Origin of the sequence: Lysobacter enzymogenes, from assembly GCF_900106525.1 — a bacterium.
GTDB lineage: Bacteria > Pseudomonadota > Gammaproteobacteria > Xanthomonadales > Xanthomonadaceae > Lysobacter > Lysobacter enzymogenes.
The window spans coordinates 1-54959 of sequence record NZ_FNOG01000015.1; the positions used below are offsets into that span (position 1 = coordinate 1).

A 54959-nucleotide genomic window follows, 5' to 3' on the forward strand; every position below is an offset into this window, starting at 1 on the left:
GCCAGATTGCGCGGCTTGTCCACATCCGTCCCGCGCGCCAGCGCCGCGTGATACGCCAGCAACTGCACCGGAATCGCATGCACCACCGGCGACAGCACGCCGACGTGGCGCGGGGTGCGGATCACGTGCACCTGTTCGGATTCGCCGAAGTGGCTGTCCAGGTCGGCGAATACGAACATCTCGCCGCCGCGCGCACGCACTTCCTGAATGTTCGACTTCACCTTCTCCAGCAGCTTGTCGTTCGGCGCGATCACCACCACCGGCATCGCCGCGTCCACCAGCGCCAGCGGGCCGTGCTTGAGCTCGCCCGCCGGGTACGCCTCGGCGTGGATGTAGGAGATTTCCTTGAGCTTGAGCGCGCCTTCCAGCGCGATCGGGTAATGCACGCCGCGGCCCAGGAACAGCGCGTGGTGCTTGGGCGCGAAGCGCTCGGCCCAGGCCGTCACCTGCGGTTCCAGGTTCAGCGCGTGCTGCACGCTGCCCGGCAGGTGGCGCAGCGCGTCGAGGTATTCGGCTTCCTGTTCGTCGCTGAGCGCGCCGCGCAGCTTGGCCAGGGTCGCGGTCAGGGTGAACAACGCCACCAACTGGGTCGTGAACGCCTTGGTCGAGGCCACGCCGATCTCGGCGCCGGCGCGGGTGTAGTACACCAGCTTGCTCGCGCGCGGGATCGCGCTCTCGGGCACGTTGCAGATCGAAAGGGTCTTGTCGTGGCCCAGCGATTTGGCGTACTTCAGCGCTTCCATCGTGTCGAGCGTTTCGCCGGACTGCGAAATCGTCACGATCAGCTGCTTCGGGTTCGCCACCGCGGCGCGATAGCGGTACTCGCTGGCGATCTCGACCTGGCACGGCAACCCGGCGATGGCCTCGATCCAGTAGCGCGCGGTCAGGCCGGCGTAATAGCTGGTGCCGCAGGCCAGGATCTGCACGCCCTCGACGCCGGCGAACACTTCGTCGGCCTTGGCGCCGAACAGCGACGCGCTGAAGCCGTTGTTGTCGATCACCGCCTCGATGGTGTCGGCGATCGCGCGCGGCTGCTCGTGGATTTCCTTCTGCATGAAGTGGCGGTATGGGCCCAGCTCCAGCGAGGCCAGCGACACGTCCGACAGATGCACTTCGCGCTCGATCTGCGCGCCGTCGATGTCGAACACCCGCACCGCGGCGCGGGTGACTTCGGCGGTGTCGCCTTCTTCCAGGAAGATCACCCGGCGCGTGGCCTGCACGATCGCCGACACGTCGCTGGCGACGAAGTTCTCGCCCTCGCCCAAGCCGACCAGCAGCGGGCAGCCCATGCGCGCGGCGATCAGCCGGCCCGGCTCGTTGAGGCTCACCACCGCGATCGCGTAGGCGCCGACCAGCTCGCGCACCGCCGCCTGCACCGCCGCGAGCAGGTCGTGACCCTGCTTGAGATAGGAATGAATGAGATGGGCGATGACTTCGGTGTCGGTCTGCGATTCGAACGCATACCCGGCCGCACGCAACCGCTCGCGCTGTTCATCGTGGTTTTCGATGATGCCGTTATGCACCACCGCCAGTTCGCCGAAGCTGATGTGCGGGTGCGCATTGGCCTCCGTCACTCCGCCGTGGGTCGCCCAGCGGGTGTGGCCGATGCCGATCTGCGCGCTGAACGACTCGGACTGCGCCGCCGCCTCCATCTCCGCCACGCGCCCGGTCCGGCGCACCCGGCGCAGCTGCGCGCCGTCGAACACGGCGATGCCCGCCGAGTCGTAACCGCGGTATTCCAACCGCTTCAAGCCGTCGATCAGGACCGGCACCACATCGCGATCGGCGATCGCGCCTACGATTCCGCACATGCTGGAGGCATCCGTGAAAATGTGACCGCATTCTAGCGGGGCGGCGGTCATGGCGGTGTCCGCGCGGACGCGGTGTCCGGACGGTCGGACGCCCGGACAGGCATCACCACCCTTATGAATCAATAAGTTGAAGTTGGCACGGGATGTGCTTGGTATTGGGCAGAGACCCCGACCGAGCGCCCCGATGAGCATCCGCGACACCTCCGCCCAGGACCAACGCCTCGCCCCCGCCGCCCAGCAGGGCCGGCGCCGCCGGCAATGGGCGCTGACGGCCGCGGTCGCCGCGGTGGTGCTCGGCGCTGGCGCCTGGGTCGCCTCCGGTTGGGCTGCGGGCGGCACCTCTGTATCGGCGCAGCGCCTGCGCATCGCTGAAGTGAAGCGCGGCGATCTGGTCCGCGACATCGCCGCCGACGGCCGCGTGATCGCCGCCAACAGCCCGGTGCTGTACGCCATCGCCGGCGGTTCGGTTGAGCTCAAGGTCGTCGCCGGCGACGCGGTGCGCAAGGGTCAGGTGCTGGCCGAGATCGACAGCCCCGAGCTGCGCAGCAAGCTCGCGCAAGAGCAGTCCACCCTGGCCGGCCTGGAAGCCGAGGCCAGCCGCGCCGAACTCGACGGCGAGCTGGCGCGTTCCACCGCGCGCAAGGAACTCGATCAGGCCCGGATCGACCGCACCGCCGCCGAACGCGATCTGGAGCGCTACAACCGCGCCTTCAGCGGCGGCGCGGTGGCCAAGGTCGACGTGGCCAAGGCCGAAGACGAATTGAAGAAGGCCGACATCGGCCTGTCCCACGCCCGCGAAGGCCTCGGCCGCCAGGACCGCAGCGCCGCGCTGGACGCGCGCAACAAGCGCCTGCTGGCGCAGCGCCAGCGCGCGATCGTCGCCGAAGCCCAGCGCCAGGTCGACGCGCTGACCTTGCGCGCGCCGTTCGACGGCCAGGTCGGTCAGGTCCAGGTCGCCCAGCGCGCCAACGTCGCCATCAACGATCCGGTGCTCAGCGTGGTCGACCTGGGCGTGTTCGAACTCGAGATCAAGGTGCCGGAAAGCTTCGCCCGCGATCTGGCCATCGGCATTCCGGCGCAGATCGCCGGCAACGACGGCCGCACCTACGCGGCCAAGATCTCGGCGGTGTCGCCGGAAGTGGTGACCGGCGAAGTCGCCAGCCGCCTGCGCTTCGACGGCGCGCAGCCGCCGGCGCTGCGCCAGAACCAGCGCCTGAGCGCGCGCATCGTGCTCGACACCCGCCGCAACGCGCTGATCGTCGAGCGCGGGCCGTTCCTGGAACAAGACGGCGGCCACAGCGCCTACGTCGTGTCCGGCGGCGTCGCCGCCCGCCGCGTCATCCGCACCGGCGCCAGCAGCTTGAGCCAAGTGGAAATCCTCGAAGGTCTGCAGCCGGGAGAACGCATCGTCGTCTCCGGCGCCGACCAGTTCGCCAACGCCGAAACCGTCCGCATCTCCGGAGAATGAACCCATGAACGCCTTCAACGCCGCCAACGCCTACGACTTCGCCCCGCACTGGAACGCCCAGGAACTGACCGACGCGGTGCCGCTGCGCCTGCACCAGCTGATCGACTTCAACCACGACGGCGAGCGCGCGGTCAGCGCCAACGCCGCCGCGCCGAAGCGCTCGACGCGCCCGCGCTTCGCCAGCGCCATCGCGCTGCCGCTGTTCTCGGTGCGCTGAGGCGACGCCGCGTGCCGCACGCGTCGCGCCGTCTGCGTCAGGACGTCGTCCCTGCGAAGGCAGGGATCCAGGGATTTATCGAGACGATACGCTGAAGTCTCTGGATCCCCGCCTTCGCGGGGATGACGATCCGGCAGGTCGCCTCGCCCGTTCGAACTGCGAATTCCCGATTTCCAATTCCGCTCCAAGGACACCGCCATGCTGCTGATGCGCCAGGTCACCAAGGTCTACCGCACCGAACTCGTCGAAACCCACGCGCTGCGTTCGCTGGACCTGCACGTGCGCGACGGCGAGTTCGTCGCCGTGACCGGGCCCTCGGGTTCGGGCAAGACCACCTTCCTCAACATCGCCGGGCTGCTGGAGACCTTCACCGGCGGCGAGTACAAGCTCGACGGCGAGGACGTGCGCGACCTGTCCGACGACGCCCGCTCGCGCCTGCGCAACCAGAAGATCGGCTTCATCTTCCAAAGCTTCAACCTGATTCCCGACCTCAACCTGTTCGACAACTGCGACGTGCCGCTGCGCTACCGGCGCATGCCCGCGGCCGAGCGCCGCCAGCGCATCGAACAGGCGCTGACCCAGGTCGGGCTGGGCTCGCGCATGCGCCACTACCCCACCGAGCTGTCCGGCGGCCAGCAGCAGCGCGCGGCGATCGCGCGCGCGCTGGCCGGTTCGCCGCGCCTGCTGCTGGCCGACGAACCCACCGGCAACCTGGATTCGCAGATGGCGCGCGGCGTGATGGAGCTGCTGGAGGAGATCAACGCCCAGGGCACCACCATCGTCATGGTCACCCACGATCCGGAACTGGCCGCGCGCGCGCAGCGCAACGTGCACATCGTCGACGGCATGGCCACCGACCTGCGCGCCGAACCGAGCCTGGTCAGCGCCTCGGCCCCCGCCGTGTCGACCGCGGCCGACGCCGCCACCGCCTGAGGCCGCGCCCATGTCCGGCAACAGCCAGTTCGCCTATTACCTGCAGCTCGCCGCGCGCAGCTTCAAGCGCAACAAGGTGCTGACCGCGCTGATGGTGCTCGCCATCGCGCTCGGCATCGGCGCGGCGATGACCACCTTGACCGTGTTCTACGTGCTCTCCGGCGATCCGATGCCGGGGCACAGCCAGAACCTGTTCCAGCCGCGCCTGGATCCGCGCTCGATGACCGGCTACATCCCCGGCTCCGAGCCGCCGGACAACATCTCGCGCTTCGACGGCGAAGCCCTGCTGCGCCAGGCGCGCGCCGACCGCCAGGCGCTGATGACCAGCGGCAACGTGGCGATCGAGCCGCGCCGCGACAACCTGCCGGCGTTCCGGCAGAACTCGCGCTACACCTCGGCCGATTTCTTCCCGATGTTCCAGGTGCCGTTCCAGTACGGCGCGGCGTGGAGCGGCAAGGAAGACGAAGGCCGCGCGCGCGTGGCGGTGATCGGCAAGAAGCTCAACGAGCGTTTGTTCGGCGGCGGCAACAGCGTGGGCAAGTCGATCTGGGCCAACAACCACGAGTTCCGCGTGGTCGGCGTGATCGACGCCTGGCATCCGCAGCCGAACTTCTACGACCTCACCGTGGAGCGCGGCTTCGGCGAAGCCGAAGAATTGTTCGTGCCGTTCAGCACCGCGCGCGACCTGCGCATGGGCGCGCAAGGCAACATCAGCTGCTGGGGCGACACTGCCGACCTGCCGGAAGGCAACTACTCGGCCACCGCCAAGTGCATCTGGGCGCAGTACTGGGTGGAACTGAACTCGCCGCAGAAAGTCGCCGCCTATCGCCAGTACCTGGACAACTACGTCGCCCAGCAGCGCAGCGCCGGCGTGTACGTGCGGCCGACCGCGCCCAAGCTCGACGGCCTGATGCAGTGGCTGGACTACAAGCGCGTGGTGCCGGCCGACGTGCGCCTGCAGATGTGGTTGGCGTTCGGCTTCCTCGCGGTGTGCCTGCTCAACACGGTGGGCTTGCTGCTGGCCAAGTTCCTGCGCCGCTCCGGCGAGATCGGCGTGCGCCGCGCGCTCGGCGCGACCCGGCGCGCGATCTTCGCCCAATGCCTGGTCGAGGCCGGCAGCGTCGGCCTGGCCGGCGGCGTGCTCGGCCTGGTGCTGGCCCAGTTGGGCCTGTGGGCGGTGCGCCAGCAGTCGGTCGGCTACGCCGCGCTGGCGCGGCTGGACCCGGCCATGCTCGCCACCACCTTCGTTCTGGCCGTCGCCGCCAGCGTGCTGGCCGGCCTGTTGCCGGCCTGGCGCGCCTGCCAGGTGACGCCCGCCATCCAGCTCAAGAGCCAATGAGGCCCGCATGGACATCCGTCCGATCCTGACCACCTTGCGCCGGCACAAGACCGCCGCGGCGCTGATCGTGTTCGAAGTCGCGCTGACCTGCGCGATCATCTGCAACGCCTTGTTCCTGATCCAGAACCGCATCGCCCGCCTGCAGCGTCCCAGCGGCATGGTCGAGAACGAACTGGTGGCGGTGCGCATCTCCAACATCGGCCGCGCGCAGGAAGCCGACGCGCTGACCCAGACCGACCTGGCCGCGCTGCGCGCAGTGCCCGGCGTGCGCTCGGTCGCCGTGTCCAACCAGGTGCGCTACGGCGATTCGGCGTGGAACTCCGGCTTCGGCCCGAAGCCGAACCAGCAAGTGCCCAGCGCCAGCGCCGGCGTCTATTACGGCGACACCCAACTGGTGGACACGCTGGGCCTGAAGCTGCTGGCCGGGCGCAACTTCCGCGAGGACGAGATCGTTCCGCTGTCGCAGCGGCTCAAGCCCGGCGCGCCGCCGATCCCGGTGGTGATCATCACCCGCGCCCTGGCCGACAAGCTGTTCCCCGGCCAGGACCCGCTCGGCCGTCCGATCTACAGCGGCGACGAGGACGGCGCGCGGGTGATCGGCGTGGTCGAACACCTGATGCGGCCGAACGAGTTCGACGGCCCGGCCTCGGCCGACTATTCGGTGATCTCGCCCACCCGCACCGACTACGACAGCGGCCTGTATTTGCTGCGGGTGACCGACCCGAGCCGGCGCGAGGAAGTGCTCAAGGCCGCCAGCCAGGCGCTGACCCGCAACGGCCCGCAGCGGATCCTGTCCAAGAGCAACGACACCGTCGAAAACATGGCCGAAGCCTTCAACCGCACCGACCGCGCGATGGTGTGGCTGCTCGGCTCGGTATGCGCGGCGCTGCTGATCGTCACCGCGCTCGGCATCGTCGGCCTGGCCAGCTTCTGGGTGCAACAGCGGACCAAGCAGATCGGCGTGCGCCGCGCGCTCGGCGCCACCCGCGGGCAGATCCTGCGCTACTTCCAGACCGAGAACTTCCTGCTGACCTCGATCGGCATCGTCCTGGGCATGGTGCTGGCGTTCGCGATCAACCTGCTGCTGATGAAGTACTACGAACTGCCGCGGTTGCCGGCGCTGTATCTGCCGCTAGGCGCGCTGAGCCTGTGGTTGCTCGGCCAGTTGGCGGTGTACGGCCCGGCGCGGCGCGCGGCGCTGGTGCCGCCGGCGCTGGCCACGCGCGCGGCCTGAGGCCGCGCCGCAAGCGCAACCGCAAGCGCGTTCGCCGTATCGGTTGTATCGACCCGTCGGCGAACGCGGCTTACGCAAGTCACCGCGCAAGCCTCGCATTCGTCAGCAGTGTCGGCGGCGCGTTCGCGGCATGCTTGCAGCGATCCACTGTCTGCTTCCTTCCGCTCCGTCCGGCCGCGCGCCGGACGGTCCGGGGCGCCGCGCCGCGCGCGCGTCCCCGCCTCATCGTCACGGAGTCGTCCATGAAATCGAGCTTCCCTCTGCGCGCCCTGGGTCCTGCGCTGCGCGTCGCCCTGCTCTCGGCCGCGCTCGCCGCGCCGGCGCTGCCCGCCTTCGCCGCCAGCGCGACCAAGACCACCGCGCCGGCGACCGGCGACGCGGGCACGGCCGATGTCGCCCGCCGCGTGGCCGCCTTCAACGCCCTGCTCGACCGGCAGTGGGAACAGTTGATGCGCTTGCTGCCGGAACAGGCGAGCTTCTTCGGCGACTACCGCTACAACGACGCCTGGGCGGACTACTCGCTGGCCGGCGCTGCGCACATGCAGCGCGAATACAAAAAGATGCTGACCGAGTTCGAAGCGGTCGACACCCGCGGTTTCCCCGAAGCCGACCGGCTCAACCAGCGGCTGATGGTGCAGTGGCTCAAGAGCGCGATCCGCGGCTACGAACTCAAGACCCACGAGATGCCGCTGGACCAGTTCGTCGGCGTGCACCTCAACCTCACCGCGCTGGTCAGCGCGTTCCCGTTCAACGATGCCAAGCAGTACCAGCAATACCTCACCCGCCTGCACGCGCTGCCCAAGCTGCTGCAGCAGGTGACCGGCGTGGCCCGCCAGGGCGCCAAGGACGGGCTGATGCAGCCGCGCTATCTGCTGGAGAAGGTCGCCTCGCAGTGCGACAACCTGGCCGCCGCGGCCGGCGCCGACAACGTCTTCGCCGCGTCGCTGAAGAAGATGCCCGAGTCGATCCCGGCCGCCGAGCGCGAACGCCTGCGCCGCGAGATCCTCGCCGCGGTCGACGGCGAAGTGCGCCCCGCGTTCCGCGAGCTGGCGCGGTTCGTGCGCGAGGACTACGCGCCGCACGGCCGCGAACAATACGGCGTGTGGTCGCTGCCCAACGGCGAGGCGCTGTACCGCTACGCGATCGAGCAATACACCACGACCACGATGGCGCCCGAGCGGATCCACCAGCTCGGCCTGAGCGAGGTCGAGCGGATCGAGAAGGCGCAGGGCGAGATCGCCGCGCGCCTGGGCTACGCCAGCCTGAAGGCCATGCGCGAGGCGGTCGCCGCCGATCCCAAGCACCACGCCCACTCGCGCGAGCAGATCCTCGACGAGTACCGCAAATACCTGGCGCAGATGGAGACCCAGCTGCCGCAGCTGTTCGGCACCCTGCCCAAGGCCAAGGTGCAGGTGCAGGCGGTCGAAGCCTGGCGCGAGAAGGAAGCCTCGATGGCCCAGTACATGGCCGGCACGCCCGACGGCAAGCGCCCGGGCCTGATCACGGTCAACACCGGCGAGCCGGAGAAGCGCCTGCTGACCACGATCGAAGCGGTGGCCTATCACGAAGGCGTGCCCGGCCATCACTTGCAGATGACCATCGCCCGCGAGCTGCCGGCGCTGCCGAAGTTCCGCACCCTGCTCGGCCAGCTCGCTTTCATCGAAGGCTGGGGCCTGTACTCGGAAGACCTGGGCAAGGAAGTGGGCTTCTACCAGGATCCCTACAGCGACTTCGGCCGGCTCTCGCAGGAGCTGATCCGCGCCAACCGCCTGGTGCTGGACACCGGCGTGCACTACAAGCGCTGGAGCCGCGAGCAGATGGTGCAGTGGATGCGCGACCACTCCGACATGGAGGAACCCAACATCCAGGCCGAAGCCGACCGCTACATCGCCTGGCCGGGCCAGGCGCTGGCGTACAAGGTCGGCCAGCTCAAGATCCGCGAGCTGCGCGCGCGGGCGCAGAGCGAGCTGGGCGCGCGCTTCGACGTGCGCGCCTTCCACGACCGCGTGCTCGGCGGCGGCGCGCTGCCGCTGAGCGAGCTGGAGGCGCGGGTCGACGAGTGGATCGCCGCGCGCAAGAACGCAACCGACGGCGCCGCCGCCGGCGCGCAATGAGCCCAGGCCGCGCGCGCATCCCGGCGATGCGCGCGTCCGGCCCGGCCGCATCGCCGGCCCTTCCCGCACTCACGCAGCGCGTCGCGCGCCGGCATCGCCGGCGCGGCGGCCGCCTGCACCCGCCCTTCGGCCTACGCCGCCCAGGTCGCGCGCTGGCATACTCGGCATCTGGAAAACGCGATTCCCGCCACGTTTTCCGCCGCCTCCACCCTCGCGTCCGCCCACGGCCCTCCATGCGCACCGTTCTGGTCATCGACGACAACCCCGCGGTCGCCACCGCGCTCGATCTGCTGTTCGGCCTGCGCGACATCCGCGTGCTGACCGCGCAATCGCCCGAGCAAGGCCTGGAGACGCTGGCGCGCGAAGACGTCGGGCTGGTGCTGCAGGACATGAACTTCACCGCCGACACCACCTCCGGCCAGGAAGGCGTGGCGCTGTTCCGCGCGATCCGCGCGCGCCACCCCGACCTGCCGATCATCCTGCTGACCGCGTGGACCCACCTGGACATCGCCGTCGACCTGGCCAAGGCCGGCGCCGCCGACTACCTGGCCAAGCCCTGGGACGACCAGAAACTGCTGGCCAGCGTGGAGAACCTGCTCGAGCTCGGCGACAGCGCGCGCGAGGTCAACCGCCTGCACGAGCAGCGCCGCCGCGCCCGCCGCGAGCTGGACGCGCGCTACGACCTGCGCGGCCTGGTGTTCGCCTCCGAGCCGATGACGCGGGTGGTGGAACTGGCCTGCCACGTCGCCCGCGCCGACGTGCCGGTGATGATCCTTGGCCCCAACGGCGCCGGCAAGGAGAAGATCGCCGAGATCGTGCAGGCCAATTCGTCGGTCGCCGCCGGCCCGTTCGTGACCTTGAATTGCGGCGCGCTGCCGACCGAATTGATCGAAGCCGAACTGTTCGGCGCGGATGCCGGCGCCTACACCGGCGCCAACAAGATGCGCGAAGGCAAGTTCGAAGCCGCCGACGGCGGCACCTTGTTCCTCGACGAAATCGGCAACCTGCCGCCGGCCGGGCAGATGAAGCTGCTGCGCGTGCTGGAGACCGGGCGCTACGAACGGCTCGGCTCCAACCGCGAGCGTCAGGTCAAGGTGCGGGTGATCAGCGCGACCAACGCCGACCTGGCGGCGATGATCCGCGACGGCCGCTTCCGCGAAGATCTGTACTACCGCCTCAACACCATCCAGATCGAACTGCCGCCGCTGGGCGAGCGCCGCGACGATGTGCTGCCGCTGGCGCGCCACTTCCTCGCCGACAACCCGCTCGGCGCCAGCAAGCGCCTGGGCGAGGACGCCGAGCGCGCATTGCTCGCGCACGCCTGGCCCGGCAACGTGCGCGAACTGCGCAACACCTTGCAGCGCGCGGCGCTGCTGGCGCGCGGCGACGCCATCGCCGCAGCCGACCTCGGCCTGCCCGCGGCGAGCGCCGCGAGCGTCGCCGTCGCCGCGGCCGCGCACAGCGGCGACGAACCCGACCGCGCCGCGATCGAAGCGGCGATCGAGCGCGCCGGCGGCGTGCTGGCGCAGGCCGCCGGCGAACTCGGGCTGTCGCGACAGGCGCTGTATCGGCGCCTGGACCGGCTCGGCATCAAACGCGACTGAGGAGAGCGAGCATGCGTCGCCTGCCCTTGAGTCTGGCCTTCGGCGCGCTCGCGCTGGCCTATCTGGCTGTCGGCGCAGCGGCGGCCTTGTGGCTGGCGGACTATCTGTCGCCGCGCTGGCTGGCGCTGCCGATCGTGGTCGCGGTGCTGGCGCCGCTGCTGCTGTACCACGTCGCGCGCCTGTTCGCGCCGATGAACTCGCTGTTCCGCGCCTTGGCCGGCTCGGTGGCGAGCTACCGCGACGGCGATTATTCCTTCAGCTTCAACTGGAGCGGCAAGGGCGACCTGGGCGAACTGGTCGCCAGCCACAACCGGCTCGGCGACACCTTGCGCGAGCAGCGCCTGAATCTGGTCCAGCGCGAGCTGCTGCTCGACACGATGGTGCAGAACACGCCGGTGGCGATGCTGCTGGTGGATCCGGCGCGGCGCGTGGTGCTGGGCAACCTGGCCGCCCGCAAGATGCTCGGCGAAGGCCGGCGCCTGGAAGGCCAGGACTTCGCCGAGATCATGCTCGGCGCGCCCACGCCGATGCGCGAGGCGTTCGAGCGCGGCGGCGACGGCATGTTCAGCGTCGGCGACGTCGAGAACGAGGAGATCTACCACCTCTCGCGCCGCCTCTTCCGCCTCAACGGCCGCGCCCACGAACTGGTGCTGCTGCGTCAGCTCACCGCCGAGCTGCGCCGGCAGGAAGTGCAGACCTGGAAGAAGGTGATCCGGGTCATCAGTCACGAGCTCAACAACTCGCTGGCGCCGATCGCCTCGCTCGCCCACTCCGGCGCCGAACTGCTGCGCCGCGGCCAGTACGAACGCCTGCCGACCGCGCTCAACACCATCGAAGAGCGCGCGCGCCATCTGGAAGGCTTCATCCGCGACTACGCGCGCTTCGCCAAACTGCCGGCGCCGCGCTTGCAGCCGGTGGAATGGTCGCGCTTCATCCAGCAACTGCGCAGCCAGGTCGAGTTCGCCTACGACGGCGTGTCCGCCGATGCGATCGGCCGGGTCGATGCGGCGCAGCTGGAACAGAGCCTGATCAACCTGCTCAAGAACGCGCACGAATCCGGCTCGCCGCCGCAGGAAGTGCGCCTGCAGTTGCGGCGCGCGCAGGACGCTTGGCGCATCGACGTGCTCGACCGCGGCACCGGCATGAACGACGCGGTGCTGGCCAACGCGCTGCTGCCGTTCTATTCGACCAAGCGCAACGGCACCGGCCTGGGCCTGGCGCTGGCGCGCGAGATCGCCGAAGCGCACGGCGGCCGCATCGCTCTGCTGAACCGCGAAGACGGCGGCTTGTGCGTGTCGATGGTGCTGCCGGACTGAACCGCCGCGCCGCGCCGCGCGCGGCCCGCGGTGCGACGAACGTTCGCGCCGCGTTTTTCCGACTCGTTTCTCACTCGCCCGATTCGCGAACGCGCGCATGTTATTCGCGCGCCGCTTGACCCAGGCTTGCGCGGCGAACCGCATCGCATCGCGCGCGAAACTCACGACGCCCGCCGTAGGGTGATCCGCCTCTTGGTTCGTTTCTAGCCAGGACGCGCGCGACCGGCCGCGTTCGCACACGCCAAATCGAGCTGATTTTCCAACTATTGGAAGAGGAGATTCGCCAATGCTTCGCCAACCTACGCTTTTGGCTTTCGGTCTAATGGCATTTATCGCGAGCTTCGCCGCGTCCGCGCGCAACGTCGTATTTCTGAACAATCCTTCGCCGCAGGACGTGAAGGACATCGGCCGCTACGTGGTCAAGAGCACCGGCAAGCCGTTCTTCTCCGACCTGGTGCTGTTCGCCGCCAACATCAACGGCAGCACACCGAACACGCCGGTGCTGTACTACAACGCGGAGATGACCGCGATCTTGAAGAACAACATCGATGCGGTGCGGCAGTTGCAGAACAAGGGCATCAAGGTGCAGATCTCGTACCTGGGCAACCACCAGAACGCCGGCTGGTCGTGCAACATGACCTCGGCCACCGCGACCAAGCTGGCCAATGCGATGGTGGCGGACGTGGTCAAGTACGGCCTCGACGGCATCAGCGTCGACGACGAATACTCCACCTGTTCCGGCAGCGCCAGCTCGTTCTATGCGGTGCTCAAGGCGATCCGCGCCAACACCTATTTCAGCGGCAAGACGCTGAGCAAGGCGCTGTGGTCGGATTCGAGCTATTTCCGCGCGCCGTACAACGCGGCCAACCAGCTCACCGAAGGCTATGAGATGACCTACGGCGGCAGCGTCAGCTACCTGACGCCGTACGTGGGCTACGGCATGGCCAAGAGCAATCTGTTCCTGGGCATCTCGCCGGAGTTCAGCTCGGCCTCGCAGGCCGGCACCATCGCCAAGAACGTCGCCGACGGCGGCTATCAGGGCGTGATGATCTGGGCGCCGAACGCCTTCCTCAACACCACCACCGCGGCGCAGTACTACACCGCCATCGTCAAGTCGCAGGCCAACTCGACCGAATCGGTGCAGTACGTGCCCTGAGCGCGGAGCGCGTACGCGGGACGGCGCAGCGCCGTCCCGCGTCGTGTGGCTTAAACACGCAGGCCCGGCGGCGCAGGCGGCGGGGTTTCAGCTGTGCGGGCCCGGCAAGCGCACAGGCTTGCCGATCCGCGCACCGGCCGCAGCGCGCGATGCGCGCCGCCGCTCACTTCTCCTGCGGCGTTTTCTTGACCGGCCGCTTCCAGCCTTCCACCGTGGTCTGGCGCGCGCGGCCCAGGGTCAGCTCGCCCGCCGGCGCCGGCCGGGTGATGACCGAGCCGGCGGCGATGGTCGCGTTCTTGCCGATGGTCACCGGCGCCACCAGCGACGAGTTCGAACCGATGAAGGCGCCGTCCTCGATCGTGGTGACCGACTTGTTGACCCCGTCGTAGTTGCAGGTGATGGTGCCCGCGCCGACGTTGACGCCCGCGCCGATCGCCGCGTCGCCCAGATAGGTCAGGTGATTGGCCTTGCTGCCCACGCCCAGGCGCACGTTCTTGGTCTCGACGAAGTTGCCGACGTGGGCGCCGTCGGCGAGCACGGTGCCCGGACGCAGGCGCGAGTACGGGCCGATCTGCGCCGCGCCTTCGACCACCACGCCGTCGAGATCGCAATGCGCGCGCACTTCGGTGCGCGCGCCCAGGCGCACGTCCTTGAGCCGGCAGAACGGACCGATGCGCACGCCGTCGCCGAGCTCGACGATGCCTTCCAGGACCGCGTCGACGTCGATCTCGACGTCGCGCCCCACCGTCACCGTGCCGCGCTGGTCGTAGCGCGACGGATCGGCCAGGCGCGCGCCCTGCGCGCACAGCGCGCGCGCGGCGCGACGCTGGAACGCGCGTTCGAGCTGGGCCAGCTGCCACGGATCGTTGGCGCCTTCGACCTCGATCGGGTCTTCCACGTGCACCATCTCGGCCGGGCTGTATTCGGCCGCGGCCGCGGCGAACACGTCGGTGAGGTAGTACTCGCCCTGGGCGTTGTCGTTGCCCAGCCGCTCCAGCCAGCGCCGCAGCGGTTCGCCGTCGGCGACCAGGATGCCGGTGTTGATGGTGCGGATCGCGCGCTGGTCCTCGTCGGCGTCCTTGTGCTCGACGATGCGGCCGACCCGGCCTTCGGGGTCGCGCACGATGCGGCCGTAGCCGGTAGGGTCGTCCATGTCGGCGACCAGCACCGCCAGCCGGCCGGGCGCGTCGAGCAGGCGCTGCAGGGTCGCCGCCTGGATCAGCGGCACGTCGCCGTACAGCACCAACACCCGCGCGTCCTGCGGCACGCCCGGCATCGCCTGCTGCACGGCGTGGCCGGTGCCCAGGCGCTGTTCCTGCTCGGCCCAGCTCAGGTCGCCCTGGCCCTGGAACGCGGCGCGGACCTGGTCGCCGCCGTGGCCGTAGACCAGATGGATGCCGGCCGGACGCAAGGCGCGCGCGGTGTCGATCACGTGGGCCAGCATCGGCCGCCCGGCGATCTTCTGCAGGACCTTGGCGGTCGCCGACTTCATCCGCTTGCCCTCGCCGGCGGCGAGAATCACGATGTGCAACTGGTTCATCGACTCATGAGCCATGTACGAAACCTTCCTGACCTGTTCGGTGCTTGACGTGGGCCCCCCGTCGGGTCCGAATCTTAGCAATTGCCTACGCAAGGACTCTGCATGCCCGCTGAGCGCGCCCCCTGGCGGACCGCCGCACTGGCCGCCCTATTCTTCATCGCCGTGGCGGTGATCGCACTGCGCCAGGACGCGAACTGGGATCTGCGCAACTATCACCTGTACACCCCGCTGGCCTGGCTGGAGGGCCGGCTGGCCCAGGACATCGCCCCGGCCCAGTTGCAGACCTGGCACAACCCGACCGTCGACATCCCCTTCGCGCTGATGGTCCGCGCCGGCCTGGGCGGGCTGCCGATCACCCTGTGGCTGGCCATTCCCAGCCTGCTGGCGCTGTATTTCGCCCTGCGCCTGCTCGACACCCTGATGCCGGCCCAGCGCAGCCGCGCGCGCACCTGGATCGCCGGCTTCGTGATCATGACCGGCGCGGCCATGTACCCGGGCACGGCGGCGATCTTCAACGACCACATCGTCGGCATGTTCGTGCTCGGCGCGCTGCTGTGGTGGGCGCAGTCGCAGGGCCGGCGCGGGCCGTTCGCGACCTGGCTGCCGGTGGGGCTGCTGGCCGGCGCGGCGGCCGGGTTCAAGCTCACCGGGGTGACCTACTGCCTGGGCTTCATCGCCGCGGCGCTGGTCGCCGGCCCACTGCGGCAGCTGCCGGCGCGCATCCTCGGGCTGGCGATCGGCGGCGGCGTCGCGGTGGCGGTGTGCTGGGGGCCGTGGGGCTGGTACGTGTGGAAGCTGCACGCCAATCCGCTGTTCCCCTACTTCAACCAGTGGTTCCTGTCGCCGGACACCATCGCCGATTCGTGGCGCGACGCGCGCTACGTGCCGCGCAGCCTGATCGACCTGTTCGACCCGCCGCTGCAGCTGCTGCGCCGCAGCCGCCATTACTCCGAGCCGCTGCTGGCCGACCCGCGCCTGCTGCTGGGCCTGTGCGCGCTGGGCGCGTGGCTGTGGCTGCTGCGGCCCGGCGCGCGCGCGGCCGAGCCCGTCGCCGTCGCCGATCCCGCGGCCGCCACGGCCCAGGCCAACGCGGTCGCGCTGCGCTGGCCGCTGCTGGCGTTCGTCGCGGTCAGCTACTTCGCCTGGGCCGGCGTGTACGGCATCTACCGCTATCTGCTGCCGCTGGAAGTGCTGTGCTCGCTGCTGATCGTCGGCGCGGTGTCGATGCTGTTCGCGCACAAGCGGCCGGTGCTGGCGATGCTCGCGGCGATGGTGCTGGTGGTGGTTCCGACCAAGCATCCCAACTGGGGCCGCGACTCGTTCCGCACGCCGATGATCGCGGTCAAATTCCCGCCGCTGCCGGCCGGCAGCGTGGTGCTGACCAGCACCGAGCACCCCATCGCCTACGCCGTCGCCTTCCTGCCGCACGAGGTGCCGGCGATGGCGGTGCGCAACAACTTCATGGACCCGCAGCGCTGCACCCGCCTGCAAGAGCGGGTCGAGCGCACCGTCGCCGCCAACCCCGGCCCGCTGTGGCTGCTGCGCCCGGTCCGCCCCGACCCGCCCGCCAGCGACCGCATCGCGCTGTACGGGCTTAGCGTCTCCGCCGCGTGCACACCGCTCGACAACAATATGGGCGACCTGGAACTGTGCCCGCTGGCGCGGGCGCCGTTCGCGCCGATTTGCGTCAAGACAGCGCAATGAGCCACGCCGCCGCACTGCAACGGGCGCGCGAAGCCCTGGAAGGCCTGTCGGTGGGCGACGCCTTCGGACAGTGCTTCTTCCAGCCGCCCGAACGCTCCGATCCTTGGCTAATGCAGCGCATCGCGCCGCCGGGCCCGTGGCCGTACACCGACGACACCCAGATGTCGCTGTCTGTTTTGGAAGCCCTGGCCGGCGGCGCGGGCATCGAATGCGACGCGTTGGCTCGCTCGCTGGCCCGCCACTACGACTACGACCGCGCCTATGGCCCGTCGATGCATCGGGTGCTGGCGCGCATCGAAGCAGGCGAAGACTGGCGCGAGGTCGCCGCCTCGTCGTTCGGCGGCACGGGCTCTTACGGCAACGGCGCGGCGATGCGGGCCGCGCCGGTCGGCGCCTACTTCCGCGACGACCTGGATGCGGTGGTGGAACAGGCCACGCGTTCGGCGCAGGTCACCCATCTGCATCCGGAAGGCATCGCCGGCGCGGTCGCCGTGGCCGTCGCCGCAGCCCACGCCAGCCGTTGCCGGCAGCGCGGGCAGCGTCCGGCGCATGCCGAATTCCTCGCTGCGGTGATCGAACAGTTGCCCCAGAGCGAGGTGCGCTCCAAGCTGGCTCGCGCACAGGCGTTGGAACGGGTCGCTTCGCTCGACCAAGCGATCGCGCTGCTCGGCAACGGCACTCTGATCTCGGCGCAGGACACCGTGCCCTACGCCTTATGGTGCTGCGCGCAATCGCTGGACGATTACCCGGCGGCGCTGTGGCTGGCCGCCGACGCAGGCGGCGACCGCGATACCTTGTGCGCGATCGTCGGCGGCGTGGTCGCCTGCTTCGTCGGCGCGCAGGGCATCCCTGTCGACTGGCTGGAACGCCGCGAGGTCTTGCCGCTGTGGCCGTTCGCAGCCCTCGCGCCGATCTGAAACGAACGCCTCAGCGGCCGTCGCCGCGATGCACGACCTGATCGGTGATCAGGCGCAGGATCTCGTTCGAACGCCGGTTGACCGTGTCCAGGATCAGCCCGGTCGCCAGCAGGATGAAGGCGGTCAGCGCCAGCGCCGCGGCCAGCACTGCGGTCGAGGGATGGGTGACCGCGCCGGTGCCGCTGAATTCGTGGATCACCACCGCGCCGAAGCCGAGGCTGGCCGCGCCGGCCAGCGCCGCGGCGGTGCCGAAGAACAGCAGCGGGCGCAGGTCCTTGTACAGGAAGCCGATGGTGCGCATCACGCGGAAGCCGTCGCGGAAGGTGTTGAGCTTGGATTCGCTGCCTTCCGGGCGCACGCCGTAAGGCACGGTGCGTTCGGTCAATACGAAGGCGTTGGCCATCGCGAACACGGTCATTTCGGTTTCGATCTCGAACCCGCGCGACAGCACCGGCATGGATTTGACGAAGCGGCGCGAGAACGCGCGATAGCCCGACAGCACGTCGCGCACCGGCTGGCCGAACAGACGGCCGATGCTCCAGCGCACCAGCTTGTTGCCGAAACCATGAAAACGACGGAACGAGCCCGTGTCGTGCTGTTCCAGGCGGGTGCCGACCACCATGTCGGCATGCCCTTCGATCACGTCCTGCATCAACGCGCGCGCATGTTCGGCCGGATAGGTGTCGTCGCCGTCGACCATCAGGTACACGTCGGCCTCGACCTCGCGGAACATCGCCCGCACCACGTTGCCCTTGCCCTTGGCCGGCACCCGGTGCACGCGCGCGCCGGCCTGCAGCGCCAGTTCGGCGGTGCCGTCGGTGCTGGCGTTGTCGAACACCCAGATGTCCGCCTCGGGCAGGGCGCGGCGGAAATCGGCGACCACCTTGGCCACCGTATGCGCCTCGTTGTAGCAAGGGATCAGTACCGCGCTGCGCAAGGATGCGCTCCGAGCTGTCTGGAATGGCGCGATGGTACAGCCTCCGCTGCGGCTCGTCTGGCTAGAATGCGCGCATGCCCGCCCCCGCCCCGTCCGCCGTTTCCTCCTCCCCGCGCCGCCGCCGGTGGCGCGCATGAGCCTGACCCGACAGGGCCGCAATTTCCTCATCGTCGGCGGCATCCAGTACGTCGTCGACTGGGGCGTCATGGTCGCGCTGAGCCACCTGGGCATGCCGGTGGAAGCGGCCAACCTGGCCGGCCGGGTCAGCGGCGCGTTGCTGGGGTTCTGGCTCAACGGCCGCTTCACCTTCGCCAGCGCCGAGTCGTCCTCGCTCGGCCGGCGCCAGTTCGCCCGCTTCATCGCCATGTGGCTCGGCACCACCGTGCTCAGCACCGGCGCGATCAGCGCGGTCAACGCCTACGCCGGCCTGCAATGGACCTGGCTGGCCAAGCCGGCGATCGAGCTGGTGCTGGCGGCGCTGAGCTTCACCGTCTCGCGCTATTGGGTTTACCGGCGCTAACGCCGCCGGAGCGAGCGCAAACCGCCGCGCCGACGCTCGCGCAGAGCCTGCGCGCAAAAACAAAAACGCCGGCGCGAGGCCGGCGTTTTCGCATCGCGGCGCGGTTAGGCGCCGAACGGTTGCGACTCAGTGCTTCATGTTCTTGCGCAGGCGCTCCAGCGCCTGCAGCTGCGCCATCGCTTCGGCCAGCTTGGCCTGGGCTTCGGCGATGTCCATCTGCGGGCCGCGGTTGGCCAGCGCGCGCTCGGCTTCTTCCTTGGCCGCGCGCACGGCGGCTTCGTCGATGTCCTGAGCGCGGATCGCGGTGTCGGCCAGCACGGTCACGACCTGCGGCTGCACCTCGAGGATGCCGCCGGAGACCGCGAAGTCGAGCTGCTCGCCGCTGGGCAGGGTCACCACGACCTTGCCCGGCTTGAGCCGGGTGATCAGCGGCGCATGGCGCGGCGCGATGCCGAGTTCGCCGATCTCGCCGGTGGCGACCAGCAGCGTCGCCTCGCCGTGGAAGATTTCTTCCTCGGCGCTGACGATGTCGCAACGGAAGGTGGATGCCATGTCTGTCTCGCTTTGCTCGTTCGACGGGAGTGCGGAATGGGGAGTCGGGAATCGGAAGACCGGCGAACGAACAAGCGCAGCGCGCGCTTACGATCCCCTACTTCCCGCTCCCGAATCCCGAGACGCCGTCAGGCGTCTCAGCCCACGCCCATCTTCTTGGCCTTCTCGGCGGCTTCTTCGATACCGCCGACCATGTAGAACGCCTGCTCCGGCAGGTGATCGTAGTCGCCGTCGCAGATGCCCTTGAAGCCGCGGATGGTGTCCTTCAGCGACACGTACTTGCCCGGCGCGCCGGTGAACACTTCGGCGACGTGGAACGGCTGCGAGAAGAAACGCTCGATCTTGCGTGCGCGGGCCACGGCGGTCTTGTCTTCTTCCGACAGCTCGTCCATGCCCAGGATCGCGATGATGTCCTTCAGTTCCTTGTACTTCTGCAAGGTCGACTGGACGCGACGCGCGGTGTCGTAATGCTCGGCGCCGACCACGTTCGGGTCGAGCTGGCGCGAGGTCGAGTCGAGCGGATCGACCGCCGGGTAGATGCCCAGCGAGGCGATGTTGCGGCTCAGCACGACGGTGGCGTCGAGGTGGGCGAAGGTGGTCGCCGGCGACGGGTCGGTCAGGTCGTCCGCGGGCACGTACACGGCCTGGATCGAGGTGATCGAACCGGTCTTGGTCGAGGTGATGCGCTCCTGCAGCACGCCCATTTCCTCGGCGAGCGTGGGCTGGTAGCCCACCGCCGACGGCATGCGGCCCAGCAGCGCCGACACTTCGGTGCCGGCCAGGGTGTAGCGGTAGATGTTGTCGACGAAGAACAGCACGTCGCGGCCCTTGCCGTTTTCGTCCTTCTCGTCGCGGAAGTATTCGGCCATGGTCAGGCCGGTCAGCGCGACGCGCAGACGGTTGCCCGGCGGCTCGTTCATCTGGCCGTACACCATCGCCACCTTCGACTTCGACAGGTCGTCCTGCACGATGACGTTGGCGTCGGACATCTCGTGGTAGAAGTCGTTGCCCTCGCGGGTACGCTCGCCCACGCCGGCGAACACCGACAGGCCGGCGTGCTCGGTCGCGATGTTGTTGATCAGCTCGAGCATGTTCACGGTCTTACCCACGCCGGCGCCGCCGAACAGGCCGACCTTGCCGCCCTTGGCGAACGGGCACATCAGGTCGATGACCTTGATGCCGGTTTCCAGCAGCTCGTTGCCCGAGGACTGCTCGTCGTAGGCCGGAGCGGAGCGGTGGATTTCCCAATGCACGTCGCTCTCGACCGGGCCGCGCTCGTCGATCGGCTCGCCGAGCACGTTCATGATGCGGCCCAGGGTCGCGGTGCCGACCGGCACGGCCACGGCGCGGCCGGTGTTGGTCGCGATCAGGTTGCGCTTGAGTCCGTCGGTGGAGCCCAGCGCGATCGCGCGGACGATGCCGTCGCCGAGCTGCTGCTGCACTTCGAGCGTGATGGCGGTGTTCTCGACCTTCAGCGCGTCGTAGACCTTCGGCACCGACTCGCGCGGAAACTCGATGTCGACGACCGCGCCGATGATCTGAACGATCTTGCCCTGGTTGCCCTGGCTGCTCATCTTGGATTCCTCAGTAACTTTCAAATGCTGCTGGTGGTCGCAGGCCGCAGGCCGCGCCCACCGGATGGGTTAGACCGCGGCGGCGCCGCCGACGATTTCGGAGATTTCCTGGGTGATCGCCGCCTGACGGGCCTTGTTGTAGACCAGGTTCAAGGTGCCGATCAGCTTGGTGGCGTTGTCGCTCGCCGACTTCATCGCGACCATGCGCGCGGCATGCTCGGAAGCCACGTTCTCCAGCACCGCCTGGTACACCAGCGACTCGATATAGCGGGTCAGCACGTGATCGAGCACGGTCTGCGCATCGGGTTCGTAGATGTAGTCCCAGTCGTGCTTGGCGACCTGGGTCTCCGGCGCCGGCAGCGGCAGCAGCTGATCGAACGCCGCGCGCTGGGTCATGGTGTTGACGAAGTCGTTGTAGCAGACGAACACGCGATCCACGGTGCCGGCGCTGTAGGCGTCGAGCACAACCTTGATCACGCCGATCAGCTGCTCCAGGTGCGGCTGGTCGCCCAGGTGGGTGACCGAGGCGAGCATGTTGACCTTGATCCGGCGGAAGAACACCGAGGCCTTCTGGCCGATGGTGACCACGTCGACCTCGACGCCCTGCTCCTGCCACTTGCGGAACTCGCCCAGCAGCTTGCGGAACAGGTTGTTGTTGAGGCCGCCGGCCAGGCCGCGGTCGGACGACACGATCACGTAGCCGACGCGCTTCACGTCCTTGCGCTCGACCATGTACGGATGCCGGTAATCGGAATTGGCCTGGGCCAGGTGTCCGATCACTTGCTTGATCACGCGCGCGTACGGGCGCGAGGTCTTCATCCGATCCTGCGCCTTGCGGATCTTGGAAGCCGAGACCATTTCCAGCGCGCGGGTCACCTTGCGGGTGTTCTGCACGCTCTTGATCTTGGTTTTGATTTCTCTGCCGCCGGCCATCTCTCGCTCGCTTTGTTCGCTTTAGGGCATGGGTTGTGGGTGGCGCGCAAACCGGCTCGGCCGGCTTGCGCTACGCGACCCGCCTTACCAGGTCCCGGTCTGCTTGAACTCTTCGATGCCCTTCTTGAAGGCGCCTTCGATCTCGTCGTCCCAACCGCCGGTCGAGTTGATCTTCTCGATCAGCGCGCCCTGGGTGTTGAGGAAGTGACCGTGCAGCGCGTCTTCGAAGGCGCCGATCTTGGCCACCGGCACGTCGTCCATGTAGCCCTTGTCCACCGCGTAGATCGACAGCGCCTGCAGCGCGATCGACATCGGCGCGTACTGCTTCTGCTTCATCAGCTCGGTCACGCGCTGGCCGCGCTCGAGCTGCTTGCGGGTGGCTTCGTCGAGGTCGGACGCGAACTGGGCGAACGCCGCCAGCTCGCGGTACTGCGCCAGGGCGATACGGATGCCGCCGGACAGCTTCTTGATGATCTTGGTCTGGGCCGAGCCGCCCACGCGCGACACCGAGATGCCGGCGTTGACCGCCGGGCGGATGCCGGCGTTGAACAGGTCGGTTTCCAGGAAGATCTGACCGTCGGTGATCGAGATCACGTTGGTCGGCACGAACGCCGAGACGTCGCCGGCCTGGGTTTCGATGATCGGCAGCGCGGTCAGCGAACCGGTCTTGCCCTTCACCTCGCCGTTGGTGAACTTCTCGACGTAGTCGACGTTCACGCGCGCGGCGCGCTCGAGCAGGCGGCTGTGCAGGTAGAACACGTCGCCCGGGTAGGCTTCGCGGCCCGGCGGACGGCGCAGCAGCAGCGAGATCTGGCGGTAGGCCACGGCCTGCTTGGACAGATCGTCGTACACGATCAGCGCGTCTTCGCCGCGGTCGAGGAAGAACTCGCCCATGGTGCAGCCCGAGTAGGCGCTGATGTACTGCATCGCGGCCGATTCGGAAGCGGTGGCGGCGACCACGATGGTGTGGGCCAGCGCGCCGTTCTCTTCCAGCTTGCGCACCACGTTGGCGATCGAAGAGGCCTTCTGGCCGATCGCGACGTAGATGCACTTAATGCCGGTGCCCTTCTGGTTGATGATGGCGTCGATGGCCATCGCGGTCTTGCCGGTCTGGCGGTCGCCGATGATCAGCTCGCGCTGGCCGCGGCCGATCGGGATCATCGAGTCGACCGACTTGTAGCCGGTCTGCACCGGCTGGTCGACCGACTTGCGCCACAGCACGCCCGGAGCGACGCGCTCCACCGGAGCGGTCAGGGTGGCGCCGATCGGGCCCTTGCCGTCGATCGGCTCGCCCAGCGCGTTGACCACTCGGCCCAGCAGCTCGCGGCCGATCGGCACTTCCAGGATGCGGCTGGTGGTCTTGGCCACGTCGCCTTCGCGCAGGTGCTCGTAATCGCCCAGGACCACGGCGCCGACCGAGTCGCGCTCCAGGTTCAGCGCCAGGGCGAAGGTGTTGTTCGGCAGTTCGATCATTTCGCCCTGCATCACGTCGGCCAGGCCGTGGATGCGCACGATGCCGTCGGACACCGAGGTCACGGTGCCTTCGTTGCGCGCTTCGGCGGCCAGCTTGACCTTCTCGATGCGGGTCTTGATCAGTTCGCTGATTTCGGACGGGTTGAGCTGGGTGCTTGCCATTGTCGTTTCCTTGGTCCTGCATCGCGACGAAGCGACGCGCGGGTGCTTTCTTTTAAACGGGAGCCGGGGGTCGGAACTCGGGAGTCGGAAGCGCGGCGCTTCGACGATTCCCTATTGCCGATTCCCCGTTCCCGGCTTTAACCGGCCAGCGCCGTCTGCAGGCGCGCCAGCTTGCCCTTGAGCGAGCCGTCGATCACCACTTCGCCGGCGTCGATCACCGCGCCGCCGATCAGCGAGGCGTCGACGGCCGTTTCGATCTCGACCTGGCGGCCGAAGCGCTTGACCAGCGCGGCCTTGATCGATTCGAGTTCGGCCGCCGGCAGATCGCTGGCGGAGGTGACCTTGGCCTTGACCACACGGTCGGCCTCGGCGCGCAGTTCCTCGAACAGGCCGGCGATTTCCGGCAACAGGGCGAGGCGGCGGTTGTCCGCGAGCAGGGTCAGGAACCGCTGCACGGACTCGTCCGCGCCGTCGATCGCGACCAGGGCGACCGCGTCGTTGGCGGTCAGGCGCGGATGGCCGAGCACCGACTGCACCTGCGGATCGGCGGCGACGCGCGCCGAGAAGGCGAGCGCTTGCGACCAGTCGGCGGTGCGGCCGGTTTCGCGCGCCAGCGCGAACGCGGCGCGGGCATACGGTCGGGCGAGGGTGAGGTTCTGGCTCATCGCGTGGGGCGTTCCGGTCAGATTTCCGCGGCCAGCTCGTCGAGCAGCGCCTTGTGGGCGTTGGCGTCGATTTCGCGCTTGAGCAGCTTCTCGGCGCCGGTCACGGCCAGCGCGGACACCTGCTTGCGCAGATCCTCGCGGGCACGGTCGGCGGCGGCGGCGATTTCGGCGTCGGCCAGCGCCTTCAGGCGCGTACCTTCGACCATCGCATCGGTCTTGGCCTGGTCGACGATCTGGTTGGCGCGCGAATGCGCCTGCTCGACGACTTCGTTGGCCTTGACGCGCGCTTCGCGCACGATTTCGTCCGCCTGCGCACGCGCCTGCTGGACGAGCACCTCAGCGCCTTCGGCATTCGCCAGACCCTGGGCAATCTTTTGTTGCCGTTCTTCGATCGCCTTGTTCAGGGGCGGCCAAATGAACTTCATCGTGAACCAGATGAGGATCGCGAACGTGATCATCTGGCCGAAGAAGGTCATGTTGATATTCATGACAGCTCCGATGGGACGCTGCGGGCGCTAGGGCCCGGGAGAGCCGCCCGCTCGCGCGGACGGCTCAGACTGCTCGCTGAGCGAGGATCAGCCGGCGGCGCCGGCAGCCTGCAGGGCGCCCAGCAGCGGGTTGCCGAAGGCGAACAGCAAGCCGACGGCCAGCGCGATGATGAACGCCGCGTCGATCAGGCCGGCCAGCAGGAACATACGGCCCTGCAGCATCGGCACCAGTTCCGGCTGACGGGCGGCCGACTCAAGGAACTTCGAGCCCATCAGCGCGATGCCGAGGCAAGCGCCGATCGCGCCGAGGCCGACCATGATGCCGATCGCGATAGCGGTCAGGCCCTGCACATTGGCGATGAATTCCATGGTTTTCTCCTACTGAAACGTTGGTTTGGCTAAAGGAAAGGGTGAAACGCGCAAAGAACTAAAAGGTGGAACCCGGGTCAATGACTCTCGTACGCGCCTGCGATGTAGACGACGGTGAGGATCATGAAGATGAAGGCCTGCAGCAGCACGATGAGGATGTGGAACAGCGCCCAGGCGACGTTGAAGATCACGCCGGGCAGGAACATCAGCAGGCTGCCGCCGAGCAGGCCGGCGATGAGCATGAACACCAGCTCGCCGCCGTACATGTTGCCGAACAGTCGCATCGCCAGGCTGACCGGCTTGACCAGGTACTCGATGACGTTGAGACCCAGGTTGGCAGGAGCGAGCGCGATCTTGGCGCCGGTGCCGTGAGCATGGAAGGGCGCTGTCAGCAGCTCCTTGCCGAAGCCCAGGCCGCCCTTGGCCTTGACCGAGTGATAGAGGATCAGGAAGAACACCGTGGTCGACAGCGCCAGCGTCGTGTTCAGGTCCGCGGTCGGAACCCAGCGGAAGTAGGTGTGGTGCGCCACTTCGGCGCCGGCGGTGGTCTTGACCACCCAGCCCGGCAGATCGAGCGGCAACAGGTCCATGCCGTTCATCAGCACGACCCAGACGAAGATCGTCAGCGCCAGCGGCGTCAGCGAGCTGCGATCGCCGTGGAAGCTGTCCTTCACCTGGTTGTCGATGAACTCCAGGATCAGTTCGACGAACGCCTGACCCTTCGACGGCACGCCGGAAGTGGCCTTGCGCGCGAAGAATCCGAACCAAGTAATGAAGATCAGACCCAGGATCAGAGAAACGACCCAAGTGTCGATGTGAAAAGCACCGCCGCCCAGCGAGATGGTGTTCTGCTGGAGGTGATGCTGGATGTATTCGTTCAGGCCGCCCGAACCGGTCTGTTCACTCACGAAAGACACCTATCGTTTCAAAAGATTGGCCAGTGCGAACGCCAGCGTTGCCGCCGACAGACTCACCAGCATTGGCAGGGGAGGCAGACGCCACACGGCCATTCCCAGGCCGAGCACCGTCAATACCGCCACCCATTTGAATATGACTCCGAGCAACAACCGCCCGATCGCCGACCCGGCCGGTTGCACGCCGCCCCCCAACGCCATCCTGGCGGCCGCAAGGTTGCCGGCCACCGCTGCGCCTCCTCCCACCGCGGCAGCCAACGCGGACGGCGCACCGAGGGAGTAGAAGGCCAGCGCGGTCAGCGCCGTCGCGCCGGCTTGCCAAGCAATCGCGCGCGACGCCAGCCGGCGGCCTGCGGACAAAGGATCGTGCACGCGGGTCTCGTCGGTCTGGGGTTGGCGCAAAGCGCCCGGTAGAGCCGCAAAAGTATAGAACGTAGGCGACTTTGCGGCAACCGGCGGCAGTCACGGCCGTCACAGCCCTGCCATAGGCGGCGTGTTGGGCGGCGATGGCGGCGGCGGTCTGTGCGTTCACGCCGCCGACTATGCGGCCAAGCGCTACAGCGTTGAATTACCTGGGAGGTAAGCCGCGGCGCGCGCCGGGGCCGAAAGATAGGCCGGAACTATGAAAGCGGTCGCATCTGTCGATTTGCTTTTATCTGTAATCGGCGTATTTTGAGAATCATTCTCATTTGAGGCCTGCGCCATGAGCAAGACCCTCAGCTTCGCCGGCGTCCACTTCACCGTCGCCTTCCTGGTCGGCTATCTGATGACCGGCAGCATCTGGGTCGGCGGCGCGCTGGCCCTGGTCGAGCCGGCCTGCAATACCGTGGCCTTCCACCTGCACGAGAAGGTCTGGAAGCGCATCGAGCAGCGCCGCGCTGCCGCAGCCGCCGCGAACGGCGACGGCCATTTGGCGACTTGATCGAAATCTTTGACGAACTGCGGAACCTTTGCGCGCCGCACCGGTCAGTATCAACGAACGCCCGCCGCCACTCTCTCCTCGTCAATGGCAAAGCAGCGGCGGGCACCCCGAAGCCCCGGCACCACCCGCCGGGGCTTCGCCTTTTTTGCAGCGGGCAGCTATCGACGACGCGCGTCACAGTTCTTCGGACAGGACTTTGCGCGTTCGGGCATCGCGGTTTTTTTCACGGTCACTCCACCTGAACGACGGCATCCATGTACGCACCAGTACACGAATGTGCTGACTTCCCCCGTATACGGAGTGACCTTGTGACCAACCGATTCCTGCCGTTGACGCTGGCGCTGTTCGCCGCCGGCGCCGCGTACGCCCTGCCCGCGCACGCCGAAGACGACCGTTTCACCATTCGCCTGGGCGCCATGTCGGTCGACACCAGCGGCGAATTCACCGCCGGCACCACCTTCCGCGGCAATCCCTACGAGTTCAGCCAGGACTACGATTTCGGCAGCAAGGAAACCGTGCCGCGCCTGGAAGGCCAGTTCAAGTTCGGCGACCGTCACCGCCTGCTGTTCAACTACTGGGGCTACGACAAGAGCAAGACCGCGCGCCTGTCGCAGGACGTGTCGTTCGACGACACCACCATCCCCGCCGGCAGCTTCGCCCGCGCCAAGACCAAGTTCGAACTGGCCAGCGCGATGTACGACTACGCGGTGGTGGAAACCGACACGGTCAGCTGGGGCCTGCAGATCGGCGTGGAGTACGCCAAGATCGAAGGCAAGCTGCGCGCCCAGGCCGGCACCGCCGAATACAACAACGGCCGCAGCGAGGACGGCTACGCGCCGGTCGTCGGCAGCCGCCTGACCTTGTCGCCGAACGAGCACTGGCGCTTCGTCGTGCAAGGCCAGTACCTCGACGCCGGCTGGGGCGACTTCGGCGACTACAAGGGCGACATCAGCCGCGCCAACGCGCTGGCCGAGTACCGCTTCACCGAAAACGTCGGCGTGTTCGTCGGCTACGACTGGTTCAAGATCAACGCCAAGCGCAGCCGCAACAACGTCGACGTCGGCCTGGACCAGCGCTTCAAGGGCCCGATGGCGGGCGTGACGTTCTCGTTCTGATCCGATGTCCGGGCGCGCGCCGCATCGCTGCGGCGCGCGCAACTAACGGCCGCGGATCGGCAGCCCCAGGCGCATGCTCGCCATGCGCAAACACACCTGGGGGTCCAGCAGCGGGTTCCAATCCGACAGATAGGACACGCCTTTGAGCCGGGATGCGAGGCTCCAGGCCAGGTTCTCGTCCAGCGCCGGCTCTCGCTCGAGGCAAAAATACAGCCGAGCGACGCAGTCCAAGGCATCGCCTCCCGGCGGAATGCGCACCTCGCCCGGATCTTGCGCCCAGAACGCCACGGCCATGGCCTGACGCCAGAAGCGGCGCAAGCCGTCGTCGGCCAGTATCGTCATGGCCTCGGCCAACGGCGTGGGCCAACCGATGCGTTCGACCAGCGCCTCCACGGCCTCACACAGCTCGTACCCGTCGGGGTCGGCCAGTTCCGCTTCCAGCAGCGGCAGCAATACGTGCATGGCGCTCGTTCCAGGGCGATGCGCAGCGCGTCCCTCCTGAGGGGGCTCGCGCTGCGCCGGCCGGATCAGCTCTTCTTCTTCGGGATGTACAGATCGGTGATGGTGCCGTCGAACACTTCGGCGGCCATGCCGACCGACTCGCTCAGGGTCGGGTGCGGGTGGATCGTATGGCCGATGTCGGCGACTTCGCAACCCATCTCGATCGCCAGCGCCACTTCGGAAATCAAGTCGCCGGCGTGCACGCCGACGATGCCGCCGCCGACGATGCGGTGGGTGGCTTCGTCGAAGATCAGCTTGGTGAAGCCTTCGGTGCGGCCGATACCAATGGCGCGGCCGCTGGCCGCCCACGGGAACTTGCCGACGCCGACCTTGAGGCCCTTGGCCTTGGCTTCGGTCTCGGTGACGCCGACCCAGGCGATTTCCGGGTCGGTGTAGGCCACCGACGGAATCACCCGCGCGACCCACTCCTTCTTCTCGCCCGCGGCCACTTCGGCGGCGAGCTTGCCTTCGTGGGTGGCCTTGTGGGCGAGCATCGGGTTACCGACCAGGTCGCCGATGGCGAAGATGTGCGCGACGTTGGTGCGCATCTGCCGGTCGACCGGGATGAAGCCGCGCTCGCTCACCTGCACGCCGGCCTGGTCGGCGCCGATCTTGGCGCCGTTGGGCGCGCGGCCCACCGCGACCAGCACGCGGTCGTACACGCCCGATTCCAGCGCCGGCGTCTTGCCGGCCTCGGCGCTTTCGAAGGAGACCTTGATCCCGTCCTTGAGCGCTTGCGTGGCCGCGGCCTTGGTCTTGAGATGCACGGCCACGCCCTGCTTCTTCAAGCGGTCGGCCAGCGGCTTGACCAGGTCCGGATCGGCGCCCGGCATCAGTTGGTCCAGGAATTCGACCACGGTGACTTCGCTGCCCAGCGCGCGGTACACGGTGGCCATTTCCAGGCCGATGATGCCGCCGCCGACGACGAGCAACTTCTTCGGCACGTCGGCCAGTTCCAGCGCGTCGGTGGAGTCCATCACCCGCTTGTCGTCCCACGGGAAGTTGCCGAGCTTCACCGCCTGCGAACCGGCAGCGATGATGCATTGCTCGAAGCGGATCAGCTGAGTGCCGTTCTCGCCCTTCACTTCCAGCTCGTTCGGCGACACGAAGCTGCCGGTGCCGACCACGGTGCGCACCTTGCGCTGCTTGGCCATGCCGGCCAGGCCCTTGGTCAGCTGGCCGACGACTTTTTCCTTGTACTTGCGCAGCGCGTCGAGGTCGATCGTCGGCTTGGCGAAGCTGACGCCGTAGTCGCTGGCGTGCTCGGCCTCGTCGATGACCGCGGCGGCGTGCAGCAGCGCCTTGGACGGGATGCAGCCGACGTTGAGGCAGACGCCGCCGAGGCTGGCGTAGCGCTCGACCAGCACGGTGTCCAGGCCGAGGTCGGCGGCGCGGAACGCGGCGGTGTAGCCGCCGGGGCCGGAGCCGAGCACGAGCATGCGGCATTCGACGTCGGCCTTGCGGCCGCTCGCGGCGGCGGCGGTCGGCGCGGGCGCCGACGATGCTGCGGATTCGCTCCTTCCCCCGCTTGCGGGGGAAGGCTGGGATGGGGGCGCGCTGGCCGCCGCGCCCTCACCCGCAGGCGGGAGAGGTGCTTTGGCGTCGCTCGCGCCGGCAGCAGCGCCCTCGGCTTCGAGGATCGCGATCACCGCGCCCTGCGAGACCTTGTCGCCGACCTTGACGCTGATCGACTTGACCACGCCGTCGGCCGAGGACGGCACTTCCATCGTCGCCTTGTCCGATTCGAGCGTGACCAGGCCCTGGTCCTTCTTGACCGTGTCGCCGACCGCGACCAGCAACTCGATGACCGGTACGTCGTCGTAGTCGCCGATGTCGGGAACCTTCACTTCGATGCTGTTGGCCATGACGCGGCAATCCTCTTGAAAAGCTTCGCTGGCGCGCGCGTGGGGCGCGCGCGGTGGGGCGCACGGCCGGGCCATGCGTGGCGACCGCCGCGGCGGTCGCCGGAAAAACGCCGGTGCGCGCGGGCGTCGTCGCCGCGCGCGCCGGCTCGGTTACGGTGCGGGCGCGGCCTGCAGCTGGCGTTCGAGTTCGTCCAGCGATTCGCCCAGCGCGCGCCAGCGGCGCTCGCGCTTGCCGGCGCTTTCGTTGGCCGCCTCGGTCAGCAGCGAGGCCTGCTCCATCAAAGTTTCGCCGACGCCGCAGCCGGGCCGCGCGCCGCTCACGCGCAGGCCGTCGACCACGAACAGCAGCTGTTCGCTGTCGCGGAACTCGGCCGCCTTGTCGGCCGGCACGGCTTGTTCGAGCGCGCGCTTCCAGCCGGCGACCAGGCGCTGGGCCAGCGCGGCCGGGATCGGCGCTTCCTCGTTGTCCACTTCCTGGTCGACGCGCAGTTCCAGCGCGCCGCCGCCGCGCGAGCGGCTCCAGCTCTGCACGCGCTCGTTGGGCACGGCGTGGCGCAGAGTCCAGTCGGCGTCGGCGGCGGCGCCGGGAATCAGCAGCAGGCCGCTCTCGGTGCCGCGGGTCGGCAGCAGGGTCAGGCTCAGGCGCGGTTCGGCCTTCGCCGCGAGCAGTTGTTCCACGGCCGAACCGTGGTTCTCCGTCGCCGGCGGCCAGCCGCGGCCGAGCGGCAGCGTGCAGCCGTCGGCGGCCTGCGCCAGCGGCGCGGCCAGCAGGGCGGCCAGGCCGAGCCGGGCCAGACGGTGGGAGACACAAACGCGACGCGGGTGACGGCTCATCGAAAAGAAGGTTCCTGGTGGCGGACGGCGAAGCGAACCGGGCGGCAGCCGCGCAGCGGCGCGCCGGACGGCCGCGCGCGGCGGCCGCCCCGGCCGTTACAGCAGCGAGCGGCGCATATCGGCGAGCAACTGCGCCAGATACGCGGTGAAGCGCGCCGCCGCGGCGCCGTCGATGACGCGGTGGTCGTAGGACAGCGACAGCGGCAGGATCAGGCGCGGCGCGAACTGCTTGCCGTCCCACACCGGCTTGGTCGCCGACTTGGACACGCCCAGGATCGCCACTTCCGGCGCGTTGACGATCGGCGTGAACGCGGTGCCGCCGATGCCGCCGAGCGAGCTGATCGAGAAGCAGCCGCCGCTCATGTCGGCCGGGCCGAGCTTGCCGTCGCGCGCCTTGGCCGCCAGCTCGCCGGTTTCGCGCGCGATCTGCAGCACGCCCTTCTTGTCGACGTCGCGCACCACCGGCACGACCAGGCCGTTCGGGGTGTCGGCGGCGAAGCCGATGTGGAAGTACTTCTTGAGGGTCAGGTTCTCGCCGCTGGCGTCGAGCGAGGCGTTGAAATTCGGGAACTTCTGCAGCGCGTTGACCGAGGCCTTCATCAGGAACGCGAGCATGGTCAGCTTGATGCCGGCCTTTTCGTTTTCCTTGTTGAGCGCCACGCGCAGCGCTTCCAGGTCGGTGATGTCGGCATCGTCGTGCTGGGTGACGTGCGGGATCATCGCCCAGTTGCGCGCCAGGTTGGCGCCGGAGAGCTTCTGGATGCGGGTCAGCGGCTTGGTCTCGACCTCGCCGAACTTGCTGAAGTCGACCTTCGGCCACGGCAGCAGGTTGAGGCCGCCGCCGAGCGACGGCGCGGCGCCGGCCGCGGCCGGTGCGGCGACGCTGCCCTGCATGACGCCCTTGACGAAGGACTGCACGTCTTCCTTGCTGATCCGGCCGCCGCGCGCGCTGCCGCTGACCCGGGTCAGGTCGACGCCGAGCTCGCGCGCGAACAGGCGCACCGCCGGGCTGGCGTAGGGCACCTTGTCGGGCATCAGTTCTTCGGCGGTGAAGGCCACCGGCGGGGTGCGCGGCGGCAGCGCTTCGGGGTCGGTGCCGGCGGTGGCGCCGGGCAGCGCGGCCGGGGCCTGCGCTTCGGGCTTGGGCGCCTCGGCCTTCGGCGCGGGGGCGGGTTCGCTCTTGGCGGGGGCCGGGGCTTCGGCCTTGGCGGGGGCGGCGGGTTTGGCGGCGTCTTGGGCCGGCGCCGGCGCCTGCTTTTCTTCCCCTTCGGTGGGTTCGATCAATGCCACCACACTGCCCTCGGCCAGCTCATCGCCGATCTTGACCTTGAGTTCGCGCACGATCCCGGCGAACGGCGCCGGCACTTCCATCGTGGCCTTGTCCGACTCCAGCGTGACCAGGCCCTGGTCCTGGGTCACCGTGTCGCCGACCGCGACCAACAGTTCGATGACGGGCACGCCGTCGTAGTCGCCGATGTCGGGGACGCGAGCTTCCTTCAGATCAGCCATGTTCGTGGGGCTCCGCAAATGCGCGAAAACCCTATTGTGGCGTGTGCGGGCGATGGCGCCAACCGCAGCGCGGCCGGTGCAGTACTAAAGGCCTAAGCGGCACAGCCCTTGCGCCGCCAGGGTTTGCGTACGCCCCAGTACTGAGCGTGGCGTCCACGGCGCGGCGGCTGGTCGAAGATCCGCGCCGGGCGCGGCTCAGCGCTTGCCGTCGCGCGGCGCGGCGTCTTCGGGCTTGAACTCGACCCGGACCAGATCCAGCGCGCGCCCGTCGAAACGGTAGGACAGTGCGTTCTCCAGCGCGTCGAGGTCGAGCATGCGCCGGCACAGCCGGTCGCTGCGGCGCCCCAGCGCGTCGGCGCGCGGCTGCACCGCGGCTTCGATCTGGGCGTCGAGGTTGTCCAACTGCTGGAAGCGCTGGGCGTCGCCGCTGAGCGCGGCGCTGACCGCGCCGCCGACCAGGTCGCCGATCACCAGCGGCACCGCCTCGCCGACCGCCTTGCCGATGCCGTCGCCGAGCAGCTTGCCGCTGAAGCGGGTCGGGCCGATCGCGTCGCGCAGGCTGGCGTCGAGCTGCTTGCGCGCTTGCGCGACCTTGGCCTGGGTGCGGTCGGGATGGTTGCCGAGCTTGGCCGCGACCTCGCCCAGCGCGATCAAAGCGATGTCGGCGGCCTCGCGGGCGATGGCCTGGGTCTCGGGCATGGCCGCGCGCGCGCCGCGTTCGAACTCGGCCAGGCGGCGCGAGTCGTCGGCGCTGAGCGCGACCCAGCGATCGTCGACGAATAGCCGGCCCTGGCGCATCACCAGCGCCTTGGGCTCGCCGTCCTGGCGGGTCAGGATCAGGCTGCGTTCGTTGAGGGTGAGCTGATAGGGGCTGTCGATCTCGCACCGCCCATCGACCTTGACATCGGCGAAGGCGGCGCCGCAGGCGAGCATCGCGGCGGCCGCGGCGGCGAGGCGGTACGGCAGGCGGAAGGGCGGGCGAGACGGCATCGTCGTGTCCTGGACGGTGGAATGGCCCCAGCTTGCGGCCGGCGCCGTCGGCGCGGCGCGTGCCTTTGGGCGGCATGACCTTCGTCATGGCGGTTGGCCGTGCCGATCCTGGCGCCTGGCGATTGCTTACGCGTTGCAAGCAATGCGTCGTCGCGCATGCATCGCCACGCGCATACACGCGGCGAACGCGCGCGAAACCGGGTTTCGGCGACGCGCCGAACAGGCAGGAAAACGCGGCATTTCCGATCCGTTCAAACAATCCTCGCGCGTTCGCGGCATCGCACGCGCGCCGCCGCGTGCGTTCGCGCTGCGCGCGATCGAGCCCGCGCGGGCGATGTTCATGCGCCGTCCATCTGCGACGAAACCCGTTTATTCAAGCGGTTTTCTTGCGCCATAAGGGTTTCAGCGCGAACTCGAGCAACGTTCGCGCAGACTCGAACGTCGGCGCGATAGCGACGTTATTGCGCGCTACCTGCTCGTTCATTTCATTCATTTTTGCCTTGAAAACAGGCCTCTAACACGGTTGTCGCGTGAAAAGTTCCTTCACGCGCATTCGCGCGGCAAGTTCGGTTCATGCATGCGTTGCTAACTTGCGTCCCGCCTCCCCCAAGGCAGTACGCAAGACCACAACAACACAGGAGTCCACTCCATGATCCGCTTCCGTCATTTGACCCTTGCCATGCTCGGCGCCCTGGCCTTCGCCCCGGCCGCCTTCGCTCAGGATGCCTCCACCGACAGCGCCAGCGGCAAGCGCTTCGCCATCGTCGGCGGCTACGCCCTGACCCAGCCGACCAAGAATCCGCAGATCGCCGGCACCCGCACCAATCTGGACGGCGACGGCGCTCCGACCCTCAGCGCCAGCTACTTCTTCAACGACAACTTCGCCGTCGAGTTGTGGGGTTCGGCCGACAAGTTCGGCCACCGCATCAACTCCAGCACCGGCAAGCTCGGCAGCGTCGACTCGCAGCCGGTCGCGCTGAGCGGCCAGTACCACTTCCGCAGCGCCGACAGCATCGTGCGTCCGTTCGTGGGCCTGGGCTACTACCAGGCCAACTACACCGGCGAGAAGCTCGAGAACGGCCAGCGCCTGGGCGTGGACAACGCCAAGGGCGGCATCGCCACCGCCGGCGTGGATCTCAACATCAACCCGACCTGGTTCGCCCGCGCCGACGTGCGCTACATGCAGGGCAGCAAGTCGGACGTGAAGCTCAACGGCCTGAAGGTCGGCGAGGCCGAGCTCAACCCGGTCACCGTCGGCGTCGGCATCGGCGCGCGCTTCTGATCGCGCCGCGCAGCGAGCAGTACGTAGTACGCAGTAGCAAGTAGTAGTAGCTGGTAGCAGTACGCAACAGGCAATACCGCAGTGACAACCGCTGTAGTGATCGACGGCGGTCGCAACACGCAACACCGTGGTAACGATGTTTCCGCAGTACGCAGTCTGAGCACTACCGCAAGCGCAGTACCGGACGGGCTCCCTCGGGGGCCCGTCTTTTTTTGCGCGGCGCTCAGGCCGGCGGGTCGCCGAAGAACTGGATGACGTAGAACGCCGCGCCGCGCGGGTCGGCCAGGCGGGCGATGCGCACGTCGCTGTTGGCCTCGAACGGCGCCGACTCGAGCCGGCCGCCCAGCTCCAGCGCGCGCTGCACGCAGGCCTCCACGTCCGACACCTGCAGGTAGATCGACCAGTGCGGCGCGAGGTCGCGCCATTCCGGCCGCATCTGCAGCAGGCCGCCGAGCATGCGCTGGCCGTCGGCGAACACGCGGTAGCCGTGCGGCGCGACCGGATGCCCGCGCAGGCGCCAGCCGAACAACTGCTGGTAATAGCGTTCGGCGCGGTCGATGTCGCGGGTGGCCAGCTCCGCCCAGCACACCGCGTTGTCCACGCCCAGCGCGTCGGCGCCGGGATGGGCGCGCTGCTGCGCCAGCGAGAACACCACCCCTTCCGGATCGGCGCACACCGCCATGCGCACGTGTTCCATCAGCTCGAACGGCGAGGCGATCATGCGCCCGCCCAGGGCGACCGCGCGCGACGCCGTCTTGTCGCAATCGTCGGTGCGGAAGTACACGCCCCAGTGCGGCGCGCCGATCCCATCGGCACCGGCGCCGCCCGGACCGGGCACCAGGGAATAGGTGCCGGCCACGTCGCGGCCGTCGAGCTGGAAGATGGTGTAGAGGCTGCCGTCGGGCATCGGCGTGCGCTCCAGGGTCCAGCCGAACAGCGCGGGGTAGAACGCCTCGATCGTCGGCTGGTCGTCCGTGGCCAACTCGAACCAGCACGGCGCGCCGGGTGCGTGGACGACTGCGGTCATGGCTGGCTCCCCCTACTACTGCGAACTACGTCACGACATTAACCCCGGGAGCGGCGGGCGTCATGGCGCGCTGCGGCGAGAAATCGCCGCCGCCGCTAAGGATGTTCAGCTTCGAGGTGAACGCGTTCGCGGCGCAGCAGGTACAGGCCGCTGGCGACGATGATCGCCGCGCCGGCCCAGGTCACCGAGTCGGGCAGCACGCCCCACAGGCTCAGGTCGAGCAGCACGCCCCAGATCAACGCGGTGTACTCCAGCGGCGCGATCAGCGAGGCCTCGCCGAGGCGGAAGGCCTCGGTGACCGCGTACTGGCCGAGCGAGCCGGCCACGCCCAGGCCGAGGATCAGCCACAGATGCTCGCCGCGCACCGGCACCCAGCCGGACCAGGCCAGCGCGCCGGCGCCGACGGTGATCAGCGTCATCAGCCAGACCATCATCGCCTGGGTCGTGTCGGTGCGCGCGAGCACGCGCACGGTGATCGCGGTGGCCGCGTAGCCCAGCGCCGCGCCGGCCACCGCCAGCGCGGCCAGACTGAGCATGCCCTCGCCGGTCGGCCGCAGCAGCACCAGTACGCCGATCAGGCCGATGCCGATGGCGACCCAGCGCCGCGGCCCGACCCGTTCGCCCAGCAGCGGGCCGGACAGCGCGGTGATCAGCAGCGGCGCGATGAAGAACACCGAGTAGGCGGTCGACAGCGGCAGCCGGTTCACGCCATAGACGAAGGACGCCATCATCCCCACGCCGAGCGCGCCGCGCAGCAGGTGCAGCGGCCAGCGCACGCGCAGCAGGCTGCGGCCGCCGCCGCTGAGCAAGGCCCAGGTCAGCACGAACGGCAGCGACGAGGCGCCGCGCAGGGTCGCCACCTGGAACGGCGGGTAGTGTTCGGACAGCAGCTTCAGCAGCGCATCCATCAGCGAGAACATCAGCACCGCCGCGAGCATGGTGAAGATCGCGCGGCGCGCGTGCGGGTGGGCGGCGGTCATGGGGCGGTGGCGCGTAGGGTCGACTCGAAACGGCGGGCCGCGCAGAGGATCGCTGCGATGCGGTCGGTGCTGGTGCGCTCGGCTTCGGTGCGGCCGGTTTCGGGATGAGCCGAGCCGATACGCGTGGCTTCGATGCGGGCGACGGCGATACTGTGCAACGACGGGATCATGGCGGCGAGAACGTGGCGGTCCGGCATCATGACCCGACGGGCGCGGCGCGTCATCCGGCTGCTGTCAGCGGATGTCACCAGTGAGCGGCGCGCGTTCGCGCAGGCGGTGGTGGCGGCGCAGGCGCCGGCGCACGCCGAGGGTGTAGATCAGGTAATAGCCCAGCAGCAATCCGCCGACTGCGAACAGCCCGCCCTGGCGCGGCAGCCAGCTGTCCGGCGCGTCCGCGCCCCAGGCGTGCAGCCCTTGCCACAGGCCGTAGCACAGGCGCGCGGCGATCAGCGCGGTCAGGCCCAGCGCGATCCAGCGGTTGGGGGTGTAGTACAGGCCTTTGGCCTCGTCCTCGAACCGGGTCAAGGCCAGGCCGAACGCGCCCAGCGCGAGACCCGCGAGCAGGCCGGCGCCGGCGTACAGCGGCGCGTCGGCGATCCAGTGGCCCGACACCCAGGCGCCGGCGAAGAACAGCAACAGCGAGAGCAGCGACAGCGTCGCGCCCAGACTCACCGCCCAGCCCAGCGCGCGGCGGCGCGCTTTGCCGTAGCGGTAGCGCTGGATCAGGCCGATCGGGATCAGCAGGACCCAGAGCAAGGCCAGGGCCAGCAGGGCTAACGGGATCAGGAGCAGCGGCATGGGGGCAGTCTACGGCGGGTGCGGGGACTGCGCTGCGGTTGAGGTCGGGTGTCAGGGCTTGGGGATATGCCTGGGTGAAGCCCTGGATGTTCGGCTTCGCCGAAGTAAAGCAGAGCCCGCTTTCGCGGGAATGACGGAGGGTCGGTTACGCGGCGTCTCTTCAAGATCGTCATCCCCGCGAAGGCGGGGATCCAGAGACTTCAGAGTCATGCTTCGGTGAAGCCCTGGATGCCCGCCTTCGCGGGCATGACGATAGGTAGGTTCCGCGACTCATCTCCAACCGTCATCCCCGCGAAGGCGGGGATCCAGAGACTTCAGAGTCATGCTTCGGTGAAGCCCTGGATGCCCGCTTTCGCGGGCATGACGTTAGGTGGGTTTCGCGGCTCCTCTCCCAACCGTCATCCCTGCGAACGCGGGGATCCAGAAACTTCAACGCGCCGCCGCGATCAAACCGCCTTGTCGAGGCTGGCGATGTCGATCACGAAGCGATAGCGCACATCGCCCTTCAGCATCCGCTCGTACGCCTCGTTGATCGACTCGATGCCGATCAGTTCGATGTCCGAAGCCACGCCGTGCTGCGCGCAGAAGTCGAGCATCTCCTGGGTCTCGCGAATGCCGCCGATCAGCGAGCCGCCGAGCTTGCGCCGCTGCATGATCAGCGCCCCGGCCGCGACCGGCGCGGGCTTTTCCGGCACGCCGAGCAGAACCATGGTGCCGTCGACCTTGAGCAGGCTCAGGTAGGCGTTGTAGTCGTGCTCGCCCGAAACCGTGTCGATGACGAAGTCGAAGCTGCGCGCCAGGCGCTTGAAGGTGTCCTTGTCGCGGGTCGCGGCGAAGGCGTGCGCGCCCAGTTCCAGCGAGGCTTCGCGCTTGGATTCGGAGGTGCTCAGCACGGTCACCCGCGCGCCCATCGCCACCGCCAGCTTGACCGCCATGTGGCCCAGGCCGCCCAGGCCGACCACCGCCAGCTCGTCGCCGGCCTTGACGCCGTAATGGCGCAGCGGCGAATAGGTGGTGATGCCGGCGCACAGCAGCGGCGCGGCGCGGTCGAGCGGGATCGACTCGGGGATGCGCAGCACGTAGGCCTGATCGACGGTGATGCGGGTCGAGTAGCCGCCGTAGGTCGGCGCGCCGTTGCCGCGTTCCTTGGCGTTGTAGGTACCGGTCATGCCCTGGTCGCAGTACTGCTCCTCGCCGGCCTTGCACTGCGCGCACTCGCGGCAGGAGTCGACGAAGCAGCCCACGCCGACGGCGTCGCCGGCCTTGAAGGTCTGGACGTTGGCGCCGACCTTGGCGACCCGGCCGACGATTTCGTGGCCCGGCACCATCGGGAAGATCGAGCCGCCCCATTCGTCGCGGGCCTGGTGGATGTCGGAATGGCAGACGCCGCAATAGAGGATGTCGATCAGCACGTCGTCCGGGCCGGGCTCGCGCCGGTCGATCGAGAACGGGGCCAGGGGCGAATGCGCGTTCTGCGCGGCGTAAGCAGCGGTCTTGAGCATGGGGAGTTCCAGGTGGCGTGGACGGGACGCGGCGAGGGCCGTGGGCTCCCCGGTCGTGGTCGGGGGCGGCGGTCGCCGGGGCGTTCATTCTAGGCACGCCGCGTTGCGCCGGCGTCAATCCGGCCGGCCCCGCAGCGCTGCGCCGCTGCAACGCTGCGTTGCGTATCGCCGCCGCGCTTGCGCTACCCTGTGCGGCGTTTCCCCCAAGTGCGAGCGCGCCATGCCTTCCTTCGACGTGATTTCCGAAGTCGACACCCACGAACTCACCAACGCGGTCGACCAGGCCAACCGCGAGCTGTCCACCCGCTTCGACTTCAAGGGCGTGGACGCCAAGTTCGTGCTCGACGACAAGCAGATCAGCCAGTCGGCGCCGAGCGAATTCCAGCTCGAACAGATGACCCAGATCCTGCGCCAGCGTTTGGCCGCGCGCCAGATCGACTCGCGCTGCCTGGAGTTCGGCGACATCGAGACCAACCTGGCCGGCGCGCGGCAGAAGATCACCGTGCAGCAGGGCATCGAGCAGAAGCTGGCGAAGAAGATCGCCGCGGCGATCAAGGACGCCAAGCTCAAGGTCGAAACCCAGATCAACGGCGACAAGCTGCGGGTCACCGGCAAGAAGCGCGACGACCTGCAGGCCGCCATCGCCCTGCTGCGCGCGGGCGACTTCGAGCGCCCGCTGCAGTACGACAACTTCCGCGACTGACAGCGCAGGAGCCGCCGGCGTGAACGAGCACGGACCCGACCCCGTCGCCGAAACCGTGCGCTGGCTCGAGCGCGCGGTGATCGGGCTCAACCTGTGCCCGTTCGCCAAGGCGGTGCTGGCCAAGCGCCAGATCCGCTTCGTGCTGAGCCATGCGCGCACGCCGGAACAACTGCTGGAAGAACTGTCGTCGGAGCTGGTGCTGCTGGAGCAGACCCCGGCCGAACAGATCGACACCACCTTGCTGATCCATCCGCAGGTGCTGACCGATTTCCTCGACTTCAACGACTTCCTCGACCTCGCCGACGAAGCGGTGGCGCTGCTGGACCTGGAAGGCGAGATCCAGATCGCCAGCTTCCATCCGGATTACCAGTTCGCCGGCACCGCCTTCGACGACATCGGCAATTGCACCAACCGCTCGCCCTACCCCACCTTGCACCTGCTGCGCGAAAGCAGCGTGGAGCGCGCGGTGGCGGCGTTTCCGGATCCCGACGCGATCGTCGAGCGCAATCTGGCGACGCTGGAAACGCTCGGCGCGGAAGGTTGGCGCAAGCTGTCGGCCTGGAATTTCAGCGACTGAGCGCGATCGCCGCGGCTCAGCCTGCCTGCGCCGCGTCCTTGTTCGCCAACACGCGCTCCAACAAGCTGCGCGCCTGTTCCAGCGAGGCCACGATGCGGTGGCCGAACGCGCGCAATTCTTCGCCCGGCACGACCAGGTCGGGCACCTGGATCGGGGTCGCCCCGGCCGCCAGCGCGGCGCGCACGCCGGGTTCGGAATCCTCCAGCACCACGCAGCGGCGCACATCGACGCCGAGTTCGCGCGCAGCCAGCAGATAGATATCCGGCGCCGGCTTGGGATGCTCGACATCGCTGCCGGCGACGATCGCGTCGAAGCGGTCGATCAATCCGCTCGCGGCGAGCTTGGCCAGCGCGCGCGGGCGCTGGGTCGAGGTCGCCACCGCCTTGGGCACGCCGCGCGCGTCGAGCAGGTCCAGCAATTCCAGCAGCCCGCGCTTGCGCGGCAGGCCGGCGGCGACGCGCGCGTCGTAGAGCCGATAGCTGGTGTCGCGCAGGCGGACCGCCGCATCACTGCCGAAATGCCCGCTGAGATGAGCGAGGCTGGCACGGTCGTGCATGCCCACCATCGCCAGCCACACCGCATCGTCGGCGGCGAGGTTCTCGGCCGCGGCCGCTTCGCGCCAGGTTTCCAGCATCGCCCGTTCGCTGTCGAGCATCAGCCCGTCCATGTCGAACAGCACCGCGTCGGGGACGAAATCCAGCGCTACGGACGCCTCAGCCACGAAAGTCTCAGCCACGGAACAAAGTCTCTAGATCGGTGGAATCGAGCGCGCGCCATTGCCCGCCCGGCAGGTCCTGCAGCGACAAACCGCCGATGCGCGCGCGGTGCAGCGCCACGACGTGGTTGCCGACCGCGGCGAACATGCGCCGCACCTGGTGATAGCGGCCCTCGGTGAGGGTCAGGCGCGCGCGCCGCGGCTCCAGCGTTTCCATCAGCGCCGGCGCCAGCGGGGTCTTTTCCGCTTCCAGCATCAACTCGCCGCTGGCGAACACCGCCGCTTCGTCGCCGCGCAGGTCCGAAGCCAGGGTAGCTTCATAGACCTTGCCGAGCTTGGCCTTCGGCGACACGATCCGGTGCAGCAGCGCGCCGTCGTCGGTCAGCAGCAGCAGGCCGCTGGTGTCGCGGTCGAGCCGGCCGACCGGCGACAGCAGCGGCGAGCGCAGGCGCAGGCGCGGCGGCAGCAGGTCGTAGACGACGCGGCCGGGGTCCTTGGTCGAGCAGGTGTAGCCGACCGGCTTGTGCAGCATGAGGGTCAGCCCGGCCGGCGGGTCCAGCGGCTCGCCGTCGACGCGGATCGCGGCGTGCTCGACCTGGTCGTCGGCGTACAGCACCTCGCCGTCGGCATCGGTGATGCGGCCCTGGCGGAACATCGCGGTCACGTCCTTGCGGCTGCCGTAACCGAGGTTGGCGATCAGCTTGACCAGTTTCATGCCCGCCCCCGCGCGCCGCGCGCTTCCACCACTTTGAAGCCGCCGTCCTGGGCAACGGTGCGGACCTCGCCGAAATGCTCGTCCAGCGCCTGTTCGTACGGCAGATGGCGGTTGGCGACCAGCCACAGGCGGCCGCCGCGCTCGAGCGATTGCGCGGCCACCTGGATGAAGCGGCGGCCGATGTCCGGGCGCTCCTCGCGGCCCTGCGCATGGAACGGCGGATTGCTGACGATGACGTCGTAGCGGCGCGGCAGGCCGGCGGTGACGTCGTGCCAGAACACTTGCACCGGCACCCGCGCGCCCTCCAGGTTGCGGCGCGCCAGCGCGACCGCGCGCGCCTGCGCCTCGAACAGGTCGAGCGCGGCGATGCGCGGGCAACGCGCCAGCAGTTCGGCGGACAAATAACCGTAGCCGGCGCCCAGATCGGCGGCATGGCCGCTCAGGTCGGCCGGCAGGTGCGCGGCGAGCAGGGCCGAGGCCGGATCGATGCGGTCCCAGGCGAACACGCCCGGGCGGCTGTGGAAACGCCCGCCGAGGATCGCGCGCGGCGCGTCCAGCGCGGCCCAGGCGCGCGCCAGCGCTTCGTCGGCCGGGCCTTGCAGCGGCGCGGTCCAGAACGCGCGGCATTTGCGCTTGGACAGGCTGCCGACCTTGCCGGCGAGCTTGCCCAGGTCGTCCTCGCCCGAGCGCGCGCCCTCGTCGTTGCGCATGCACGCCAGCACCCGCCCGCCCGGCGCGCAGCGCGCCACGGCCTGGGCGAACAGCGCGCGCGCTTCCTCGCGCTGGCGCGGCGGCAGCACCAGCACCAGCGGGAAGCGGCGCGCGGGGTCCAGCGATTCCAGATCGACCACGTCCAGGCCGCCGCGCTCCAGCGCTTCGGCGGCGGGCCGGAAATCCTGCTCGCACAACAGGCCCGGACGCGGCGCCTGGCGCAGGCCGACGCCGTCGCGCGCGCGCAGGAACAAGGCATCGCCGGGCCAGGGCCACAGGCCGTCGGCGAAAGGCTGGAACAGGGTCTCGAGCGCGTCGTCGGAGCGGTCAACGCGCATGGTCGGCAAGGTCGGTAACGGCGAACGGGGTCATCTTCATCGCGCCGATTTTACGCGGCCGCGGGTTAGGGTGTGGGCATCGCCATCGACGCAAGGAATGCCCACCGTGCGCCTGCCCGTGCTGATCGCGGCCGCCCTGATGCCGGCGGTGGCCTGGTTCTCGCAAGCCGGCTACTTCGGGCCCGACAACGGCGAAATCTCCGACCGCTACCCCACTTTGCTCGTGGCCGCCGGCTACGCCTTTTCGATCTGGGGCCTGATTTTCCTGCTCGACCTGGCCTTCGCCGCCTGGCAGCTGGGCGCGCGCCGGCGCGAGGACGACACCCTGCTGCGGGTGCGGCCGGTCGCGGCGGCCGGCTTCACCCTGACCGCGCTGTGGATGCCGCTGTTCTCGCAGCAGTGGTTCTGGCTGGCGCTGGCGACGATCTGGCTGGCCCTGGCCTGTCTGGCCTGGGCGGCGACGGTGCTGGCGCGCGACGCCACCCCGCTGCCGGGCCAACGGGTCTGGGCGACATTCGCGCTGTCGCTGCACGCCGGCTGGCTGGCGCTGGCGGCGTTCCTGAACACCGCGCAGGTGCTGGTCGCCTACCGGCTGGCGCCGGTGGACGCGATGCTGCCGTGGAGCCTGGCCCTGTTCGCGGCCGCGGCGCTGGTGCTGCTGGGCTTGAACGCGCGCATGCGCGGCAGCGCCGGCTTCGTGCTGGCGGCGCTGTGGGGACTGGCCGGGGTGTACATGAAGCAATCGGCCTCGGCGCTGCCGGGCGCGACGGTCGCGGCCTGGACTGCGGCCGGCATCGGCGTGTTGCTGCTCGCGCAGACCGCGTGGCTGCGGCTGCATCCCAAGCACCGGGTGTTTTCCGGGCATTTGTCGCCGGGCGAGTGAATTCGCGGCAAGCGCCTGGGTTTTTGTGGGTTTGTGGTTTTGTGGGAGGGACTTCCACACCGCGCAAACATCCGCTTCATCCCCAGCCAACACCGCCGACGCGAGGATGAAACCTCGCCCATCACAGGAGCCTTGCACGATGCGAGCCCTCTTCGTCGGCGGCACCGTCGACAACAGCGAACTCGACCTGGAAGGCGGCACGGCGCCGCGCCACTATCCGCCCGACACCGGCAGCGGCACCGCGCGCTACCGCCTGCATCATGTGGGACTGCGCGACGGCGATCTGGTCTATGCGGTGTATGCGGCGCAGGGGTTGGCCGACGGCGAGATCGAGCGGGTGGCCGAGGAGCGCGGGTATGCGCGCAGGTTCGAGGCCGAGCCGCAGTTGAGCGTTTGAGCGGTTTTGGCAACTGCTGCCCTCACCCCAACCCCTCTCCCGCAAGCGGGAGAGGGGCTAAAGAGTTCGGCGCCAATTGCCGTTCCTTCTCCCGCTCGCGGGAGAAGGTGCCCCGAAGGGGCGGATGAGGGCCGCCGCGAACCTCAGTTCTGCAACTCGCGCAACGTCACCGATGGCGGCGCATCCAACACCTTCCGCGTCGCGAACATCCCCGCCGCCAACGCCGCCAGCATGCCCGCCGCGCCGCCGGCCGCGGTCATGCGCCAGTCGAATTCCCACGGCAGGTCGAACACCTGCACCGCGACCACGCCGGCCAGCACCGACGCGGCGATCGCCGCGACCAGCCCCGACAACAGCCCGATCGCCGCGAATTCCGAGGCCTGGGCCAAGCGCAGCTGCCAGCGGCTGCCGCCGAGCACGCGCATCACCCCGCCTTCGAGCAAGCGCTCGTCCTGGCTCGCGCTCACCGCCGCCATCAACACCAGCAATCCGGCGAACAGCGAGAAGTAGAACACCACCTCGACCACCGTCGAGACCTGGTCGGCGGTGCTGCGCACCTGCTTGAGCACCTGTTCGACGTCGATCACCGACAGATTCGGGAAACGCTCGACCAGTTGCGAGGTGAAGCGGGTATTGCCCGCCGGCACGCTGATCGCGGTGATGTAGCTGGCCGCGTAGCCGTCCATCGATCCGGGCGATCCGACCACGAAGAAGTTCGGCCGGAAGCTCTCCCAATCGACCTTGCGCAGGCTGGTGATCTTGGCCGCGTACGGCTGCCCGGCGATGTCGAAGCCGATGCGGTCGCCGACCTTCCAGCCCAGCGTCTCGGCGAAGCCTTCTTCGACCGACACCTCCGGCTGCGCCAGCTTGCGCGGCGCCCAGAACTTGCCGTCGGTCACCTTGTTGTCGTCGCGCAGCGTGTCGGCCACCGACAGGTTGAACTCGCGCTCGGCCAGTTGCTTGGCGCGGTCGCCGCGTTCGGCGTAGCTGTCGCCGGTCACCGGCTGGCCGTTGTGGCTGACCAGACGCGCGCGGATCATCGGGAACAAGGTCGGCGCGCCGATGCCTTGCTCGGCGATGAAGCGGCGCACATCGGCCATCTGGTCCTGCTGCACGTTGATGATGAAGCGGTTGGGCGCGTCGGCCGACAGCGCCAGCTGCCAGCGGTCGAGCAGATCGGTGCGCACGAAAGTCAGCAGCAGCAGCGCCATCAAGCCCAGGCCCAGCGCCGAAACTTGGGCGATGCTGGCGCCGGCGCGACGGCTGACGTTGGCCAGGCCGTAGCGCAGCGCGCCGCGCAGGCGCGAGCGCAGGCGCCGCACCAGCACGATCAGGCCCAGCGCCAGCGCGGCGAGCACGGCGAAGGTGGCGATGATGCCGGTCAGCATGTACGCCCCGAGCATCAGCGAACCGGCCTTCCACCACAGCAACGCGGCCAGCCCGCCGAGGCCGGCGAGCGCGACCAGCCAGGCGCTGGGCTCGGTCGCGTCGAGATCGCGGCGCAACACCCGCAGCGCCGGCACCCGACGCAGCGCCAGCACCGGCGGCGCGCCGAACGCCAGCAACACCACCAGCCCGACGCCGAAGCCCTGCAGCGCCGGCAACCAGCCGGCCGGCGGAATCGACATCTTCAACGATTGCTCCAGCCAGCCGCCGATCGCCCATTGCAAGGCGAACGCCAACGCCACGCCGATCGCGCTGGCGAGCAGGCCCAACAGCACCATCTCGCCGACATGGATGCCGACCAACGTGCGCTGGCTGGCGCCGAGGCAACGCATCACCGCGGTGCCGGACAGATGGCGTTCGCTGTGGCGGCGCGCGGCCATCGCCACCGCCACCGCCGCCAGCACCACCGACACCAGCGCGGCCAGACCGAGGAAACGGCCGGCGCGGTCGAGCGCGGAGCGCACTTCCGGGCGCGCGTCGGCGATGGTTTCCAGGCGCTGGCCGCGGCCGAGCGCGGGCTTGGCCGCGGCGACGAAGCGCTCCACCGCCGCGGCCGGGCCGGCCACGACCAAGCGATAGCGGATGCGGCTGCCGGGCTGAATCAAGCCGGTCTGCGGCAGGTCCGCCAGATTGAGGAAGACCTTCGGCGCGATGTTGAAGTAATCCAGCGACGCATCGGGTTCCTGCGTCACCAGCGCGGCCAGGCGCAGGCGCGAATCGCCGATGGCGATCTCCTGCCCGACCTGCGCGCCGAGCGTGTCGGCGCCGGCCTGGCTCATCCACACCGTGCCGCGCTCGGGCACGCCGGGCGCGTCGCGCTCGGCGCCGCCGACGCGATCGGCGATGCGGAACGCGCCGCGCAGCGGGAAACCTTCGCCGAGCGCGCGCAAGTCGCCGAGTTGCAGGCGCTCGCCGACGCGGACCATCGTTTGCAGCTCGGTGGCTTCGGCGCGGCGCAGTTCGGCGGAGTTGGCCGCTTCGCGCAGCTTGCCGGCGATGGGTTGGTCGGCGCGCACCACCGCATCGCCGCCGAGCAAACGGTTGGCTTCGATCGCCAGCGCGCGCTCGGCGCGGTCGGTGACGAAACCGACCGCGGTCACCGCCAGCACCGCCAGCACCAGCGCGGCGAGCAGAATGCGCACATCGCCGGCTTTCAGGTCGCGGCGCAGCTGGCGCCACGCCATCGCGATCGTGCGGCCCATGTCAGGCCTGCACCAGTCGGCCGCTGTCGAGGCGGATGCGGCGGTGGCAGCGCTCAGCGAGGTGATCGTCGTGGGTCACCAGGATCAACGTGGTGCCGGCGTCGGCGTTGAGCTGGAACAGCAATTCGATGATCGCCTGGCCGGTATGGGTGTCGAGGTTGCCGGTGGGTTCATCGGCGAACAGCAGCGAGGGCCGGGTCACGAATGCGCGCGCCAGCGCCACGCGCTGTTGTTCGCCGCCGGAGAGCTGGCGCGGATAGTGATCCAGGCGCTGGCCGAGGCCGACCTTGTCGAGGATCGCGCGCGCCGGCGCCTGCGCGTCGCGGTCGCCGCGCAGCTCCAGCGGCAGCATCACGTTCTCCAGCGCGGTCAGCGACGGCAACAGCTGGAAGCTCTGGAACACGAAGCCGACCTTCTCGCCGCGCACGCGCGCGCGGCCGTCTTCGTCGAGCGCGGAGATGGTTTCGCCGTCGAGCACGACTTCGCCGGTGCTGGGCGAATCCAACCCGGCCAGCAGCGACAGCAGCGTGCTCTTGCCCGAACCCGACGCGCCCACGATCGCCACGGTGTCGCCCTTGGCGATGGAGAAACCGACCCCATCGAGAATGGTGAGCTCGCCCGACGGCAGCGTTACGTGCTTGCCCAGGCCGCGCACGTCCAGGGTGATCGGACGCGCGGATGCGGACGGCCGCTCGGTCTGCGCTCGTTCATCGTTTTGCGCGATGTCATCGGCCATGATCGGTGCGGCCAGGTCGGAAACTGCCATGATCGTCCTTCTGCTTGACTCGCCGCATCTTCGGGAGAGGTTATTAAATGATCTTTAAGACTTTCGGCGCGCGCCGCGACCGCGATGCGCGCCTCGCCAACGAAGGATATGCGGGACTGCGGCGCCGGCTTCAATGGGCCATAAGTCCGGCCGCGACTGCGGACACCTTTATGGGCACCGCTGCAATGGCCGCCTTGCTCGCCGCCGCCCTGCTCGCGGCGGCCGCCGCACCGGCAGCGGCGCAGCCCGCGCCGGGCGCCCGCCCCGCCGCGGCCGCGCCGGCGGCCAAGGCCCAGCGCACGGTGCTGTTCATGGGCGACTCGCTCTCCGCCGGCTACGGCCTGGCCGCGCCGCAGGGCTGGGTGGCGCTGACCGCGCAACGCATCGCCCAGGCCAAGCCGGGCTGGCGCGCGGTCAACGCCAGCATCAGCGGCGAGACCACCGCCGGCGGCGCGGCGCGCATCGCCGGCGAACTGCAGCGCAACAAGCCGGCGGTGGTGGTGATCGAGCTGGGCTCCAACGACGGCCTGCGCGGCCTGCCGCTGGCGCAGAGCCGGGCCAACCTGGAACGCATGATCCAGGCCGCGCAGGCGGCCAAGGCGCAGGTGCTGCTGATCGGTATGCGCATGCCGCCGAACCTGGGCCGCGAATACACCGAAGGCTTCGAGCGCAACTACCGCGAGCTGGCGCAGAAGTATTCGGCGCCGCTGCTGCCGTTCCTGCTCGAACCGGTCGCGGCCGACCGCAACAACTTCCAGAACGACAACCTGCATCCGACCGCGGCGGCGCAGCCGGCGCTGCGCGATCACGTCTGGACCAAGCTGGGGCCGATGCTCAAGTGAGCGGACGTGGCGCTCGATGCGGGTTCGCATCGGGTGGGTGCGGAGGGCGGGAGCGAAATGGATTCCGGCGTTCGCCGGAATGACAGAGCGGCGCTTTACCGCACCGCCCACCCGCATCGTCCAGGGTTGCGCGCCCGCCGCCTAATCGTCGTGCCTGCGCAACCCGCCTATCGTCATGCCCGCGAAACCCTCCTACGTCATGCCCGCGAAGGCGGGCATCCAGGGCCTTATCGCGACATGACTCTGAAGTCTCTGGATCCCCGCCTTCGCGGGGATGACGGCCTGAAAGAGGCGCGGTGAAACCCAACCGTCGTGGCGCAGCATCGTCGTGATGCCGGGCAACTCACTTGCCGTCATGCATGCGAACCCCACCTATCGTCATCCCCGCGAAACCCTCCTACCGTCATGCCCGCGAAAGCGGGCATCCAGGGCTTTATCGAGACGCTGCCGCGGTTTCCAGGCGTCTTCCGCTTCCGCGAGAAGCCGAGGCGAACGCAGCGGGTTTCGCCCTTCGCCAGACTGACGCTGACAAAGGCTGGCCGGATGGTGGCTGGATAAATCCCGCGAGCACCGGCCAGCGTAATTCGAGCGGACAACGCGCACCTCAGCGCGCGTAACGCTCGATCCCCAACCCTTCCAGATCGATCTGCGGCGCGCGGCCGGCGATCAGATCGGCCAGCACGCGCCCGGTGCCGGCCGCCATGGTCCAGCCCAGGGTGCCGTGGCCGGTGGCCAGGTACAGGCCGCGCAGCGCGGTGGCGCCGAGCAGCGGCGTGCCGTCCGGGGTCATCGGTCGCAGGCCGCACCAGAACTCGGCGCGCGCCGCATCGCCGCCGCCCGGGAACAGATCGCCGACCACGTGCGCCAAGGTCTGCCGCCGCGCCTCGTGCAGGCGCAGGTCGTAACCGGCCAGCTCGGCGGTGCCGCCGACGCGGATGCGGTCGCCCAGGCGGGTCACCGCGACCTTGTGGGTCTCGTCCATCACCGTCGATTCCGGCGCGCAGGCCGCATCGACGATCGGCAAGGTCAACGAATAGCCCTTCACCGGATACACCGGAATGCGCAGGCCCAGCGGCGCCAGCCAGCGCGGCGAATAACTGCCGAGCGCGAGCACGCAGGCGTCGGCCTCGAACGTGCCGGCGTCGGTATGGACGCGGCGCCAACGGTCGCCATCGGCCTCCACACCCACGATATCGGTGCCGAAGCGGAACCGCGCGCCCGCCGCCTGCGCCAACGCGGCGAGGTTCTGGCTGAACTTGAAGCAATCGCCGGTCTCGTCGCCGGGCAGGCGCAGGCCGCCGGCGAACTTGTCGCGCACCCGCGCCAGCGCCGGTTCGTGCTCGGCGCAACCGTCGCGGTCGAGCAACTGATAGGCCACGCCAGACTCGCGCAGGATCTCGATGTCCTTGCCGGTGTCGTCGAGCTGGCGCTGGGTGCGGAACAGTTGCAGCGTGCCGCGCTGACGCGCGTCGTAGTCGATGCCGGTGGCCGCGCGCAATTCGCGCAGGCAGTCGCGGCTGTACTCGGCCAGCCGCACCATCCGCCCCTTGTTGATGCGGTAGCGCGCTTGTGTGCAGTTGCGCAGCATCGCCAGGCCCCAGCGCCACAGCGCCGGGTCGAGGCCTGGGCGGATCACCAGCGGGCGGTGGCGCATCGCCAGCCATTTGATCGCCTTCAGCGGCACGCCCGGCCCGGCCCACGGCGCCGAATAGCCGGGCGAGACTTCGCCGGCGTTGGCGTAGCTGGTTTCCATCGCCGGCGCCGCGCGCCGGTCGATCACCTCGACCTCGTGGCCGTCCTGGGCGAGGTAGTAAGCGGCGGTGGTTCCGATCACGCCGCTGCCGAGAATGAGGACTTTGATGCGCGACTCCCCTGCCTGCCGCCGGCGCTTGCGAAGGCGCGGGCCGCAGGCGCGAACGGGCGCCCGCGGCGCCGACGCGGCAGGCTACCACCGCGCCGGCGCGGCCGGAACCGGCGCTTGTGCGAACTACGGGCAGGGTCGAGGAACGGGGCGGATCGTGGCGCCGAACATCGCTGGTACGGCGGGCTCATCGCCTCGCTAGACAAACAGCCGAACCCGCCTGCCGCCCCGCCTCATCCGCCGTGCGGCCGCTCCGGCGCCACCGGCTTGCACGCCGCGTATTCCTCGCGGCTGAGCTTGCTGTCGCGGTCGGCATCGCAGTGGACGATGCGCTTGGCCAGTTCCGGCGCGCGCACCGTCACCTCCGGCAGGGTCACTACGCCGTCGCCGTTGCTGTCGAGCGATTCGTAGCTAGGCAAGGTCGCAGCGGCTGCAGCGGGCTTGGGCGCGTCCTTAGCCTGCGCGGCCAGGGACAGCAGGGCGAGCGCGGCGGTCGCCGCGAGCAAGACGGGGCGAACATTCATCGGGGCGGCTCCGGTCGGGGGAAAACGCGGGAAGCGAACGCCGGAGCCGCGGCCCCGACGCGCGCGGTCACAGGAAGTTGTCGTAAACGCTCTGCACCACTTCGCCGCTACGCAGATCGATCAGCAGCGCGTCGGGCCCGTAGCGCACCCATTCGTAGCCGACCGGCGGAATGTCCAGGCCGAACAGCCAGAAATCGGCGAGCACGAACTGCGGCCCCCAATACGCGCGCGGCAGGAATTCGCCGTAGTGCCAGCGTCGGTAGGCGTAGCCCGGCGGCGCGCGCCACGGCCCGATGCGGTAGCCGCGATGGGCCTGGAAGTTGTGGGCGAAATAGCCGCGATCGAACTCGCGCGGGCGCTGCTCGATGCCGCGCGGCGGCTCCATGCGCTGATAGCCGTGCGGCGCGCGCTGGACTTCGGCCGGGCCGCCGCCGCGACGCTCGAACGCACCGGCGGACAGGGCCAGGGAGGGCAGGATCAGGGCCAACGCCGCGGCGGCGGCGAGGCGACGGCGATTGCAGGACAAGGCGAACATGCTCGGCTCCTTCTGAGGAGGCTGACGGGATGTCAGCGACGATCGCGGCTGCCGGACGCGTGCCTGTGATCCTCAGTCCGCCGGGCTGTCGTGGTGCTGGCGAGAGGATTAAAGAATTTCAATCGTAAGCCGCGCGCGAAACGCAGGTGTGGTTCGCGTAAGCGCGGCGCCGCGCTGGGGCGGCGTTCAGCGGCGCCGGTAGGCCGGCTTCAACCGGTATGAGTCAGCAGGGATGAGTCAGCGGCGGATCAGGAAGTCGGGTTGTTCGTTCAACGAACCGTCGGTCTCGATCACCACGAAGCGCTCGCCGTCGTCGCGGAACACCACCGGAATCGGATCGAGGAACAGCGGCCGGCGCACGAAACGCAAGCGCCAGCCGAACTGCTCCAGCGTCGCCAGCGCGTCGAGCTGGGCGCGGTTGAGGCCGGCGCGCAGGCCGACCGCGCTCAACAGTTCGGCATCGGCTTTACGGCGGTCGGGTTCGGTCATGGCGGCGGACGCATCGGCTCGGACCGGGCGACGATACCCCAATGCCGCGCGCGCGACCGCGCCGGCGGTCGCGCAACGGCGCCTTCAATCCTCGCTCAGAAACTCGATGCTCGCGCGTTCGAACGCATCGGCGCATTCGATGTTGGCCATATGCACCGCGGGCAATATCAGCAAGCGCGCACCGGGCACCGTTTCGGCGAGGAGGCGGCCGTGTTCGGGCAGCGTCACCGGATCGGATTCGCCGGCGATCACCAGGGTCGGCGCGACGATCAAGGCGGCGGTGCGGCGTAGGTCGGCATCGCGCACGGCGGCGAAGCTGCCGGCCAGGCCGTCGGCGCTCTGAGCGAGCAAGGCGGCGCGGAACGGCGCCACGCGCGGATCGTCCGCCGCGAGCATTGGCGCCGGAAACCAATCGCGCAGAAACCGCTCGCCGATGGCATGCATGTCGGTCGCCGCATGCACTTCGTCTATGCGCTGGTCGAACACCGCCGCCGGGCCCAGGTGCGACGAGGTGTTGCTCAGCACCAAGCGGCCGATGCGCTCGGGCGCGTGCACGGCCAGCCACTGGCCGACGAAGCCGCCGAGCGACAGGCCGAGGAAGTGCACGCGCTGCAGCCCGAGCGCGTCGAGCAGCTCCAGCACGTCGCGGCCGAGCCGGTCCAGCGAGTAGGCGCCGGCCGGCGCGTCCGAACCGCCGTGGCCGCGCGCGTCGTAGCGCAGCACGCGGAAATGCGCGCTCAGCGCCGCAATCTGCGCGTCCCACATATGCAGGTCGGTGGCGATGGAGTTGGACAGCACCAGCACCGGCAGGCCGGGGTTGCCGTCGAAGCGGTAGGCGATGCGCACGCCGTCGCCGGTGAGGATATGGGTGGAAGCGGTCATGGTCGGGCTCCTGGAGGATGGTCGGCGCAGCTCGCGCATCGCGGGGCGATGTCGCCGCATGCCGTGCATCCTGGTTGCCGGGGGCCCGGATTGATATTACAAAGATCGCAAGTTCTTTGTAGATAAACTGGAATATAGGCCGCCATGTCCGGATTCACCCTGCACGACCTGCAGTGCTTCGACGCGGTGATCCAGGCCGGCGGCTTCCAGGCCGCAGCGGCGAGCCTGCACCGCTCGCATCCGGCGGTGTTCGCCGCGGTGGCGCGGCTGGAGCGCCAGCTCGGCCTGGAACTGCTCGACCGCAGCGGCTACCGGGTCGCGCCGACCGCGGCCGGCCGCTCCCTGCACCGTCGCGCGCAGAATCTGCTGCGCGAATCGCAGCAGTTGCGCGCGCACGCCCGGCAACTGGCCATGGGCGAGGAAAGCGAGCTGCGCATCGTGCTCGGCGACTTGTGCCCGCGCCCGCAGGCGCTGGCGCTGCTGGGCCGGTTCTTCGCCCAGTGCCCCAACACCCGCCTGCATCTGCATTTCGAGTCGGTGAGCGGGCCGCGCGAGCGCCTGCTCGACGACGAGGCCGATCTGATCGTGCACCGCATCGACGACGGCGACCCACGTACCGAGACCATCGCCCTCGGCGAGGTCCGGATGATTCCGGTGGTCGCGCCGGGCTTCCTGCCCTTCCCCATCGACCGCGCGATCCGCCCCGAGCAGTTGCGCGGACTGACCCAATGCGTGATGCGCGACAGCGCGCGGCATTCTCCGCCGGTGGACTACTTCACCATCGACGGCGCGCCGCAATGCACGGTGGCCGATCAGCTGATGAAGAAGGATTTGATCGCCCACGGCCTGGCCTGGGGCCATATGCCGGGGTTCCTGGTCGAAGAGGAATTGGCCGACGGACGTTTGCTGTCGATCGCGGGGCGCTATCTGCCGGGACGCGGCGAGCGTTTGGTCGCTGCGCGCCGCAACGACCGCGCGCATGGGCCGGTGGCCGAACGTTTGTGGGCCTATCTGCAGGCGCAGGCGCCGCAGTTCCGGCGAGCGCTGTCGCCGGCCCCGCACGGCCGCGGGCGCAAGCCGCGCGGCTGAAGCGTCTGCGGGCGGTTTGCTGCGAACGGCGACGGAAGATCGCTAGCGCCGGATACGAAGCCGGACCGGCGAACCGGTCCGGCCATGCGGTGCGCGAAGGCGCGCCGCGAACGATGGATCGACTGCGTTACGCCGCCGGACGGCGACCACGCAGCAGCGAGATGACCGCCAACACCACGAACACCACGAACAGGATCCAGGCGATGTTGCTGGCGGCGCCGGCGATGCCGGTGAAGCCCAGCACCGCGGCGATCAGGGCGATGACGAAGAACACGACGGCGTAATGAAGCATACAAACCTCCTGCGGCGTGCTGCGCTCCGGGCGAATCCCGAGCTCGTGGATCGATCCTCGCGCACTGGAAGTTGCCATGCGGTGAGGATGCGCGATGCCGTGCATGCGCGCTTCAGCGTGGTCAGGGTTTCGTTAACGCTGCGTACTCGCCGCGTCATCGCGATTGCCGACGGTAGGAGCGGCGCGAGCCGCGACCGCGACACCATGCTTGCGTCGTAAGCGCGATGTCGCGGTCGCGGCTTGCGCCGCTCCTACAGGGGGGCGAACGATCAACGGCGCAGGTCGGGCGGGCACAGGCGCTCGGACTGGCGCTCGAATTCGGTCACGGCGAAATCGACCAGGGCGCGCAGGCGCGGCGTCTGCCGCATGTCGGAGTGGAAGCCGACCCGCACCGCGCGCACCACCGGTTGCGGGGCGAGGTCGAGACGCCGCAGCTGCGGTTCGCGTTCGCCCAGCAGGCACGGCAGCACCGCCATCGCCGCGCCGTCGCGCACCGCGGACAGATGCGCGCGCAAGCCGTTGGCGCGCAGCGCCACCCGCGCGCGCGGCGCCAGCGGCGGCAGCCAGGCTTCGTGCGCGACCGCGCCGGCGGCGTGGTCCATCAGCACCAAGGCGTGGCCGTCGAAACCATCGGCCGGATCGGGGCGGCCATGTTCGGCGAGATACGCTTCGCTGGCGTAGAGCGCGTAGGCGACATCGCCGACCCGGCGTTCGATCAGGTTCTCCT

General features: G+C 69.2%; 56 protein-coding genes (1 of these 56 running past the window's edge). 22 read left to right on the forward strand and 34 right to left on the reverse strand.

Features of this window, described 5'->3' with window-relative positions; translation table 11 throughout:
* Positions 1 to 1811 (reverse strand): glutamine--fructose-6-phosphate transaminase (isomerizing) (glmS, locus tag BLU84_RS24535; RefSeq protein ID WP_074873497.1); only part of this gene is annotated, 1811 nt, incomplete at its 3' end.
* Positions 1812 to 1995: 184 nt separating this feature from the next.
* Here glmS and BLU84_RS24540 point away from each other — a divergent pair.
* The 9 genes from BLU84_RS24540 (at position 1996) to BLU84_RS24580 (ending at position 13192) form a co-directional block, all read left to right on the forward strand.
* On the forward strand, positions 1996 to 3279 hold the full coding sequence (locus BLU84_RS24540; RefSeq protein WP_074873499.1) for an efflux RND transporter periplasmic adaptor subunit: 1284 nt from the start codon (positions 1996 to 1998) through the stop codon (positions 3277 to 3279).
* Positions 3280 to 3283: 4 nt separating this feature from the next.
* A complete protein-coding gene (locus tag BLU84_RS24545; protein ID WP_074873500.1) occupies positions 3284 to 3496 on the forward strand; it encodes a hypothetical protein in 213 nt (70 codons plus the stop codon).
* A gap of 198 nt (positions 3497 to 3694) precedes the next feature.
* Positions 3695 to 4429 carry an ABC transporter ATP-binding protein gene (locus tag BLU84_RS24550; RefSeq protein WP_074873502.1) on the forward strand — a complete coding sequence of 245 codons (735 nt, stop codon included), beginning with the start codon at positions 3695 to 3697 and terminating at the stop codon, positions 4427 to 4429.
* 10 nt (positions 4430 to 4439) lie between these two features.
* A complete protein-coding gene (locus BLU84_RS24555; RefSeq protein WP_074873504.1) occupies positions 4440 to 5768 on the forward strand; it encodes an ABC transporter permease in 1329 nt (442 codons plus the stop codon).
* 7 nt (positions 5769 to 5775) lie between these two features.
* Entirely contained in the window at positions 5776 to 7002 is a 1227-nt protein-coding gene (locus BLU84_RS24560; RefSeq protein WP_074873505.1) for an ABC transporter permease, read from the forward strand.
* Positions 7003 to 7262: 260 nt separating this feature from the next.
* On the forward strand, positions 7263 to 9116 hold the full coding sequence (locus BLU84_RS24565; RefSeq protein WP_074873611.1) for a DUF885 domain-containing protein: 1854 nt from the start codon (positions 7263 to 7265) through the stop codon (positions 9114 to 9116).
* Positions 9117 to 9349: 233 nt separating this feature from the next.
* Entirely contained in the window at positions 9350 to 10720 is a 1371-nt protein-coding gene (locus BLU84_RS24570) for a sigma-54-dependent transcriptional regulator (protein ID WP_074873507.1), read from the forward strand.
* Between the two features lie 11 nt (positions 10721 to 10731).
* Positions 10732 to 12036: a sensor histidine kinase gene (locus BLU84_RS24575; RefSeq protein ID WP_074873509.1), complete on the forward strand. Its 1305-nt coding sequence runs from the start codon at positions 10732 to 10734 to the stop codon at positions 12034 to 12036.
* 322 nt (positions 12037 to 12358) lie between these two features.
* Entirely contained in the window at positions 12359 to 13192 is an 834-nt protein-coding gene (locus BLU84_RS24580) for a glycoside hydrolase family 18 protein (protein WP_074873511.1), read from the forward strand.
* 163 nt (positions 13193 to 13355) lie between these two features.
* Here the strand turns inward: BLU84_RS24580 and glmU are convergent, their stop codons facing one another.
* Positions 13356 to 14732 carry a bifunctional UDP-N-acetylglucosamine diphosphorylase/glucosamine-1-phosphate N-acetyltransferase GlmU gene (glmU, locus tag BLU84_RS24585; protein ID WP_074873513.1) on the reverse strand — a complete coding sequence of 459 codons (1377 nt, stop codon included), beginning with the start codon at positions 14730 to 14732 and terminating at the stop codon, positions 13356 to 13358.
* Positions 14733 to 14834: 102 nt separating this feature from the next.
* On the opposite strand from glmU, the gene BLU84_RS24590 reads away from it, so the two are divergent.
* Positions 14835 to 16436 (forward strand): hypothetical protein, encoded by a 1602-nt coding sequence (locus BLU84_RS24590; RefSeq protein WP_074873515.1) that lies wholly within the window; start codon positions 14835 to 14837, stop codon positions 16434 to 16436.
* Positions 16433 to 17353 carry an ADP-ribosylglycohydrolase family protein gene (locus BLU84_RS24595; protein WP_074873517.1) on the forward strand — a complete coding sequence of 307 codons (921 nt, stop codon included), beginning with the start codon at positions 16433 to 16435 and terminating at the stop codon, positions 17351 to 17353. Before BLU84_RS24590 ends, BLU84_RS24595 begins: the two co-directional genes overlap by 4 nt.
* A 10-nt stretch (positions 17354 to 17363) precedes the next feature.
* On the opposite strand, the gene BLU84_RS24600 is transcribed toward BLU84_RS24595, so the two are convergent.
* Complete coding sequence (locus tag BLU84_RS24600; RefSeq protein ID WP_139175235.1) at positions 17364 to 18290, reverse strand: glycosyltransferase; 927 nt, start codon at positions 18288 to 18290, stop codon at positions 17364 to 17366.
* A 133-nt stretch (positions 18291 to 18423) separates the two neighbouring features.
* Between BLU84_RS24600 and BLU84_RS24605 the strand changes: the two genes are divergently transcribed.
* Positions 18424 to 18810 (forward strand): GtrA family protein, encoded by a 387-nt coding sequence (locus BLU84_RS24605; RefSeq protein WP_074873615.1) that lies wholly within the window; start codon positions 18424 to 18426, stop codon positions 18808 to 18810.
* A gap of 126 nt (positions 18811 to 18936) precedes the next feature.
* On the opposite strand, the gene BLU84_RS24610 is transcribed toward BLU84_RS24605, so the two are convergent.
* The 9 genes from BLU84_RS24610 to BLU84_RS24650 form a co-directional block, all read right to left on the reverse strand.
* Positions 18937 to 19362, reverse strand: coding sequence for a F0F1 ATP synthase subunit epsilon (locus BLU84_RS24610; protein WP_074873519.1), 426 nt, complete (start codon positions 19360 to 19362; stop codon positions 18937 to 18939).
* Between the two features lie 137 nt (positions 19363 to 19499).
* On the reverse strand, positions 19500 to 20936 hold the full coding sequence (gene atpD / locus BLU84_RS24615) for a F0F1 ATP synthase subunit beta (RefSeq protein ID WP_074873521.1): 1437 nt from the start codon (positions 20934 to 20936) through the stop codon (positions 19500 to 19502).
* Between the two features lie 69 nt (positions 20937 to 21005).
* The gene (gene atpG, locus BLU84_RS24620) at positions 21006 to 21869 is read right to left on the reverse strand and encodes a F0F1 ATP synthase subunit gamma (RefSeq protein WP_074873523.1); all 864 of its coding nucleotides are present in this window, start codon (positions 21867 to 21869) and stop codon (positions 21006 to 21008) included.
* An 84-nt stretch (positions 21870 to 21953) separates the two neighbouring features.
* Entirely contained in the window at positions 21954 to 23504 is a 1551-nt protein-coding gene (gene atpA / locus BLU84_RS24625; protein ID WP_074873525.1) for a F0F1 ATP synthase subunit alpha, read from the reverse strand.
* Positions 23505 to 23641: 137 nt separating this feature from the next.
* Positions 23642 to 24169 carry a F0F1 ATP synthase subunit delta gene (locus BLU84_RS24630; RefSeq protein WP_074873527.1) on the reverse strand — a complete coding sequence of 176 codons (528 nt, stop codon included), beginning with the start codon at positions 24167 to 24169 and terminating at the stop codon, positions 23642 to 23644.
* A gap of 17 nt (positions 24170 to 24186) precedes the next feature.
* Positions 24187 to 24657, reverse strand: coding sequence for a F0F1 ATP synthase subunit B (locus BLU84_RS24635; RefSeq protein ID WP_074873529.1), 471 nt, complete (start codon positions 24655 to 24657; stop codon positions 24187 to 24189).
* A gap of 87 nt (positions 24658 to 24744) precedes the next feature.
* Positions 24745 to 25026: a F0F1 ATP synthase subunit C gene (gene atpE / locus BLU84_RS24640; RefSeq protein WP_057946213.1), complete on the reverse strand. Its 282-nt coding sequence runs from the start codon at positions 25024 to 25026 to the stop codon at positions 24745 to 24747.
* Between the two features lie 77 nt (positions 25027 to 25103).
* Positions 25104 to 25934: a F0F1 ATP synthase subunit A gene (atpB, locus tag BLU84_RS24645; protein ID WP_074873617.1), complete on the reverse strand. Its 831-nt coding sequence runs from the start codon at positions 25932 to 25934 to the stop codon at positions 25104 to 25106.
* Positions 25935 to 25943: 9 nt separating this feature from the next.
* Positions 25944 to 26312, reverse strand: a complete 369-nt coding sequence (locus BLU84_RS24650) for a hypothetical protein (protein WP_232518355.1) — start codon at positions 26310 to 26312, stop codon at positions 25944 to 25946.
* Between the two features lie 331 nt (positions 26313 to 26643).
* On the opposite strand from BLU84_RS24650, the gene BLU84_RS24655 reads away from it, so the two are divergent.
* Entirely contained in the window at positions 26644 to 26862 is a 219-nt protein-coding gene (locus BLU84_RS24655) for a DUF2061 domain-containing protein (RefSeq protein ID WP_074873531.1), read from the forward strand.
* Between the two features lie 308 nt (positions 26863 to 27170).
* Entirely contained in the window at positions 27171 to 27977 is an 807-nt protein-coding gene (locus BLU84_RS24660) for a hypothetical protein (RefSeq protein WP_232518356.1), read from the forward strand.
* A gap of 42 nt (positions 27978 to 28019) precedes the next feature.
* On the opposite strand, the gene BLU84_RS24665 is transcribed toward BLU84_RS24660, so the two are convergent.
* The 5 genes from BLU84_RS24665 to BLU84_RS24685 form a co-directional block, all read right to left on the reverse strand.
* A complete protein-coding gene (locus tag BLU84_RS24665; protein ID WP_074873533.1) occupies positions 28020 to 28439 on the reverse strand; it encodes a hypothetical protein in 420 nt (139 codons plus the stop codon).
* Positions 28440 to 28504: 65 nt separating this feature from the next.
* Positions 28505 to 30343: a dihydrolipoyl dehydrogenase gene (gene lpdA / locus BLU84_RS24670; RefSeq protein ID WP_074873535.1), complete on the reverse strand. Its 1839-nt coding sequence runs from the start codon at positions 30341 to 30343 to the stop codon at positions 28505 to 28507.
* A gap of 150 nt (positions 30344 to 30493) precedes the next feature.
* Positions 30494 to 31177: a hypothetical protein gene (locus BLU84_RS24675; protein WP_074873537.1), complete on the reverse strand. Its 684-nt coding sequence runs from the start codon at positions 31175 to 31177 to the stop codon at positions 30494 to 30496.
* A gap of 96 nt (positions 31178 to 31273) precedes the next feature.
* Complete coding sequence (locus tag BLU84_RS24680) at positions 31274 to 32686, reverse strand: dihydrolipoyllysine-residue acetyltransferase (protein ID WP_074873539.1); 1413 nt, start codon at positions 32684 to 32686, stop codon at positions 31274 to 31276.
* Positions 32687 to 32881: 195 nt separating this feature from the next.
* Positions 32882 to 33676, reverse strand: a complete 795-nt coding sequence (locus BLU84_RS24685; RefSeq protein ID WP_074873541.1) for a DUF2884 family protein — start codon at positions 33674 to 33676, stop codon at positions 32882 to 32884.
* Between the two features lie 4 nt (positions 33677 to 33680).
* Here BLU84_RS24685 and BLU84_RS26855 point away from each other — a divergent pair, with 4 nt between their 5' ends.
* Both BLU84_RS26855 and BLU84_RS24690 read left to right on the forward strand, forming a co-directional pair.
* The gene (locus BLU84_RS26855) at positions 33681 to 34073 is read left to right on the forward strand and encodes a hypothetical protein (RefSeq protein ID WP_139175236.1); all 393 of its coding nucleotides are present in this window, start codon (positions 33681 to 33683) and stop codon (positions 34071 to 34073) included.
* A 252-nt stretch (positions 34074 to 34325) separates the two neighbouring features.
* Positions 34326 to 34958 carry an OmpW/AlkL family protein gene (locus BLU84_RS24690; protein WP_074873543.1) on the forward strand — a complete coding sequence of 211 codons (633 nt, stop codon included), beginning with the start codon at positions 34326 to 34328 and terminating at the stop codon, positions 34956 to 34958.
* Between the two features lie 223 nt (positions 34959 to 35181).
* Here BLU84_RS24690 and BLU84_RS24695 read toward each other — a convergent pair whose 3' ends face one another.
* The 5 genes from BLU84_RS24695 to BLU84_RS24715 all read right to left on the reverse strand — a co-directional run bounded on the left by BLU84_RS24695 (position 35182) and on the right by BLU84_RS24715 (position 39265).
* Complete coding sequence (locus BLU84_RS24695) at positions 35182 to 35985, reverse strand: VOC family protein (protein ID WP_074873545.1); 804 nt, start codon at positions 35983 to 35985, stop codon at positions 35182 to 35184.
* Between the two features lie 95 nt (positions 35986 to 36080).
* A complete protein-coding gene (locus BLU84_RS24700) occupies positions 36081 to 36965 on the reverse strand; it encodes a DMT family transporter (protein ID WP_324610495.1) in 885 nt (294 codons plus the stop codon).
* A complete protein-coding gene (locus tag BLU84_RS27395; protein ID WP_170849244.1) occupies positions 36962 to 37135 on the reverse strand; it encodes a hypothetical protein in 174 nt (57 codons plus the stop codon). The genes BLU84_RS24700 and BLU84_RS27395 overlap by 4 nt, the downstream gene beginning before the upstream one ends.
* Before the next feature lie 64 nt (positions 37136 to 37199).
* On the reverse strand, positions 37200 to 37763 hold the full coding sequence (locus BLU84_RS24710) for a CcdC protein domain-containing protein (RefSeq protein WP_074873549.1): 564 nt from the start codon (positions 37761 to 37763) through the stop codon (positions 37200 to 37202).
* Between the two features lie 446 nt (positions 37764 to 38209).
* Entirely contained in the window at positions 38210 to 39265 is a 1056-nt protein-coding gene (locus BLU84_RS24715; RefSeq protein ID WP_074873551.1) for an NAD(P)-dependent alcohol dehydrogenase, read from the reverse strand.
* A gap of 220 nt (positions 39266 to 39485) precedes the next feature.
* Between BLU84_RS24715 and BLU84_RS24720 the strand changes: the two genes are divergently transcribed.
* Together BLU84_RS24720 and BLU84_RS24725 are read left to right on the forward strand one after the other, a co-directional pair.
* Entirely contained in the window at positions 39486 to 39968 is a 483-nt protein-coding gene (locus BLU84_RS24720) for a YajQ family cyclic di-GMP-binding protein (protein WP_074873553.1), read from the forward strand.
* A 19-nt stretch (positions 39969 to 39987) separates the two neighbouring features.
* On the forward strand, positions 39988 to 40545 hold the full coding sequence (locus BLU84_RS24725; RefSeq protein WP_074873555.1) for a DUF1415 domain-containing protein: 558 nt from the start codon (positions 39988 to 39990) through the stop codon (positions 40543 to 40545).
* Positions 40546 to 40561: 16 nt separating this feature from the next.
* On the opposite strand, the gene BLU84_RS24730 is transcribed toward BLU84_RS24725, so the two are convergent.
* From BLU84_RS24730 to BLU84_RS24740, 3 genes are read right to left on the reverse strand one after another with little or no spacing between them, the layout of a single operon-like run.
* Positions 40562 to 41281: an HAD family hydrolase gene (locus BLU84_RS24730; protein ID WP_074873557.1), complete on the reverse strand. Its 720-nt coding sequence runs from the start codon at positions 41279 to 41281 to the stop codon at positions 40562 to 40564.
* On the reverse strand, positions 41274 to 41975 hold the full coding sequence (locus BLU84_RS24735) for a pseudouridine synthase (RefSeq protein WP_074873558.1): 702 nt from the start codon (positions 41973 to 41975) through the stop codon (positions 41274 to 41276). Before BLU84_RS24735 ends, BLU84_RS24730 begins: the two co-directional genes overlap by 8 nt.
* Complete coding sequence (locus BLU84_RS24740) at positions 41972 to 43024, reverse strand: class I SAM-dependent methyltransferase (protein WP_074873560.1); 1053 nt, start codon at positions 43022 to 43024, stop codon at positions 41972 to 41974. Before BLU84_RS24740 ends, BLU84_RS24735 begins: the two co-directional genes overlap by 4 nt.
* Before the next feature lie 106 nt (positions 43025 to 43130).
* Here BLU84_RS24740 and BLU84_RS24745 point away from each other — a divergent pair, with 106 nt between their 5' ends.
* Positions 43131 to 43907: a hypothetical protein gene (locus BLU84_RS24745; protein ID WP_074873625.1), complete on the forward strand. Its 777-nt coding sequence runs from the start codon at positions 43131 to 43133 to the stop codon at positions 43905 to 43907.
* A 139-nt stretch (positions 43908 to 44046) separates the two neighbouring features.
* Positions 44047 to 44304, forward strand: a complete 258-nt coding sequence (locus BLU84_RS24750) for a hypothetical protein (protein WP_074873562.1) — start codon at positions 44047 to 44049, stop codon at positions 44302 to 44304.
* 143 nt (positions 44305 to 44447) lie between these two features.
* Here BLU84_RS24750 and BLU84_RS24755 read toward each other — a convergent pair whose 3' ends face one another.
* Together BLU84_RS24755 and BLU84_RS24760 are read right to left on the reverse strand one after the other, a co-directional pair.
* A complete protein-coding gene (locus BLU84_RS24755; RefSeq protein WP_074873564.1) occupies positions 44448 to 46952 on the reverse strand; it encodes an ABC transporter permease in 2505 nt (834 codons plus the stop codon).
* Between the two features lies 1 nt (position 46953).
* The gene (locus BLU84_RS24760; RefSeq protein ID WP_232518357.1) at positions 46954 to 47718 is read right to left on the reverse strand and encodes an ABC transporter ATP-binding protein; all 765 of its coding nucleotides are present in this window, start codon (positions 47716 to 47718) and stop codon (positions 46954 to 46956) included.
* A gap of 170 nt (positions 47719 to 47888) precedes the next feature.
* Between BLU84_RS24760 and BLU84_RS24765 the strand changes: the two genes are divergently transcribed.
* Entirely contained in the window at positions 47889 to 48560 is a 672-nt protein-coding gene (locus BLU84_RS24765; protein ID WP_083383089.1) for an arylesterase, read from the forward strand.
* A gap of 604 nt (positions 48561 to 49164) precedes the next feature.
* Here the strand turns inward: BLU84_RS24765 and BLU84_RS24770 are convergent.
* From BLU84_RS24770 to pcaD, 5 genes are all read right to left on the reverse strand, one after another.
* Positions 49165 to 50421, reverse strand: a complete 1257-nt coding sequence (locus BLU84_RS24770) for a D-amino acid dehydrogenase (protein WP_074873566.1) — start codon at positions 50419 to 50421, stop codon at positions 49165 to 49167.
* Between the two features lie 233 nt (positions 50422 to 50654).
* Positions 50655 to 50945, reverse strand: a complete 291-nt coding sequence (locus BLU84_RS24775) for an EF-hand domain-containing protein (RefSeq protein ID WP_074873569.1) — start codon at positions 50943 to 50945, stop codon at positions 50655 to 50657.
* A 67-nt stretch (positions 50946 to 51012) separates the two neighbouring features.
* Positions 51013 to 51480, reverse strand: a complete 468-nt coding sequence (locus BLU84_RS24780) for an RcnB family protein (protein ID WP_074873571.1) — start codon at positions 51478 to 51480, stop codon at positions 51013 to 51015.
* Between the two features lie 237 nt (positions 51481 to 51717).
* Entirely contained in the window at positions 51718 to 51969 is a 252-nt protein-coding gene (locus BLU84_RS24785) for a hypothetical protein (protein ID WP_074873574.1), read from the reverse strand.
* 84 nt (positions 51970 to 52053) lie between these two features.
* Positions 52054 to 52851 (reverse strand): 3-oxoadipate enol-lactonase, encoded by a 798-nt coding sequence (gene pcaD / locus BLU84_RS24790; protein WP_074873575.1) that lies wholly within the window; start codon positions 52849 to 52851, stop codon positions 52054 to 52056.
* Between the two features lie 144 nt (positions 52852 to 52995).
* On the opposite strand from pcaD, the gene BLU84_RS24795 reads away from it, so the two are divergent.
* Positions 52996 to 53940: a LysR family transcriptional regulator gene (locus BLU84_RS24795; RefSeq protein ID WP_074873577.1), complete on the forward strand. Its 945-nt coding sequence runs from the start codon at positions 52996 to 52998 to the stop codon at positions 53938 to 53940.
* Positions 53941 to 54067: 127 nt separating this feature from the next.
* On the opposite strand, the gene BLU84_RS24800 is transcribed toward BLU84_RS24795, so the two are convergent.
* Together BLU84_RS24800 and BLU84_RS24805 are read right to left on the reverse strand one after the other, a co-directional pair.
* Positions 54068 to 54232 (reverse strand): DUF1328 domain-containing protein, encoded by a 165-nt coding sequence (locus tag BLU84_RS24800; protein WP_074873579.1) that lies wholly within the window; start codon positions 54230 to 54232, stop codon positions 54068 to 54070.
* 269 nt (positions 54233 to 54501) lie between these two features.
* Positions 54502 to 54959 carry the 3' portion of a LysR family transcriptional regulator gene (locus tag BLU84_RS24805; RefSeq protein WP_074873582.1) on the reverse strand. The gene runs 445 nt beyond the window's last position, so only the last 458 of its 903 coding nucleotides appear in the window; its start codon lies off the right edge, out of view; it ends in the stop codon at positions 54502 to 54504.

What these genes read in the sequence shown, in the direction of transcription:
- BLU84_RS24760 (WP_232518357.1), bottom strand. Translation starts at nt 47,718, where the DNA reads ATGGCAGTTTCCGACCTGGCCGCACCGATCATGGCCGATGACATCGCG.
- BLU84_RS24675 (WP_074873537.1), bottom strand. Translation starts at nt 31,177, where the DNA reads ATGAGCCGTCACCCGCGTCGCGTTTGTGTCTCCCACCGTCTGGCCCGG.
- BLU84_RS24740 (WP_074873560.1), bottom strand. Translation starts at nt 43,024, where the DNA reads ATGCGCGTTGACCGCTCCGACGACGCGCTCGAGACCCTGTTCCAGCCT.
- BLU84_RS24715 (WP_074873551.1), bottom strand. Translation starts at nt 39,265, where the DNA reads ATGCTCAAGACCGCTGCTTACGCCGCGCAGAACGCGCATTCGCCCCTG.
- pcaD (WP_074873575.1), bottom strand. Translation starts at nt 52,851, where the DNA reads ATGACCGCTTCCACCCATATCCTCACCGGCGACGGCGTGCGCATCGCC.
- BLU84_RS24560 (WP_074873505.1), top strand. Translation starts at nt 5,776, where the DNA reads ATGGACATCCGTCCGATCCTGACCACCTTGCGCCGGCACAAGACCGCC.
- BLU84_RS24595 (WP_074873517.1), top strand. Translation starts at nt 16,433, where the DNA reads ATGAGCCACGCCGCCGCACTGCAACGGGCGCGCGAAGCCCTGGAAGGC.
- BLU84_RS24665 (WP_074873533.1), bottom strand. Translation starts at nt 28,439, where the DNA reads ATGCACGTATTGCTGCCGCTGCTGGAAGCGGAACTGGCCGACCCCGAC.
- lpdA (WP_074873535.1), bottom strand. Translation starts at nt 30,343, where the DNA reads ATGGCCAACAGCATCGAAGTGAAGGTTCCCGACATCGGCGACTACGAC.
- atpD (WP_074873521.1), bottom strand. Translation starts at nt 20,936, where the DNA reads ATGAGCAGCCAGGGCAACCAGGGCAAGATCGTTCAGATCATCGGCGCG.
- BLU84_RS24655 (WP_074873531.1), top strand. Translation starts at nt 26,644, where the DNA reads ATGAGCAAGACCCTCAGCTTCGCCGGCGTCCACTTCACCGTCGCCTTC.
- BLU84_RS24635 (WP_074873529.1), bottom strand. Translation starts at nt 24,657, where the DNA reads ATGAATATCAACATGACCTTCTTCGGCCAGATGATCACGTTCGCGATC.
- BLU84_RS24680 (WP_074873539.1), bottom strand. Translation starts at nt 32,686, where the DNA reads ATGGCTGATCTGAAGGAAGCTCGCGTCCCCGACATCGGCGACTACGAC.
- BLU84_RS24775 (WP_074873569.1), bottom strand. Translation starts at nt 50,945, where the DNA reads ATGAATGTTCGCCCCGTCTTGCTCGCGGCGACCGCCGCGCTCGCCCTG.
- BLU84_RS27395 (WP_170849244.1), bottom strand. Translation starts at nt 37,135, where the DNA reads ATGATCCCGTCGTTGCACAGTATCGCCGTCGCCCGCATCGAAGCCACG.
- glmU (WP_074873513.1), bottom strand. Translation starts at nt 14,732, where the DNA reads ATGAACCAGTTGCACATCGTGATTCTCGCCGCCGGCGAGGGCAAGCGG.
- BLU84_RS24695 (WP_074873545.1), bottom strand. Translation starts at nt 35,985, where the DNA reads ATGACCGCAGTCGTCCACGCACCCGGCGCGCCGTGCTGGTTCGAGTTG.
- BLU84_RS24755 (WP_074873564.1), bottom strand. Translation starts at nt 46,952, where the DNA reads ATGGGCCGCACGATCGCGATGGCGTGGCGCCAGCTGCGCCGCGACCTG.
- BLU84_RS24735 (WP_074873558.1), bottom strand. Translation starts at nt 41,975, where the DNA reads ATGAAACTGGTCAAGCTGATCGCCAACCTCGGTTACGGCAGCCGCAAG.
- BLU84_RS24540 (WP_074873499.1), top strand. Translation starts at nt 1,996, where the DNA reads ATGAGCATCCGCGACACCTCCGCCCAGGACCAACGCCTCGCCCCCGCC.
- BLU84_RS24785 (WP_074873574.1), bottom strand. Translation starts at nt 51,969, where the DNA reads ATGACCGAACCCGACCGCCGTAAAGCCGATGCCGAACTGTTGAGCGCG.
- BLU84_RS24700 (WP_324610495.1), bottom strand. Translation starts at nt 36,965, where the DNA reads ATGACCGCCGCCCACCCGCACGCGCGCCGCGCGATCTTCACCATGCTC.
- BLU84_RS24720 (WP_074873553.1), top strand. Translation starts at nt 39,486, where the DNA reads ATGCCTTCCTTCGACGTGATTTCCGAAGTCGACACCCACGAACTCACC.
- atpE (WP_057946213.1), bottom strand. Translation starts at nt 25,026, where the DNA reads ATGGAATTCATCGCCAATGTGCAGGGCCTGACCGCTATCGCGATCGGC.
- BLU84_RS24590 (WP_074873515.1), top strand. Translation starts at nt 14,835, where the DNA reads ATGCCCGCTGAGCGCGCCCCCTGGCGGACCGCCGCACTGGCCGCCCTA.
- atpA (WP_074873525.1), bottom strand. Translation starts at nt 23,504, where the DNA reads ATGGCAAGCACCCAGCTCAACCCGTCCGAAATCAGCGAACTGATCAAG.
- BLU84_RS24545 (WP_074873500.1), top strand. Translation starts at nt 3,284, where the DNA reads ATGAACGCCTTCAACGCCGCCAACGCCTACGACTTCGCCCCGCACTGG.
- BLU84_RS24710 (WP_074873549.1), bottom strand. Translation starts at nt 37,763, where the DNA reads ATGCCGCTGCTCCTGATCCCGTTAGCCCTGCTGGCCCTGGCCTTGCTC.
- BLU84_RS24580 (WP_074873511.1), top strand. Translation starts at nt 12,359, where the DNA reads ATGGCATTTATCGCGAGCTTCGCCGCGTCCGCGCGCAACGTCGTATTT.
- BLU84_RS24765 (WP_083383089.1), top strand. Translation starts at nt 47,889, where the DNA reads ATGGGCACCGCTGCAATGGCCGCCTTGCTCGCCGCCGCCCTGCTCGCG.
- BLU84_RS24685 (WP_074873541.1), bottom strand. Translation starts at nt 33,676, where the DNA reads ATGCCGTCTCGCCCGCCCTTCCGCCTGCCGTACCGCCTCGCCGCCGCG.
- BLU84_RS24780 (WP_074873571.1), bottom strand. Translation starts at nt 51,480, where the DNA reads ATGTTCGCCTTGTCCTGCAATCGCCGTCGCCTCGCCGCCGCCGCGGCG.
- BLU84_RS24795 (WP_074873577.1), top strand. Translation starts at nt 52,996, where the DNA reads ATGTCCGGATTCACCCTGCACGACCTGCAGTGCTTCGACGCGGTGATC.
- BLU84_RS24555 (WP_074873504.1), top strand. Translation starts at nt 4,440, where the DNA reads ATGTCCGGCAACAGCCAGTTCGCCTATTACCTGCAGCTCGCCGCGCGC.
- BLU84_RS24550 (WP_074873502.1), top strand. Translation starts at nt 3,695, where the DNA reads ATGCTGCTGATGCGCCAGGTCACCAAGGTCTACCGCACCGAACTCGTC.
- BLU84_RS24750 (WP_074873562.1), top strand. Translation starts at nt 44,047, where the DNA reads ATGCGAGCCCTCTTCGTCGGCGGCACCGTCGACAACAGCGAACTCGAC.
- BLU84_RS24690 (WP_074873543.1), top strand. Translation starts at nt 34,326, where the DNA reads ATGATCCGCTTCCGTCATTTGACCCTTGCCATGCTCGGCGCCCTGGCC.
- BLU84_RS24575 (WP_074873509.1), top strand. Translation starts at nt 10,732, where the DNA reads ATGCGTCGCCTGCCCTTGAGTCTGGCCTTCGGCGCGCTCGCGCTGGCC.
- BLU84_RS24605 (WP_074873615.1), top strand. Translation starts at nt 18,424, where the DNA reads ATGAGCCTGACCCGACAGGGCCGCAATTTCCTCATCGTCGGCGGCATC.
- BLU84_RS24610 (WP_074873519.1), bottom strand. Translation starts at nt 19,362, where the DNA reads ATGGCATCCACCTTCCGTTGCGACATCGTCAGCGCCGAGGAAGAAATC.
- BLU84_RS24570 (WP_074873507.1), top strand. Translation starts at nt 9,350, where the DNA reads ATGCGCACCGTTCTGGTCATCGACGACAACCCCGCGGTCGCCACCGCG.
- BLU84_RS24800 (WP_074873579.1), bottom strand. Translation starts at nt 54,232, where the DNA reads ATGCTTCATTACGCCGTCGTGTTCTTCGTCATCGCCCTGATCGCCGCG.
- BLU84_RS24630 (WP_074873527.1), bottom strand. Translation starts at nt 24,169, where the DNA reads ATGAGCCAGAACCTCACCCTCGCCCGACCGTATGCCCGCGCCGCGTTC.
- atpG (WP_074873523.1), bottom strand. Translation starts at nt 21,869, where the DNA reads ATGGCCGGCGGCAGAGAAATCAAAACCAAGATCAAGAGCGTGCAGAAC.